The organism is Larkinella sp. (assembly GCF_965227735.1).
In the GTDB taxonomy this organism is placed as follows: Bacteria; Bacteroidota; Bacteroidia; order Cytophagales; family Spirosomataceae; genus Larkinella.
In genome coordinates, this window is sequence record NZ_OZ245776.1 from 5930212 (window position 1) to 5987882 (window position 57671).

Annotated in this window: 48 protein-coding genes (2 of these 48 only partly in view); 24 read left to right on the plus strand and 24 right to left on the minus strand. The window is 52.1% G+C overall.

Annotated features, from left to right (window positions below; genetic code table 11):
- Together ACO064_RS23250 and ACO064_RS23255 are read left to right on the plus strand one after the other, a co-directional pair.
- Nucleotides 1–845: the 3' portion of a RagB/SusD family nutrient uptake outer membrane protein gene (locus ACO064_RS23250; protein WP_421829601.1), read on the plus strand. 598 nt of this gene lie to the left of the window's left edge; 845 of the gene's 1443 nt are visible here — the last part of the coding sequence; its start codon lies off the left edge, out of view; the stop codon is at nt 843–845.
- A gap of 162 nt (nt 846–1007) precedes the next feature.
- Complete coding sequence (locus ACO064_RS23255) at nt 1008–2276, plus strand: hypothetical protein (protein ID WP_421829602.1); 1269 nt, start codon at nt 1008–1010, stop codon at nt 2274–2276.
- A gap of 671 nt (nt 2277–2947) precedes the next feature.
- Here the strand turns inward: ACO064_RS23255 and ACO064_RS23260 are convergent.
- The 6 genes from ACO064_RS23260 to rsmA form a co-directional block, all read right to left on the minus strand.
- The gene (locus ACO064_RS23260) at nt 2948–3790 is read right to left on the minus strand and encodes an endonuclease/exonuclease/phosphatase family protein (RefSeq protein WP_421829603.1); all 843 of its coding nucleotides are present in this window, start codon (nt 3788–3790) and stop codon (nt 2948–2950) included.
- A 116-nt stretch (nt 3791–3906) separates the two neighbouring features.
- The gene (locus tag ACO064_RS23265; RefSeq protein ID WP_421829604.1) at nt 3907–5679 is read right to left on the minus strand and encodes a RagB/SusD family nutrient uptake outer membrane protein; all 1773 of its coding nucleotides are present in this window, start codon (nt 5677–5679) and stop codon (nt 3907–3909) included.
- Nucleotides 5680–5698: 19 nt separating this feature from the next.
- Nucleotides 5699–8995, minus strand: a complete 3297-nt coding sequence (locus ACO064_RS23270; RefSeq protein ID WP_421829605.1) for a SusC/RagA family TonB-linked outer membrane protein — start codon at nt 8993–8995, stop codon at nt 5699–5701.
- Nucleotides 8996–9837: 842 nt separating this feature from the next.
- Nucleotides 9838–10290 (minus strand): D-aminoacyl-tRNA deacylase, encoded by a 453-nt coding sequence (gene dtd / locus ACO064_RS23275; protein ID WP_421829606.1) that lies wholly within the window; start codon nt 10288–10290, stop codon nt 9838–9840.
- A 117-nt stretch (nt 10291–10407) separates the two neighbouring features.
- On the minus strand, nt 10408–11760 hold the full coding sequence (mgtE, locus tag ACO064_RS23280; RefSeq protein WP_421829607.1) for a magnesium transporter: 1353 nt from the start codon (nt 11758–11760) through the stop codon (nt 10408–10410).
- Between the two features lie 68 nt (nt 11761–11828).
- Nucleotides 11829–12677: a 16S rRNA (adenine(1518)-N(6)/adenine(1519)-N(6))-dimethyltransferase RsmA gene (gene rsmA, locus ACO064_RS23285; RefSeq protein ID WP_421829608.1), complete on the minus strand. Its 849-nt coding sequence runs from the start codon at nt 12675–12677 to the stop codon at nt 11829–11831.
- 121 nt (nt 12678–12798) lie between these two features.
- On the opposite strand from rsmA, the gene ACO064_RS23290 reads away from it, so the two are divergent.
- From ACO064_RS23290 to ACO064_RS23325, 8 genes are all read left to right on the plus strand, one after another.
- Entirely contained in the window at nt 12799–13419 is a 621-nt protein-coding gene (locus ACO064_RS23290) for a hypothetical protein (protein ID WP_421829610.1), read from the plus strand.
- A 145-nt stretch (nt 13420–13564) separates the two neighbouring features.
- A complete protein-coding gene (locus ACO064_RS23295) occupies nt 13565–14836 on the plus strand; it encodes a hypothetical protein (RefSeq protein WP_421829611.1) in 1272 nt (423 codons plus the stop codon).
- A gap of 102 nt (nt 14837–14938) precedes the next feature.
- Nucleotides 14939–15313 carry a hypothetical protein gene (locus ACO064_RS23300; RefSeq protein ID WP_114405564.1) on the plus strand — a complete coding sequence of 125 codons (375 nt, stop codon included), beginning with the start codon at nt 14939–14941 and terminating at the stop codon, nt 15311–15313.
- A gap of 152 nt (nt 15314–15465) precedes the next feature.
- The gene (locus tag ACO064_RS23305) at nt 15466–16962 is read left to right on the plus strand and encodes a hypothetical protein (protein WP_421829612.1); all 1497 of its coding nucleotides are present in this window, start codon (nt 15466–15468) and stop codon (nt 16960–16962) included.
- A gap of 132 nt (nt 16963–17094) precedes the next feature.
- Nucleotides 17095–20679 (plus strand): hypothetical protein, encoded by a 3585-nt coding sequence (locus tag ACO064_RS23310; protein ID WP_421829613.1) that lies wholly within the window; start codon nt 17095–17097, stop codon nt 20677–20679.
- 27 nt (nt 20680–20706) lie between these two features.
- A complete protein-coding gene (locus ACO064_RS23315; protein WP_421829614.1) occupies nt 20707–21981 on the plus strand; it encodes a hypothetical protein in 1275 nt (424 codons plus the stop codon).
- A gap of 117 nt (nt 21982–22098) precedes the next feature.
- A complete protein-coding gene (locus ACO064_RS23320; protein WP_421829615.1) occupies nt 22099–23130 on the plus strand; it encodes a hypothetical protein in 1032 nt (343 codons plus the stop codon).
- A gap of 215 nt (nt 23131–23345) precedes the next feature.
- Nucleotides 23346–24203, plus strand: a complete 858-nt coding sequence (locus ACO064_RS23325) for a WG repeat-containing protein (protein ID WP_421829616.1) — start codon at nt 23346–23348, stop codon at nt 24201–24203.
- On the opposite strand, the gene ACO064_RS23330 is transcribed toward ACO064_RS23325, so the two are convergent.
- Genes ACO064_RS23330 through ACO064_RS23340 form a run of 3 tightly spaced genes read right to left on the minus strand, consistent with a single transcriptional unit; the run spans nt 24200 to nt 26110 of the window.
- The gene (locus tag ACO064_RS23330; RefSeq protein ID WP_421829617.1) at nt 24200–24910 is read right to left on the minus strand and encodes a hypothetical protein; all 711 of its coding nucleotides are present in this window, start codon (nt 24908–24910) and stop codon (nt 24200–24202) included. The two genes, ACO064_RS23325 and ACO064_RS23330, sit on opposite strands and share 4 nt — an antisense overlap.
- Before the next feature lie 10 nt (nt 24911–24920).
- Nucleotides 24921–25763 (minus strand): hypothetical protein, encoded by an 843-nt coding sequence (locus tag ACO064_RS23335; RefSeq protein WP_421829618.1) that lies wholly within the window; start codon nt 25761–25763, stop codon nt 24921–24923.
- Between the two features lie 14 nt (nt 25764–25777).
- The gene (locus tag ACO064_RS23340; protein ID WP_421829619.1) at nt 25778–26110 is read right to left on the minus strand and encodes a PKD domain-containing protein; all 333 of its coding nucleotides are present in this window, start codon (nt 26108–26110) and stop codon (nt 25778–25780) included.
- Between the two features lie 226 nt (nt 26111–26336).
- Between ACO064_RS23340 and ACO064_RS23345 the strand changes: the two genes are divergently transcribed.
- From ACO064_RS23345 to ACO064_RS23355, 3 genes are all read left to right on the plus strand, one after another.
- Nucleotides 26337–30059: a PAS domain S-box protein gene (locus ACO064_RS23345; RefSeq protein ID WP_421829620.1), complete on the plus strand. Its 3723-nt coding sequence runs from the start codon at nt 26337–26339 to the stop codon at nt 30057–30059.
- A gap of 11 nt (nt 30060–30070) precedes the next feature.
- Nucleotides 30071–30466 (plus strand): RidA family protein, encoded by a 396-nt coding sequence (locus tag ACO064_RS23350; protein WP_421829621.1) that lies wholly within the window; start codon nt 30071–30073, stop codon nt 30464–30466.
- 133 nt (nt 30467–30599) lie between these two features.
- Entirely contained in the window at nt 30600–30935 is a 336-nt protein-coding gene (locus ACO064_RS23355) for a winged helix-turn-helix transcriptional regulator (protein ID WP_421829622.1), read from the plus strand.
- 53 nt (nt 30936–30988) lie between these two features.
- On the opposite strand, the gene ACO064_RS23360 is transcribed toward ACO064_RS23355, so the two are convergent.
- The gene (locus tag ACO064_RS23360) at nt 30989–31828 is read right to left on the minus strand and encodes an outer membrane beta-barrel protein (RefSeq protein WP_421829623.1); all 840 of its coding nucleotides are present in this window, start codon (nt 31826–31828) and stop codon (nt 30989–30991) included.
- 179 nt (nt 31829–32007) lie between these two features.
- Here ACO064_RS23360 and lysM point away from each other — a divergent pair, with 179 nt between their 5' ends.
- Both lysM and ACO064_RS23370 read left to right on the plus strand, forming a co-directional pair.
- Complete coding sequence (lysM, locus tag ACO064_RS23365) at nt 32008–32481, plus strand: peptidoglycan-binding protein LysM (RefSeq protein WP_114405577.1); 474 nt, start codon at nt 32008–32010, stop codon at nt 32479–32481.
- 143 nt (nt 32482–32624) lie between these two features.
- The gene (locus tag ACO064_RS23370) at nt 32625–33443 is read left to right on the plus strand and encodes a hypothetical protein (RefSeq protein ID WP_421829624.1); all 819 of its coding nucleotides are present in this window, start codon (nt 32625–32627) and stop codon (nt 33441–33443) included.
- 92 nt (nt 33444–33535) lie between these two features.
- On the opposite strand, the gene ACO064_RS23375 is transcribed toward ACO064_RS23370, so the two are convergent.
- Entirely contained in the window at nt 33536–33901 is a 366-nt protein-coding gene (locus ACO064_RS23375; protein WP_114405763.1) for a VOC family protein, read from the minus strand.
- 360 nt (nt 33902–34261) lie between these two features.
- Between ACO064_RS23375 and ACO064_RS23380 the strand changes: the two genes are divergently transcribed.
- Nucleotides 34262–36184 carry a tetratricopeptide repeat protein gene (locus ACO064_RS23380; RefSeq protein ID WP_421829625.1) on the plus strand — a complete coding sequence of 641 codons (1923 nt, stop codon included), beginning with the start codon at nt 34262–34264 and terminating at the stop codon, nt 36182–36184.
- A gap of 89 nt (nt 36185–36273) precedes the next feature.
- Here the strand turns inward: ACO064_RS23380 and rny are convergent, their stop codons facing one another.
- The 9 genes from rny to ACO064_RS23425 form a co-directional block, all read right to left on the minus strand.
- Nucleotides 36274–37845, minus strand: a complete 1572-nt coding sequence (gene rny / locus ACO064_RS23385) for a ribonuclease Y (protein ID WP_138989446.1) — start codon at nt 37843–37845, stop codon at nt 36274–36276.
- 141 nt (nt 37846–37986) lie between these two features.
- Nucleotides 37987–38328, minus strand: a complete 342-nt coding sequence (locus tag ACO064_RS23390) for a cell division protein ZapA (protein ID WP_421829626.1) — start codon at nt 38326–38328, stop codon at nt 37987–37989.
- Nucleotides 38329–38344: 16 nt separating this feature from the next.
- Entirely contained in the window at nt 38345–38704 is a 360-nt protein-coding gene (locus ACO064_RS23395) for a hypothetical protein (RefSeq protein ID WP_421829627.1), read from the minus strand.
- An 80-nt stretch (nt 38705–38784) separates the two neighbouring features.
- Nucleotides 38785–41232 (minus strand): phenylalanine--tRNA ligase subunit beta, encoded by a 2448-nt coding sequence (gene pheT, locus ACO064_RS23400; RefSeq protein ID WP_421829628.1) that lies wholly within the window; start codon nt 41230–41232, stop codon nt 38785–38787.
- A 175-nt stretch (nt 41233–41407) separates the two neighbouring features.
- Nucleotides 41408–41860: a hypothetical protein gene (locus ACO064_RS23405; protein ID WP_138989442.1), complete on the minus strand. Its 453-nt coding sequence runs from the start codon at nt 41858–41860 to the stop codon at nt 41408–41410.
- Nucleotides 41861–41865: 5 nt separating this feature from the next.
- Nucleotides 41866–42855: a hypothetical protein gene (locus ACO064_RS23410; protein ID WP_421829629.1), complete on the minus strand. Its 990-nt coding sequence runs from the start codon at nt 42853–42855 to the stop codon at nt 41866–41868.
- 30 nt (nt 42856–42885) lie between these two features.
- Nucleotides 42886–43773, minus strand: a complete 888-nt coding sequence (locus ACO064_RS23415; RefSeq protein ID WP_421829630.1) for a hypothetical protein — start codon at nt 43771–43773, stop codon at nt 42886–42888.
- Nucleotides 43774–43788: 15 nt separating this feature from the next.
- Nucleotides 43789–44616 carry a hypothetical protein gene (locus ACO064_RS23420; RefSeq protein WP_421829631.1) on the minus strand — a complete coding sequence of 276 codons (828 nt, stop codon included), beginning with the start codon at nt 44614–44616 and terminating at the stop codon, nt 43789–43791.
- A gap of 33 nt (nt 44617–44649) precedes the next feature.
- On the minus strand, nt 44650–45597 hold the full coding sequence (locus ACO064_RS23425) for a caspase family protein (RefSeq protein ID WP_421829632.1): 948 nt from the start codon (nt 45595–45597) through the stop codon (nt 44650–44652).
- 104 nt (nt 45598–45701) lie between these two features.
- Here ACO064_RS23425 and ACO064_RS23430 point away from each other — a divergent pair, with 104 nt between their 5' ends.
- Nucleotides 45702–46553 (plus strand): hypothetical protein, encoded by an 852-nt coding sequence (locus tag ACO064_RS23430; RefSeq protein WP_421829633.1) that lies wholly within the window; start codon nt 45702–45704, stop codon nt 46551–46553.
- A gap of 19 nt (nt 46554–46572) precedes the next feature.
- On the opposite strand, the gene ACO064_RS23435 is transcribed toward ACO064_RS23430, so the two are convergent.
- The gene (locus tag ACO064_RS23435) at nt 46573–47199 is read right to left on the minus strand and encodes a DUF1684 domain-containing protein (protein ID WP_421829634.1); all 627 of its coding nucleotides are present in this window, start codon (nt 47197–47199) and stop codon (nt 46573–46575) included.
- A 100-nt stretch (nt 47200–47299) separates the two neighbouring features.
- Between ACO064_RS23435 and ACO064_RS23440 the strand changes: the two genes are divergently transcribed.
- The 5 genes from ACO064_RS23440 to ACO064_RS23460 are packed head-to-tail and all read left to right on the plus strand — an operon-like array spanning nt 47300 to nt 51428.
- The gene (locus ACO064_RS23440) at nt 47300–47659 is read left to right on the plus strand and encodes a sugar 3,4-ketoisomerase (RefSeq protein WP_421829635.1); all 360 of its coding nucleotides are present in this window, start codon (nt 47300–47302) and stop codon (nt 47657–47659) included.
- Between the two features lie 60 nt (nt 47660–47719).
- Nucleotides 47720–48325: a riboflavin synthase gene (locus ACO064_RS23445; protein WP_421829636.1), complete on the plus strand. Its 606-nt coding sequence runs from the start codon at nt 47720–47722 to the stop codon at nt 48323–48325.
- Between the two features lie 55 nt (nt 48326–48380).
- Nucleotides 48381–49169 (plus strand): PASTA domain-containing protein, encoded by a 789-nt coding sequence (locus ACO064_RS23450; protein WP_421829637.1) that lies wholly within the window; start codon nt 48381–48383, stop codon nt 49167–49169.
- The gene (locus ACO064_RS23455; protein ID WP_421829638.1) at nt 49166–51076 is read left to right on the plus strand and encodes a T9SS type A sorting domain-containing protein; all 1911 of its coding nucleotides are present in this window, start codon (nt 49166–49168) and stop codon (nt 51074–51076) included. Before ACO064_RS23450 ends, ACO064_RS23455 begins: the two co-directional genes overlap by 4 nt.
- A 43-nt stretch (nt 51077–51119) precedes the next feature.
- Complete coding sequence (locus ACO064_RS23460; protein WP_421829639.1) at nt 51120–51428, plus strand: rhodanese-like domain-containing protein; 309 nt, start codon at nt 51120–51122, stop codon at nt 51426–51428.
- A gap of 81 nt (nt 51429–51509) precedes the next feature.
- On the opposite strand, the gene miaA is transcribed toward ACO064_RS23460, so the two are convergent.
- The gene (miaA, locus tag ACO064_RS23465) at nt 51510–52436 is read right to left on the minus strand and encodes a tRNA (adenosine(37)-N6)-dimethylallyltransferase MiaA (RefSeq protein WP_421829640.1); all 927 of its coding nucleotides are present in this window, start codon (nt 52434–52436) and stop codon (nt 51510–51512) included.
- 102 nt (nt 52437–52538) lie between these two features.
- On the opposite strand from miaA, the gene ACO064_RS23470 reads away from it, so the two are divergent.
- Complete coding sequence (locus ACO064_RS23470; protein ID WP_421829641.1) at nt 52539–53222, plus strand: DUF4230 domain-containing protein; 684 nt, start codon at nt 52539–52541, stop codon at nt 53220–53222.
- Between the two features lies 1 nt (nt 53223).
- Nucleotides 53224–55242 carry a M1 family metallopeptidase gene (locus ACO064_RS23475; RefSeq protein WP_421829642.1) on the plus strand — a complete coding sequence of 673 codons (2019 nt, stop codon included), beginning with the start codon at nt 53224–53226 and terminating at the stop codon, nt 55240–55242.
- Between the two features lie 94 nt (nt 55243–55336).
- Here the strand turns inward: ACO064_RS23475 and ACO064_RS23480 are convergent, their stop codons facing one another.
- Together ACO064_RS23480 and ACO064_RS23485 are read right to left on the minus strand one after the other, a co-directional pair.
- Nucleotides 55337–56797: a BNR-4 repeat-containing protein gene (locus tag ACO064_RS23480; protein ID WP_421829643.1), complete on the minus strand. Its 1461-nt coding sequence runs from the start codon at nt 56795–56797 to the stop codon at nt 55337–55339.
- 4 nt (nt 56798–56801) lie between these two features.
- Nucleotides 56802–57671, minus strand: the 3' portion of a protein-coding gene (locus tag ACO064_RS23485) for an NFACT RNA binding domain-containing protein (RefSeq protein WP_421829644.1). 735 nt of this gene lie beyond the right edge of the window; 870 of the gene's 1605 nt are visible here — the last part of the coding sequence; its start codon lies off the right edge, out of view — the gene reads right to left on this strand; the stop codon is at nt 56802–56804.

Below are 57671 nucleotides of genomic sequence, written 5' to 3' on the forward strand. Positions count from 1 at the left end.
CCGGAGCCAATGTGGGCCGGGCCACGCGCGGAGCGGCCAAGTCGCTGTTGGGGAAAGTCTATCTGACCCAACGGAAATACGCCGAAGCCGCGGCCAAACTGAAAGAAGTGATCGACGCCGGAACGTATGATTTGTTGCCCAGCTACGCCAGTGTTTTCCAGGCATCCGGGAAAAACCACCGGGAGTCCATTTTTGATGTCCAGTACAAAAAAGGCAGCATCGGCGAGGGCAGCGGTTTTGCCAATGCCTATGCGCCCGAAAATTCGGGCAACGCGGTGATTCAGTTTGGGGGTGGGGGCAACAACCAACCCACGGCCGATCTGATCGCGGCTTATGAACCCGGTGATTTGCGGAGAGAGGTGTCGCTGGCCACCAGCTACACCAATGCCAGTGGGGTTCGGGTGGACTACAATTTTATTCGCAAATACCGCGATGCGCCCGTTATTTCCGGCGATTCGGAAGACAACTGGCCGGTTTTGCGGTACGCCGATGTGTTGCTGATGTATGCCGAAGCCCTGAATGAAACCGGCAATACGGCCCAGGCGCTGCCCTTCCTGAACCGCATCCGGCAACGCGCCGGACTGGCCGCTAAAACCGCCACCGACGCCGGAACACAAGCCGCCATGCGGTTGGCACTGGAACAGGAACGACGGATTGAACTGGCATTCGAAGGCCACCGCTGGTTCGACCTGGTGCGCACGGGCCGGGCACTGCCGGTGCTGCGAGCCAAAGCGGCCGCCATTGGTATCCAGACGAATCTGACCGAAAATAACCTGCTGTTTGCCATTCCGCAGAGCCAGATCGACATCAACCCGACGAAAATCACCCAGAATCCGGGGTATTGATTTGATAAGAGCAAAGCGGTGAGACAAGAGAAGTGAGACAAAATCATACGCTTGCTTCCCTTGTCTCATTTCTCTTGTCTCATCGCTTTGCTCTAGCCAGTAGATTATTGACCCTCAGCGGCTTTGGGTGTGTGAGTCATCAGCACCCAAAGCCGCTTTTCTATGCATCGACGCTATTTTTTAAAGACAACCGCCGTGGCCGGTTTGGGCGGGCTAACGTTTAGGCGGGCAATGGGAAAACCGCTGGCGGTTCCGGTTCGGGCATTGACGAAAGGCCCCGGTTTTCACTGGTTTGGCTATTACGACAAACGCCAGTTCGATCCATCGAATCGCTATGTGCTGGGCATGAAAGTCGGTTTTGAAGGGCGTTCGCCGGTGGGTGATGATGTCATCAAAATCGGACTGATCGATTTGCAGAAAAACGATTCGTGGACGGAACTGGGCGAAAGCCGGGCGTGGGGCTGGCAGCAGGGCTGCATGTTGCAGTGGGTGCCGGGTTCGGCATCGGAAGTGATCTGGAACGACCGCGTGGGCAATCAGTACGTCAGCCACATCGTCGATGTGTTCACCCGCAAAAAACGGACGTTGCCGATGGCGGTTTACGCCCTGAGTCCGGACGGGAACTGGGCCATTGGCACGGAGTTTAGCCGGATTCAGGATCTGCGACCCGGTTACGGGTATGCCGGGATTCGCGATCCGTATTACGATGTCAAGGCCCCCAGGGAAATCGGCCTGTACCGAATGGACTTAAAAACCGGTGCGACCCAACTGCTTCTGTCCCTGGCCGACGCGGCTTCCATTCCCCACAACGGCGAGTCGGTAGAGGCTAATTTTCACTGGTTCAATCACTTACTGGTCAATACGGACGGAACCCGGTTGACTTTTCTGCACCGCTGGCGAACCAAACGCGAAGACAGGCAGGTGATGGCCCGGACCAACTTCGTCACCCGGATGTTTACGATGAATCCCGATGGCACCGACCGCTTCATCATCGATCCCTCCGGTTTTACGTCGCACTTCATCTGGCGCGATCCGACCACCATCTGTGCGTTTACGAAACCGGAAGGCCAGCCGCAGTCGTTCTATTTGCTGGGGGATAAAACCGGAAAAATAGAGCCGATTAAGTCCGACAAAATGCCCGTCAACGGCCACCAGACCTATATGCCGGGGCGAAACAACGAATGGCTGTTGAACGACAACTACGCCAATGCCAAAAGCCGGGATCAGACGCCGTATCTCTACCACCTGCCCACCGACCGGCGGATCGACCTCGGGCATTTTCCGGCGGGTGAAAGCTACGTGGCTGAGTGGCGTTGCGATTTGCACCCCCGCACCAGCAAAGACGGCAATTTCGTCTGCATCGACTCCACCCACGGGGGCAATGGACGGCAACTCTATCTGCTGGATTTGCGGGCGGTTTGGAAGGAATAGAATGAAAAAAGAATGTAAAATACTAAATGATGAACGCCCAATGTAAAAGTCAGGAGCTAAGCGCACACTACTTTTACATTGGGCGTTCATCATTTGTCATTTATAATTCCTTTCCCTCTTCGAATGCCAGTTCCCGTAGCATGTCCATCGTGACGTAGTTCAGCACCTGCTTGCAGCCTCCTCATCACCCCTCCGAAATTGTTTTTGGTTTTGCGCGCGACGTGGTTTCTACAAAATGGGTCATCCCTACGGGATTGGTTTTGCGCGCGACACGGTTTCTACAAAATGGGCCATCCCTACGGGATTCATACCCCGGATAAGCACACGCGATTTCTACAAAATGAGCTGTCCCGACGGGACGAATGGCGGAACCGATTCCGCGTAGGAAAACCAACAATCCCGTCGGGATGGCCCATTTTGTAGAAACCGTGTCGCGCGCAAAACCAATCCCGTAGGGATGACCCATTTTGTAGAAACCGTGTCGCGCGCAAAACCAATCCCGTAGGGATGACTCATTTTGTAGAAACCGTGTCGTGCGCAAAACCAAAACTAATCCCGTCGGGATGGCTCATTTTGTAGAACCAAATCCGCATCGATAAGGATAAATCCCGTAGGGATGACCCATTTTGTCCCTGCGGATCTGGATTGAGCATAAAAGGTGTTCGTCCAGGTTAGCGGATAATGGCTTTGATCACAACTGGCTGATGGTCGGACGGGTAGCGTTGGTCTTTGGCATCGGTCAAAACGCCGTATTTCAGCACGTCGATGCCTTTTTTGACGAAAATATAGTCGATGCGGTTTTTCATCGGCGCGTCGAATTTGAAGCTGTTGAAAGTGCCAACGGGGCCGTAGGGCGGCTGGGCCGTGGCCTTATACGAATCGCTCAGGATGGTTTCAATGGCTTTCACCTGTTCGGTTTCGAGCGTCGAGTTCAGGTCGCCCACCAGCACGACGGGCTCGTCTTTCGCGATTTCCTTTATTTTCTGCACCATCAATTTGCCGGATTCCTGCCGGGCTTTCACGCCCTGGTGATCGAAGTGAACGCTGAAAAAGTAGAACTTCTTCTTTGTGGTTTTATCCCGGAACTGCGCCCATGAGCAGATGCGGTTGCAGCAGGTGGCATCCCAGCCTTTGCCGGGTTTGTCGGGCGTTTCGCTCAGCCAGAAATTGCCGGATTTCAGGATTTCGAAGCGGTCTTTTTTGTAGAAAATCGCTGAATGCTCCCCCGCCTGTTGTCCATCGTCGCGACCGGCCCCGAAAAAGGCAAATTCTGGCAGTTCCGCAATGCCGTCCAACTGATCCCGTAGGGCTTCCTGGGTGCCGAAAATATCGAATTCGTGGAACCGGATCAGGGCCTTGACCTCTTCCTTCCGGTTGGGCCAGGCGTTGATGCCGTCATTTTTGGTGTTGTAGCGGATGTTGTAGGTGGCAATGGTAATCGGCGTGTCTTTCTGGGAAAAACCATCTTGAGCAAGTAGAAAGGTGCAAAGCAGGAGTAGGATTGTTTGTTTCATGTTTTAAGGATTCAGTTTAAAAGACTGTTACACAGGGTTAATCAGAGGACATCAGAGATACACAGAGAAAAACTCTGATTAACCCTGATGTCCTTTGATTAACCCTGTGTACTAACTCACCACCCCGGGTTCTGCCCGATCTCCGGGTTCAGCAGCCGGTCATTTTCCGGGATGGGGTAGAGGTAATATTTATCGTTCCACTTCCGCGGAATGTTGCTCAGCCACGTCAGTTCGCCGGAGGTGTCGTTCGACAACCGCTGCGGATTCGGCACGCCATTGACGGTTTCGGCGACGTTGATGTAGGTGATGCCCGCCAGTTGTGTCGCCGGTTTCACTTTGTAGAACACCACGTCGTTTTTGCCGTCTTCGTTCAAATCCATCGGTTTGTCGAGGGCCGGAACATAAAAACCGTTCCAGACCTGCTCCATCAGTTCCCCGCGTTTCCAGCGAATCAGATCCGGAAAACGGAAGCCTTCCAGCGCCAGTTCGATGCCCCGCTCGCGCCGGATTTCCAGCAGCGAGGGGTCCGAAATGCCGGGGAAATAGGTGGCTTGCAAGTACGGATCGGCCGCGGTTGGTTTGGCCGTTAAACCGCCCGTAATACCGGCCCGTTTCCGCAACGCACCGATGGTTTTAACCCAGTCGGCATCCGTAAAGGTACCGAGTTCCGCTTTGGCTTCGGCATAGTTGAGCAAAATTTCGGCATACCGCATGATCGAAATCGAATTGTCGTTGCGGGTTCCGCCGTCGGCATAGGTGTCGTCGAGCGTCCATTTGATCGGCATATACCCGGTGTAGGTGTACGAGAAAACCGGTGGCGCGGGTTCCACCGCTCCGCCATTGACGCGGGTGTAGTTGCCCGACCGGATGGTTTGCGGCAGGCGTTTGTCGCGCCCTTTCACTTCTTCCATAAACGTCAGGGTTTTATACCCGGCTTTGCTGGTAAACGGCGTTCCGTCGAGGTTCAGATACGTGTTGACAAACGTCCGCGTCAGGCTGACACGCGCACCATACGTCGCACTCGTCCACCACCAGTTGGCATCGTTGAAAACGCTTAATGCCGGATCGACGACGGCTGATAACATGATTTCATTCGTTACGGGCGTTTTGTTGATGAACAATTGCCGGTATGATTTGTCGGTGCCACCGGCTTCGTTCAGCGAAAAACCGCCGTCTTTCATCACCGCTTCCGAAGCCGTCACGGATTCCGTCAGCCATTTGGCGGCAGTGCCTTCGAGTTTATACGACGTCTGGTATTTCCGGAACGTGCCTTCAAACAGACAGATTCGGGATTTGTAACCGTTGGCGACGGATTTGGTAATGAGCGTCCGCGAGTTGTCGGAAGTCGTGCGGATGTTTTGCGTCGCGTAATTCAGATCGGCCAGCACGGAATCCATCACCATGACGCGCGAATCCCGGCCTTTGTACAAATCCTGATCCGTCACACCCATCGCCTTGTTAATCCAGGGCACATCGCCAAACCGCTTCACTTTATCGAAGTAAAACAAGGCGCGAAAAAACCGGGCTACCCCGATGTAATGCCGCCGGACGTCGGCCGGAATGGCGGGATTGGTCGCATTTTCGATGAAGTAATTGATGTTCCGCAAAGCCGTCCAAGTCCAGCCGGAACTTTGGCGCGGTCCGTAAGCCCCGTCGCGAATCAAGTCCGGCACCTGTGTCCGGGCCGCGAAATCGGCCATTTCGTCGCTCCGAATGATGTCGTTGGCAGTTGGCAGGTTATCATAAAATGAATTGGCGTATAACTCCAGCCCCCGTTCACTGCTGAAAACGGAGTTTTTAGAGGCCGTAGATTCCGGAATCTGCTCCAGTTCGCTGCATCCGGCGAAAAGTAGACCGGCCAGAAGAAGTCCTATGTGTTGTAATTTCATGGTGTTGCTGGTTGTAAGATTAAAAAGTAACGGACAGACCCATCGTGAAACTCTTCAGAATCGGGTAATTATGGCCGTTTCCGCTCGTTCCGCTGGTCAATACGCGGTCCGATTCCGTCGCACTTTCCACGTCCAGGTCCTTCGTGCGTTTGTAGAGCGCGGCCCACGTCAGGACATTTTCGGCCGACACAAACACCCGGGCGCTGCTCATACCGGCTTTGCTGATGAGCAGTTTCGGCAGGCTGTAGCCCAGTTGAACGTTTTTCAATCGCAGGTAAGCCAGGCTCTGGAGGTATTTGGTTTGCTCCTGCCGCAGTTCACCCGCACTGTTCTGGGCTACGTAACCCCGGGGCCGGGGCAAGTAGGCATTCGGGTTCGATTCCGACCACATGTTGTCTAGGTGCCAGGTCGGAATCCGGTTGTAGGGACGGTTGTAGGCTCCCCAGAACGTGCCGGCTTCCGCGCCCGGCCACCAGTCCTGTTTGCCAACACCCTGAAAGAAAGCCGAAAAGAAGAAATTGTTCCAGTCGGCATTCAGCATAATCCCATAAGTGTAGCGGGGTGTCGAGTTGCCGATGATGGTTTTATCACCCGGTTTGTCCACGGTATTGTCGCCCGGATCGATCACGCCGTCGCCGTTGATGTCCCGGAATTTGATGTCGCCCGGCAGCAACTGGTTGGTGTTGGAGGCTTTGAACAGCGTCTGCTTGGCGGAGTTTTTGATGTCGTCGGCAGAGGTGAAAAAGCCTTCGGTCGTATAGCCCCAGATTTCGCCCACGGTCTGACCGGCGTAGTAATCAGTCAGCCGTCTGTTGGGGTTGTTATACTTGTCAATCTTCGCCGTGTAATCGGCCATCGTCAGCCGGACTTCGTAGCCAAACGGTTTTCCGCCCACGTTGGCCTTATCCCGCCAGGCCAGAACCGCTTCCCAGCCTTTGGTGGTCAGGTCGGCGTAGTTTCCTTTCGGAACGTCGGTTCCAAAAACCGCAGGCAGCGTCATCCCAACCGTAAACATATCCGTCGTTTTCCGGACGTAGGCATCCGCTGTCAGCGTCAGGCGGTTGTTCAGCATACCCAGATCCAGACCCAGATCGGCGGTGGTGGAGGTTTCCCAGGTCAGCCCGTCGGGAATCACGCTCGGCTGACCGGTTTTCTGGGGCCGAACGCCGTTCAGAATCCGGCCCGACTGCGAAATGGAGAACTTTTCCTGGAAGGCATAGGACGCGATCGTACCATTGCCCAGTGAACCGTATGACCCTCTGATTTTCAGGTCAGAAATCAACTTTGGCGACACTTTCCAGAAAGGCTCATTGGCCACGCGCCAGCCCGCCGAAACCGAGGGGAAGAAGGCATACCGCTGTCCCGCCGGAAACTTGGACGATCCGTCGTAGCGGCCATTCACCTCCAGCAGATAGCGGTCTTTGTAGGAATAATTCAGCCGGTAAAAACCGCCGACAATCGCCCATTTTTCCATCCCCCCGGCGGTGGTGATGGCCTGCCCCAGGGCCAGGTTGATGTCCTGTGCATCTTCATAAATCAACCCGTTCCGAACCGCTTCCAGTCGGCGGAAGTTCGAGGTTTCGTAGTTGTAGCCCACCAACGCTTTCACGTAATGGTTCGCGTTGATTTTGGGTTCATATTCGGCGTAGAGGTTGGTCGCGGTATAAAGTGTTTCCTGGAAAATATTCTGCAGGTCGTTGGTGTTGACGCCAACGTATTCGATCACGCCCGGTTTGCGGCTATACGGCACCGGAACGCGGGTGCGGTATTCGTTGTTGTCGGTGTTCTGAAACGTGAAGTTCCCGTTTACCCGAAGCTGGTTACCGAAGAAATTCGTGGCAAAGTCGGCAGTGTTCCGAAAAACGCGCTTGTCCATGTCGATACCGTTTTTACCGTACCAGAAATCGCCGACTGTATAAGCCGCTGAATACGAAAGCGTTCCGTCCGGGTTGAACATCGGCGACATGTTGTGACCTTCGTCCGAAATGTTCCGCCAGATGCTGCCCCCTTCGCCGACGTTCAGCGGGTTGTGGTATTTCATGGACGAGAAATCGGCGTTGTTCGACACCTTCAGCCACGGAAACACCTGAATCGATCCTTTGGCGCGTAAGCTAATGATCTTGTAATCATCGGAATTGTAGCGGAACAAACCCTCCTGGTTGTAATACCGCCCGGTTACGTAGAAGTCGGCTTTGCCGCTGCTCCCCGATACCGACAGATTGTGCTCGGTGGCGCTGTTCTGCTTCTTATACAGCTCTTTATACCAGTCGGTGCTGTGGTAATACACATATTCGCCCGTAGCCGGATCGACTTCGGTGCGGGGCAGACTCGGATCGTTGTTGCGCCGTTCGAGTTCCGCCAGATAGGCCTGCGAAAACCGCACGGTTTTATTGACGTTCTGGGGCGTTTGCGAGTAGTCGTTCCAGGCCGACCAGCTCTCGTTGAACATTTTGGCAAACGTGTATCCGTTCGTTACGAAATCCGGCACGCTCGTCGGGCTTTTGATCGAATGGTTCAGCGAGTAGGTGACGCTGGTGCGGTCTTTGGTCGGGCTTTTGGTTGTAATCAGCACCACACCGAACGCACCTCTAGCTCCGTAAATAGCCGCCGAAGCCGCATCTTTCAGCACCGAAACCGTGGCAACGTCGTTCGGATTGAGTCGGCTCGGGTCGCCTTCCACCCCGTCGATCAGCACCAGCGCACTGCCGCCCTGACCAATGGAGGTAGTTCCCCGGATGTTATACGAAGGCGATTGGGTCGGTTTTCCGTCGCCCATTTTCAGGTTCAGGTTCGGAATCGTGCCCTGCAACCCCTGCGTCAGGTTGGGCAATGACCGGTTTTCGAGGACTTCGCTCGTCACCTGATCGACGGCACCGGTGAGGTTTACTTTTTTCTGCGTTCCGTAGCCCACCACCACGATCTCATTCAACGTTTTGGTGTCCGGTTTCAGCGCAACATTCAGACTGGTTCGGTTGCCCACCGCCACTTCCTGCGACTCGTAGCCTACAAAACTAAACACGAGCACGGCGTCGGTGTTCGGTACAACCAGGCGGTAGGAACCGTCGGCACCAGTGGTGGTTCCTTTGGTCGTTCCTTTCAGCACGACGCTGACGCCCGGTATTCCCTCGCCCTTTTCGCCTTCGGTCACGCGCCCTTCAATGTTCACATCAGCGGGAGCCGGTTTTTCCATCGTTTTCCGGTCTGTCACCAGCCGGTTTTGCCCTCCGTAGGCGAGTGTTGTCTGGCTGTAACCCGAAGCCAGACACCCGGTCAGCAGCAGGATCAGAAGACCGGTTTTTCGTATGCGTTTTTTCATAAAATGGATAGATAAAAAATTGGTTAGTATGTTTCTGCAACGGATGAATGGTACAGTGAAATCAAAGCAACTGAGCCCGGCACCTCATCGGCGATCGGGATTATTGCACTGATAATCAGACGCCGGAAATATGTGATTTAAAAAAGGCTTTCTTAGATTATTTTACTCTATGCAATCGCATGATTTGATTATAAGATTACCATACGGTCTTCTTACGCGCTCGTTGCGGGTTGTTTTGATAGGGTTCAGAAGCGGAAATTGTAAACTAATGTTTTAGTTTACAATTAGAATCGAATTGTCGTACCTTGTTGCTGGATGATTGCGTGTTTTAAGTCTTCCGGGTCGGTGGTTTCAATTCGGCTGCGAAGAAAGGGGGAAATTGAATTTTACTGATGCTGATGCGGGTTAACAAATTGTGATTTTTGACCTATAAATAGTCAAGAAAATTTCATGGACTTTCTGGCGGACGGTCGATGCGGCTTTCATTTACGGAGATTGGCTTTCTTTGCTACGCGTTGGAAATCGTAAATGTTTTATGGGCGTATTGATTTTCAGGAGATCCGTCCTTTTTGATGGGTCATCCCTCCGGGATTGATTAGTTTTGCGCGTGACACGGTTTCTACAAAATGGGTCATCCCTCCGGGATTGTTGGTTTTTCGCGCGACGTGGTTTCTACAAAATGATTCATCCCTCCGGGATTCGGTTGAATCGGTTTAAAGTCCCGTAGGGATGACTCATATTGTAGCCCCCGGTTAAAACCGGGGGTGAAAATGAACGATGGTGGTTTAAAGTCCCGTAGGGATGACCCATTTTGTAGCCCCCGGTTTTAACCGGAGATAGCGTCATTGCCGGTTTTTCGAGTCGATGACGATGGTCACCGGGCCGTCGTTGACCAGAGCGACTTTCATATCTGCACCGAATTCACCGGTTTCGATGGGTTTTCCCAACTCGGCCGACAGTTGCCGGATCATTTGTTCGTAAAGCGGAATGGCTACTTCGGGCCGGGCGGCATCGATGAAGGAGGGGCGGTTGCCTTTTTTGGTACTGGCGTGGAGCGTAAATTGGCTGATGAGCAGAATCGAACCGTCGACGGTTTTCAGATCCAGGTTCATCTTGTCGTCGGCATCACTGAAAATCCGCATGCCGACAATTTTTTTGCTCAGCCAGTCGAGGTCTTCGCGGGTGTCGGCGTGGGTGATGCCCAGCAGAATAAGAAAACCGGTACCAATCCGGCCTTTTACGTGCCTGTCAATGGTAACGGAAGCTTCAGAAACGCGTTGGATAACTGCAATCACAGGGACGAATGGTTTACGGTTTACGGTTTACCGTTTACGGTGGCTGACGCGTTACACTTCGTGCGACAGCAAGCACGCGTCAGCCACCGTAAACGGTAAACCGTAAACCGGATACTTTTAAATACTCAGTACCAAACTGGCAATCAGGAAATAGACGCCGATGCCGATGAGGTCATTGACGGTGGTGATGAACGGGCCGGATGCGATGGCGGGATTGATCCCGAACCGGTTGAGCGCAATGGGCGTAATGGTGCCCATAAACGATGCCAGCAAAACCACCGCCAGCAGGGCCAGCGATACGACCGGAACCAGACGCGGTTCACCGATCAGCATACAATAGGAACCGGCTAACGAACCGATAATCAGACCGTTAATCAGGGCGACCAGCACCATTTTCGCCAGCCGCTGGCCAACGGTCGCGCTCAGGCCGGACTTTTCGGCCAGGCTCTGCACGATCAGCGATGCGGTTTGAATGCCGACGTTACCACCCGTGGAGCCAATAATGGGGATGAAAGCCGCCAGGGCCGCAATTTTGCTCAGTTGCGAATTGAAATTATTGATCACCGTGGCCGCCATCAGGCTCCCGACGGCTCCGGCAATCAGCCACGGCAGCCGGGCACCTACCAGTTTCCAGATCGTATCATCCTCTTCTTCCACATCCCCCGTAATCCCGGTAATGGCCTGAATATCAAGCTCTGCCTGTTCGGTGATGACGTCCACCACGTCGTCAATCGTGATCTGACCCAACAGCCGTCCCTGCACATTCACCACCGGAACCGCATCTAAGTCATAGCGTTGCATCACTTCGGCGACCTCCTGAACCGGGCGGTAGGTTTCGACAAAAATGACGTCTTCTTCGTAGATATCGGCGATTTTGGCGTTTTTCCGCGCCAGCACAATTTTCTTCAACGAAACCCGGCCCAGCAGTTTATCGGCATCGTCGATGACATACACTGAGTAGACATTTTCCACATTCTCAGCCTGTTGCCGGATTTCTTCGATGCATTGATTGACCGTCGTGTTGATGTTGACCTTGATCAGCTCCTTCTGCATCAAACCGCCGGCTACGTCCTCGTCGTAGTGGAGCAGATCAAGAATGAACCGAGCCTGTTCGCGGTCGCTCAGGAGGGCAATGACTTCTTCGCGGGTCTGGATGGGCTGCTCGTTCAACAAGTCGACGGCGTCATCGGAATCCATCTCATCGACATATTGCGCCAGTTCTTCCGACGTAAAACTTTGCAGAAATTCCCGACGATCGATCACTTCCAGGTTCGTCAGGATCTCGGAACCCACTTTTTTATCGAGCAAGGCCAGCAGATACCGCGCCATCTCGGTATCCAGTTCGTAGAGAATTCCGGAAATATCGGCAGGATACAGTTCTTCCATTTCCGCCCGCAACGTTTCGTCGTCGTGGGCTTCGATAGCCGTCTGAATGTGCTCTACGTATTCTTTGGTAAGCTCGAAAGTCATGGATGGTAATGATGAATGATAAACGATGGATGATGAGTGGACTGGCTTATGACGCAATCCATCGTTCATCATTCACCGTTCATCATTAACAAGGTAAGTTGAACAAACTCCGGCACGCCCAGTTGTTCGGCGCGTTTATCCAGTAAAGGGTGAGACAACATGGACTCCGGAGGGTTTAACGGTTTCAAGGCATTTCGCAGTGTTTTCCGCCGGTTGTTGAAGCCTTGTTTAACAACCTGAACAAATTTTTTCTCGTCACAAGGCAAGGCAACGACGGTGTTCCGACGAAGACTGATGACCCCTGACTGCACTTTTGGCGGGGGCGAAAATACACTGGCATCCACTGTAAATTCATACCGGATGTCGTAGTAGGCCTGTAACAGAACGCTCAGAATACCGTAATCCTTGTTGCCCGGCGGGGAGGCAATGCGCTGAGCCACTTCCTGTTGCAACATACACACGACTTCCTGCACCTGCTGGCGATGGTCTAAAACCTTGAATAAAATCTGCGACGAAATGTTATAGGGGAAGTTCCCGATGATGGCAACGGGCTCCTGAAACAGAACCGATAAATCTTTTTTGAGAAAATCACCGTCCAGAATCCGGCCGCGCAGCATGGGGAAATGGGCGGTGAGGTAGGCAATGGATTCGGTGTCGATCTCGATGACGTGCGTCGTAAACGGCAGATCGGGGCCAAGCAGATATTGCGTCAGCACACCCATACCCGGGCCAATTTCCAGCACGGTTTTATAACCATTATGGCCGGAAAGCAGCCCTGCGATGCGTTCGGCAATGCTGAGATCTTTCAGAAAATGTTGACCCAGGTGTTTTTTAGCGCGAACGGCATCGCCCCGGAAGGACGGTTCCCGGTTTGAGGTGGTTCGCTTTGAAGGTTTTCCGTAAGAACGCACAGGCATGATTTGACAATTTTATTCCTGCAAAGGTACACCGACGGTTGATGGAACCGTATAAAATTCGTGGCATTTCCTGAGGGAATTGGTTAATTTTACCGCTTTCCCGGTAATACGTCATTTATTCATGCACAGAGGTGTTATTCATTACGATGAGTTGACGGAATGTGGGCTGTTCAAGGATGCAAGTGGTCAGATTCATATTTTTCGCAAGGGCGATCCGGTTTATCGGCATGTCTGGACGTATGAAATCGCCGAAAAACCGCCGACAGGCGCTGTAATACCCGTTATGCAGCCTGATCGCCGACCGTTGGGGCCACCGCTACCGGTCGAAAAACCGCTGGAAGCCATGCCCCGGGTGAGTTCGGCGGGGTTGCCGTCTGCCCGGGTGGGTTTGCTCAACTGGATCGGGATGGCGTTATCCGGACTGGCGTTGCTGTTGTTGATCAACATTGGGGGAGAGCCGCGCAAAGACGGCGTGGGCAGCAATCCGAAACTGATCGACTCCATGTGGGCCGTCATGGCGGGGGTGCTGTTGCTGATCGAACTGATTTATTTCAGTGTGGGCGCGGCTCGCTGGCGCATACGTACGAATTACTGGGGTATCGTCGTTTGTACAGTATTTGCCAGCCTCTTAATGAGGGGTTGCGATCATTACGAAGCCGACAAACTCGCTGACGTTTATACCATTGTACTGGCGATTTTATTACTGATCGTTTATTTACTGCCTAAACAAAAAAACGGTTGAAGGTGTTTTGCCCCCAACCCCCTAAAGGGGGCTTTTGATCCTGAGTTTTTGGCCCCCTTTAGGGGGTTGGGGCAAAATCCATATTGAGGAAACGACCGACCTGGAACCGGTTTCGAACCAGATACCATACGACGTGCACAAACGAATGAATCAATCACCTCTGCGGGCCACCAGCCTGTTTTTTCTGGTACTCCTCCTGTTCTTCCAAAGCTGCGGCCGGAAAGAAAAAAAGACCGAAAAACCGCCCGAAGCCAAACCCGCAGGCATCAGCAACATCCTGTTTTTTATGGAAACCTCGGCCAGCATGGGCGGGTATCTGAAAGGAGAAACGAATTTTAAAGTCGCGGTTTCCGAGGTGGTGACCAAACTGAACCAGATTGCGCCGGTGGAAGTCTGGACCATTGCCGGAAAGCCCAAGCCCGTTGTGGAGGGCTATAATCAGTTTGTGGTCAATCTGGCTACCACGCCTTTGGCCACCGAGCGGAGCTCGGAATTGCACAAAATTTTCAAGGAAGTGGGGGAGAAGGCCAGGGGCAACACCGTCGCCCTGCTGGTGTCGGATTGCATTCTGTCGTTTCCGGATGCCGAAATCCGGAAAAACCCGGAAATCAACCGCCAGAATGCCGAGAGCGTTCTGAAAAGCCAGATCAACGACCAGTTTGCCAGCCTGAAAAAGCAGGGCATCAGTGCCACGGTTTTGGCCTACAGCTCCGGTTTTAACGGCACCTACTACGATTACCAGAATAACAAGCACAAGCTGACGGGCGAGTCACGGCCGTTTTACATCTGGATCATTGGCAAACAGGAACTGGTTGGCGATCTGAACCGGAAACTGAATGAACTGATGATTACCAAACCCGCCAAGCAACTGGATTTTGGAGCCAGCGGAGCGTTGAAACAGTTCGATCTGTTCTTTTCGCTGAATAAAAAAGGGGAGTGGCGCGCCGAAAAAGCGGGTTTGGCCGAACTGACTGTAAAACCGGCGGCTCCGGCTGAATTTGCGGTGGGCGTCAACCTGAACGGGCTACCGGCTTATGCCCAGGCAGAAGATTTCATTCGGAAAAACCTGGTCGTAACCGCTCCCAATGCCACCGTTAAGCTGATCAACGTTCAGAAAAAAGAAAAAGTCGCTACCAATCGACTGAAAGAGCGGGAACTGAAACTGCTCAATCAGAACTCCCACGTGCTGACGTTCCGGGTCGAAAATCTCTATGACGACAAAGCAGACGTTGCCATCAAATTGCCGGTGCGGTTTGACGACTGGTATGCCAGCGGCTGGTCGACCATGGACGACCGGACACCCACCAGCCGGTTTAACAAAACCTTTGCGCTGGTTCACCTGATGAATGGCGTCAAGGAAGCTTACCAATCGTCGAACAACGATTTTCTGGTGCTGAATTTAAAATTGGAAAAATAAATTCTGCCCCCAACCCCTAAAGGGGGGGCTAACCCGGAGGTTTTAGCCCCCTTTAGGGGGTTGGGGGCAATCGACAACACACAAATACTAACTTTCATCCCCATGTTTGTAACCCTGTATGAACTCTGGCTGGGCCAGAACAATGACCCTATCTACGCCGACGAAATCTTTACGCCCGTTGGTCTTCTTACCCTCTTGTTTTCGCTGGGCCTGGCGGCCTTGTTTTATCTGATTCTGGGACGCTGGAAGTCCATTTTTTACCGCACCTCTCACTGGGTCATCATGCTGGTGATCGCCGGTATTTTCGGATTTGGGTATGCGGTCTGGTTCGCCCTCGATGCCACCGGTGCCGAGGATACCGACAGTTACATGCAGGGATTTGGGGGCGTAAACTTATTGTACGCACTAATTTACTTTTTCGTTTTTTCGTTACTCCTGAAACGGTTCTCCATTTTTGCGAAGAGAACCCCCTTCTAAGCCGTCCTGAACTCGGATTACGCAGATTAAAGGATTAACAGGGATTAGCTGCCGCAATCTATCCTGTTAATCCTTTAATCTGCGTAATCCGGGTTCAGACAATCGTAGCGAATCCTTTAATCCGCGTAATCCCGGTTCAGAAAACTTTTTCTATGAAACTATTTCTTTTTGGTATTGGTGGTACGGGCGCCCGCGTCCTTCGCTCGCTGACCATGTTGCTGGCCGCCGGGTCCAAAACCCCCGCCGACCTGACCATTATTCCGATTCTGCTCGACATGGACATGCAGAACGGTGACACCGAACGGGCGTTGCGGGAAGTGGAACTCTACCGCGCCATCCGCCGGACGGCGTATAAAGACACCGCAGCCAGTCAGGGAAGTCAGACCGAACGGCGGACGTTTTTTGCCACGCCTTTGCAACCGCTCGGGACGCTTCAGGCCGAAAATGCGCAGGAGAAAATCGGCGATTCGGTGTTGCCCAAACTGACCGATCACGAGGGGACTTTTGAAGAGTTTCTGAGTGTCAGCAGCATGGATGACATCGACCGTGAACTGCTCAAACTGCTCTATGACAACTCGGCCCGGCCCACAAGTGCGGAATTGAAGCTGAATCTGTCGGTGGGTTTCAAAGGAAATCCGAACATCGGCAGTGTGGTGTTTAACGCGCTGGAAGACTCGGCGGTGTATAAATATTTCACCGGTGCCTTCAACGACCAGACCGACCGGATTTTTGTCATCAGTTCGATTTTTGGGGGTACGGGTTCGGCTGGTTTTCCGCAACTGATCAAATTGTTGCAGCATCCGAGTCAGAAAATCCAGATCCGCAACGCCAAAAAAGGGGCGGTGACGGTGATGCCGTATTTTGCGCTGGAAGAAAACAGCCAGAGTGCCATCGACCAGAACCGGTTTTTGTCCAAAACCAAGGCTGCGCTTTCGTATTACCAGACGCAGGTGAACCTGGATGCGCTCTATTACATTGGCGACCGGCCCGGTAGCAAGCTCTATCCCAATGTGGAAGGTGGCTCGAAGCAGACCAACAACGCCCACGTGGTGGAGATGCTGGCGGCTGCGGCCATTCTGGATTTCGCCAATAAACCCGAAGCTGAATTCAGCGACGCCAAGCGGTATTTTGAATACGGCCTGAAACGCAACGACCGGACGCTCGATCTGCCACATTTTCACGACCAGACTTACAACGGTATTCTCGAACCGCTCATCCGGTTTGCCTACGCGACGAAGTTTTTCACCGACTTTGTGCCGACCAACCTGGGCGAAGCGTTTGCCAAAAACCTGGCGCTTTCCCAGAACCTGCGCACCAACACGTTTTATACGTCGCTGGAAAATTTCATGACGCACCACTTCAAAACCTGGCTCAACGAAATGGCGCAGAATGACCGGGCGTTTTATCCGTTCGACATGCTGAACGATTTCAATGCGATGGTGCGCTCGAAGCGGATCGAAACCGGTTTTTTTGACAAAGGACTCAGTGAGAAATTCCTCCGGGATCAGGCCGGGAAAATCGAAAATACGTTCCAGACGCCCTTTCCGGAGCCGGAAAAGCGGTTCATGCAATTGCTGATTGAAATTGCGGAGAAAGCCCGCGAAAAACTCGGCCCGCTCAACCGGCAATTGTCGGATGCTAATGTATAGTAGTGAATTGTTACACAGGGTTGATCAGAGGACATCAGGGTTAATCAGAGTATTTAATGAAAACTTTTCCCTGATTAACTCTGATACCCTCTGATCAACTCTGTGTAACAATTCATAGATATCTCGAAACTCATGCCACATATTCTCAGAATTGATAATGACCCCAACGTCAGCCAGCAGAACCACCAGGATTGGACGGGTTCGCACACCGGCCTGACGGGCAACCGCATTGAACACATTCCCGACACGCTTTCCGGGGCCGCGGGTGGTGCCGCCGGTGCCGCAGCCAAAGCCGGTACGTCGATTCCGTCGCCCTTTGCGCGGCTGTATCTGTTTGATACGGCTTTCCGGATGATCAAAAACAACCAACTTCCGCGCGAACTGTCGCTGTATCACGTGCTGGTTTCGCACGCCCTCGACATGCTGGAGCTGCTGTTTCAGGCCGGGAACAGTGCAGATCTGACGTACCGGGTCTGGAACCGCGCAGAACGACTGGATGCCCTGCGGAAAAAACCCAACCCCTCGACCACCGTTCGCCATGCGCACCAGATTCTGGCCAAAGCCCTGGAACTGGATTTTCGCAACGAACTGGGCACGCTGCAACAGTTTACGCTGATCTATTACAAAGGCGCGCTGCTGGGTGGAACCTCGCCCTTGTCGCTGGTCTTTACGTCACCCAACTGGGAACAGGAACGCCAGAACAAGTTCATTGATCCGCCCAAAAGCACAACGGGCCGGATGCTGTTTCAGAATGAATATGTGCCTTTGCAGGATCGGGATACGGCTTTTGTGACCTACCTGCGACGGCTTTATGATCAGTATAAAGATCTGCTGCCCACCAAAGGCGGTTTTTCCGAATTTCTGTATAAAGCGTTTTTTGACAATACCACCCAACTCCCGGTTGAAGCCAACACGACGCTGGCGAACTTCGAACCGATTCAGATTGGTGGCGAAGGCAACTCGACTTTGCAGGTGCTGCCGGGACTGGCCCTTTACAAAGTGCGTGAAAACGATGTGCTGGACGATATTGAAGAAAACAGCGATTTCGTCATGCAGCCCACGGTTTCGTATTACCAGCAGGAAAGCCGCAACGGCGCACCGACCAACGTTCGGAAACCGCTGGCACTGGCGTCGCGGATGGATGTAGCCGGGCGGTATGTGAAAAATACCAACTGGAATCCGCAGACGGTCATCATGCGCTCGCTGCTGAACAACCTCAGCGAAGGCGGTTTGCTGGCCGAACGGTATTTGCCGGGCGTCGACAACGTGCGGTATCCGTTCCTGACGACCGATGACTTCCTGGAAGATTTTCTGATTCAGGTTCCGTTTAAAATCAACAACAAGCGGTTTTTTACCGGAACCATCGGCGAATGCGAGTTTTTGCTGCCGGTTCGGAAAGAGTATTTCAACTTCTTCCGGATCGACGATTTGCAAAAACAGTTTTCCTTTTCGGTGGAACACCGGGGAACCGATAAGATTATTACGGCGATTCTTCGCATTCCGATTCGGAACAACCGGACGATCGAATTCCGGAAAGAATACAATTTGGGCCGACCGGAAACCGTGATCGACTTCCGGGCCGGTCTGGCGTTTTTTCCGTTCTACCGCGTTACGGTTCCCGATTTGCAGTCCCTGAACCAGTATTATGTCATGCTGGCCGATGTCAGCGATCCGAACATTGGTTTTCGGGCGCACAACTCGGTGCATTTTTACGAGCTACCCAATATTATTGCGGGAAAACCGCTCAATGTTCCGGCTCCGGAAGCCCGTTCACCGAAAGTCGACCCCTTGCCGGCGTCGTATTATTACAAAGTCCCGCAGGCATTCGACGTCATGGAAATCCGGCTGGAGCGGAGCGGTATTCCGTACCGGGGGCTGGTGTTGCCGCAGTTTACTACCATTTCGGAAAAAGGCTACAAAAACTTTACGTTTGCCATTGACTTCGGAACGTCCAATACGCACATCGCCTACACCGATGCTGCGATGGGCGATGTGGAGCCGAAAGCCCTGACGGTGAGCGATCAGAATACGTCGCTCAACAAAGACGAACTGCAAATGGTGTTGTTCAACAAACCGTATGAAGGCTACGAAGCGCAGACGGTGTACGACAAATACGAAAAACGGGTCAGCTTTGGCGGTCTTGTGCAGCTCGATCAACTGGTTCGGCGGGAGTTTGTTCCGGCCATTATCGGCAAGGAGTTTGGCTCGCCGTTCGCGTTCCCGCTTCGGACGACGGTGTACGAGAAAAGCGGTTTTACCGACAGTGGTAACAACTTGTTTTCCAAAGTCAACCTGGGCTTCAACATCGATCTCGAGGAAGGCAGCACGGGCGTCAATCACTACGTGACAAATTTGAAATGGCTGTTTGAAAACCAGCCGGGCGACACCCTGAATCGCCCCCGGGTTCGGGCTTTTTTCGAAACACTTTTTCTATTGATTCGAAACAAAGTGATTCTGAATCAGGGCAATGTGCAGCAAACGAGCATCGTGTGGCTGGCTCCATCGAGCATGCGGGCCGTCACGGAAGATAACCTGGTACACGAGTGGGAACAGGCCGCCCGGAATGTCTTTGGCACCACGAGTAACTTCCGGGTCAAACCGGTACCGGAGTCGCTGGCGCCCTACTTTTACCTCGTTAAAAACGGCGTCAAGTCTTTTGCCGACACCGTCAACGTGGACATCGGTGGTGGAACGGCCGACATCATGCTGTTCATGAAACAGCAGGGGCGGTATTTGAATACGTCGTTCCGGTTTGCCGGTTACGACATCTGGGGGGGCGGTTTGGACGAACAGGGCCACCCGTCGCACCGGAAAGACAGCGGTTTTGTCAAAAATTACCTGGCCTACCGCCGAACGTTGAATCAAACGCCCGCCCGGGAAGATTCGATTCTCGACACGTTTCTGAACAAACCGGAGCTGACCGCCGAGGATATTGTTAGTTTGCTGTTCAAATACGACAGTCACTTCAAGTTTACGCAGTCGATTCAGGATGGGAAACCGGCCCTGCGAATCGTACTCTACCTGCACTATAGCTCGATTGTCTATCATCTGGTTCAATTGCTGGAGTCGCACAACCTGGCGTTGCCGCGGTACCTGACGTTTACGGGCCGGGGTAGTCAGTATCTGGCGATGCTCGGGTCGCGGTCGCGCCTGATTCAGTTTACCAAGATGCTGTTCAAGGCATATTCCAAACAGGCGGTACCGTCGGATTTTGAAGTGATTCTGTCCGATAATCCGAAGGAAACCACGGCCAACGGAGCGGTTTTATACGAAAACGCCGGTGGCGAGAAAGCGCAGTATGAAAACCGGGAAACGACCTGTTACTGGGGCAACGAACCCGCAACGGCCGACGAAGCAGGGCAGGAGCAGGCGAACCCCTTTGCCTTTGAATACCGCCGGACAAAAATCGGGGAAGTCAGCCCGCAGCAGGCGTTTCACCACTCGGTTTTGCACAACATGCAGCGGTTTCTGGAACTGACGTTGCACGACCGCGATATTGCTTATTTCCTGAGCGAATACAATATCCAGACGCCTGAGCGGTATGTCGATTACCTCGTCGGCGCGGACATCACGCGCGGGGGACGTCTCTACGACAGCTACATGCTGGCGCGGATGGGTTTTGAACAACGGCCAAATGATGCGCTGGGTGAAACCTACTTTTTTCTGCCGCTCAAACACGCGTTGTATGAGCTGTCGAAGTACATTGCCGAATCGTAATCCTCAACTAAACTTTCTTTTCAAAGGATGATCTGTCAAACTACCCGCTGGATTGTGTTGCTTGGCGTGTTGCTTCTAAACAGACCGGCTTTTGCCCAAAATGATGCGGAATACCGGCGCAAACTCGATCAGGCTGCTTTTCTGATGACCAAGGCGACGGTGGAGTTTCTGGCGACGGATGCCCAGACCTTTCCGAATGTCAAGTCGAAACAATGCGCTTGTGATTCGTATGAGGGGCTGAAGGACTTCATCGCGCAAAACGACCTCGTCGGGGCGGATAAACTGACCGATGATGCCCGAAAAAGAGCGGCTCAGAACATCGCCCAGATCAACCAGCCCCGAACGGCCCTGGAAGGCGTCAAAGATTTCCTGGTGCAGAAAGTAGCCACCGGAGACCGGATAACCCGGCAGACGTTGCCGGGTTATCCGGCTTTTCAAACTGCCCTGGATGGCATCATCACCAGTGCTTTAGGCGCGGGGCCTGCCGTTGTTGCATCCCCGCAGCCGGTCGCTGCTGCGGAAGAAGATGCACCGGCCGATTCGATAGAAAACATTGAAAAAACACCGGTAACCACCCCATCAACCACTCAATCAAACTGGAATGCTATGGATAGTTTTGCGCTTATTTTATCGATATTGAGTCTCGTTGCCGTCGCTTTTCTGGCGTATCTCGTCATAAAAAACCAGAAGCCGCAGCAATCGGCCCGTGATGTGCAGTTTGACTCCCAACTGGCGAAACTTTCTGACCGGATCAGTAAACTTGAAGTACGCAAAAACCAGACGAATGATAATTTTCAGTTGAATGCACAACTGGAAGCCCTTGAAAGAGCCGTCCGGTTGCTGGAACAAAACCGAGCCGAAAAACCGGCTGCTCCGGCGGTTAAAGTGCCGCTTGAAGTGGTAAAACCCGTTCAGGAAGCGCCAACCGAGCCGGAAACAGCCGCGCGTCCGTCCAATCGTTTTCGCACGCCAACCCTGCCCTCAAAACCCACGGCTCTCTACGCCCGAACGGCGGATTTGGGCGACGGTTTCAGCGCCGGAGGCTTGTTGACCACCCCCGAACGCGATACGGTTTTTGACATTAGCCTGCAAGGCGATACGCAGGCTACTTACCAGGTTTCGGAAAATGCGGATGCCCAACGGCTGGCCCTGAGCGATCCGTATTCGTACCTCAATGATGCCTGTGAGTATCTGACGCAGCCCAATCCGAACAGCCGGATTCGGACGGAGCAGGTGGGTCGGTTGACGCTTCAGGGCGACAAATGGAAGATTACAGAAAAAGCAAAAATTAGATTTATTTAGTAATTTAATACCCAGCCCGGATTATTTGGTAACAAGATAGTATTTAATTGAACTATTCTGATAGCCGCTTGCCTTGTAACCGGTCTTCGCTACAATGAACAGGGATTTACGGAGATCATGACACTGGAAGAACTACGGGATCGTATTAAAAATGAAGTCGTTCTCTATGAGGGAGAATTGGCCGACTGGCAATGGCGGCAGAAAGGACTAGTGGCGGAGGCTAATGAACTGGGAATTACGGATTTTACCCGCCTGGTCAACGACATCAGCCGTCAGGTAAACCGTGATTTTGGGAAGATTCTGGATCTGAAAAAGAAGATGGTCACGGTGGCCCTGCAACGTCGGAATCAATTGTCGGAAGCGGACATCAACCAGTTTGTCGCCGAAGCTGAACGGGTGCAGTTGTCGCGGGCTTTTGTAACCGAACAGTGGATTCCGGCTATTCTGGAAGCCCTTCCGGTTTCGTCGGCAAGCGAAGAGGCTGTTTCGCCGGCCAGCTATGGATCGGGTTCGGCTGCTTCACCAGCAAATCCGCAAAATCCGCCCATCCCGGTGCCGGTTGTTGAAAAAGTAGAGTCGGTTCGGCGAAAAATCAAGAGTATTCTGGACGATTATGACAAGCACATTCAGGCGCAAAGTCTAAAATTTCTGTTCAAAGCCGTTGATTACGATGAAGCGGCACTGGCCGAAGAAATCCGGCTGTATCTGTCGGAGCATTATTACGCATCGGTGAACCCGCCCCGTGGCAATACGCTGAAGGAAAAACTGATTTCGACCGACTGGCGGCACCTGAGCTGGTGGGAAAAGGAGCAAGCCAAACCGCAACCGGCCGACTATGTGAAAACCCAGACCGGGTATACCACAACGCCGACGAATCCGGCAAACCGGTTTCCCGCACCTGCGGGATCATTACCTGGAAACCCGCAGCCGATTTTGCCACCCCCGGTCGTGTCGCCGGAACCGCCTAGAAAAAGCAGCTTTTCGGATGCCGCTCTGATTGGCCTGGCCATTTTATCGGCCCTGGTGCTGATCTGGGTGGTGTTGCGGATGACGCGGGGCGAAGAACCGGAGCCGGAACCGACTCGTAAAAGCTCAAAAAAGCAGACGAGCCAGCGAATAGATGCCTACCACTACCCCAGGGGTTCCTAAGGTGCTAATGTCCTTGAGACCCTGAAATCATTTCCGGGCGCGGTTGGAATTAGATACCGAATGATCAAAAAAATAAACAGACACAGGCTGTGTGTGTTGACTGAATGAACGATCGTAGCCGATTACGTAAAAAATTAGGAAGATTAGATTGACTTTTCGTAACTTTTGAGAGTCTTAAAAGAATGGCTTTCCTCGTTTACTAACTGCAGCATGAAATGATCGATACCATTCGTCAGAAAATACAGGAGATTTTTGGCCCTTACGACCGGCACGTGCCAGCCCACGTGATCAACCGGTTGTTTGTTGCTATTCCGTCCGATGAAACTACCTTGACGCAGGAAATCATGGGATACCTGCTTGAACATAATTACGAAGCCCTCGAAACGCCTAAGGGTCAATCGCTTCGGGAGCAGCTTATTTCGACCGATTGGCGGCAAAAAGAAGCAAAATCGTGGATGGCTGAGCCTCAGCAACCCGTGACTGCACTAACCGGCGATGTGTCGGTTCACCCCATATCCACGCCATTCAGCCAGTCTAATAAAGTATTGATTGCGCTGGTGATCGTTTTTGTAAGCATTTTACTGTGGCTTTGGAAAGGAAAATTGACAGAAATCGATAGCGGAGCCGGGCGCGATGAGGTGGCTGAACTGGAACAAACCCGGAGCAGTGGTGCCGTTCAGGTCAGAGAGACCATTCGCCAGCCCAGTGCAGGTAAAACGGAAAAGAAAACCGCGCCGTTGTCCGCCGAACCCCTCGCAAAAAACACTAATCCTCTTCTTACGCCCACCGAAATCGGTCCAACTCCCGTTCCCGCTGCTTCGGAAACAGTCGAACCGGCAACGGCTGTCCAAACAAAACCGTATGATTCGGTCGATAATCGGGTGGGTGATTTTGGGTTACGGGCAGCCCGCAAGGGGGGGAAATGGGGCTATGTCGATCAAAAGGACAAGTGGCACATCGACCCGGTGTATGACGACGTGACCCCTTTCCTGAACGGGAAGGCAACGGTTGTTCTGGATGGCCAGCAGATTGTGGTTGACCGGGACGGAGGGCGCATTCGGGACGACAACTAACGCGTACCAGCTCCGGCGCTCACCGTCAGGTTCCGAAACTGCGTGCCGTCGGTCGTCGAAACAAAGCCGATGCCGTTGCCCTGATACTGCCGGAACTGGTACGGACTGGTCGGTATTTCCCGCCCGTTGAGGTAAAAGTGAATCTGCTCCCCTTTTTTGCGAACCGTCAGCGTATTCTTTGTCGTTGAGAGCGGAATGCCCGCCGGTACATAATCTCCCCGCATGTAGATGGTGTAGCTCAATCCGTTGATCACGTATTTGACGGACACCTGGTTCTTGTTGTTGATCCGAAAATGGCAATAATTTAACGAGTCTTTGACCCCGATCAGCAATCCGGCGTCGGGAATGATGCCACCGGGACCAGCCAGATCGACCTGGACCATGAAGGTATCCAGTTTGTTCAGATTGAGGGCCGTCGGAATCGAAACATAGCTAAAGGCGGATGCCGGTGAATCATCGGCCTGCTTGTAGATGTGGTAGGCGTTCTGGGACATGTCGTATCCGTAAGCCCCCCGTCGGCCAATGAGCCAGCGGTTCCGGTTATCCGTAAAATTTTCCGTAAAGAGCGGTCTGGAACCGGATGCCGAATTTTTTGCCTTGATTTTCACGTGGACCCACGAACCGGACGCCGAATAGACCCCAACCTGCGCCTGGCTTTCTTCCAGCAGACTGATCAGAACTCCCAAAATGAGTGCGAAACGCATCATACCGTAGTCGTTAAAATTTGTAGTGGAACACCGCAACCGGATACCCGGACTGGTAGCCGGGTTTCAAACTGATTTTCGGTTCGGCGGTCTTGATGCGCTGCTTCTGGTTGCGTACGCCTTTGATCAATGTGGCCACAATGTCCGTCACCCAGATGGCTCCCGACAGGCGGGTGGCAATCATATACCGGTGGTGATGGTCGTTCGCACTGTCGTAAAACGGTTGTGCGGCTGTGCGGTTGCGTTGCTGTTCATACAGCGCGTAGTCGTCGCGCGACTTTTTACGTTCCATAAAACCATAAAGCATCAGGCCGTAGCAGGTAGCCGTAATGCCCAGCCGGTGGCCAATAACGGGTTTAGGCGACTGCACAAAAATATTACCAACGCCGGGGGCAATCACCGACAGCAAGGCGAATTCGGGTCCACCGGGCCGGTATTTCTTTTTTGGAAGATCGATGGGCGTTTCGGTTACGGACTCGGTCGGTTTTCGCACGGCCCCCGGAATGACTTTGACCAGCAGGGTAGCCCGGATATTTTCATCCAGCTCAAATCCGTTTTCCTGGGCTCTCCAGACGATGCGCCGGTTGGTACCGGGCGAAACATCCTGCCCCCAATCGCCGGAAATAAACTGCGGAGCGGGGTTCAGGACGCCGTTAATCTGGCTGCGAAGGCGGAAATAGACGGAATCGGCCGGTTGGTTTCCGGTAATGTCGTACAGGATTTCGACCGACGATTCTTCGATCACATTGATGCGAATATTGGTTACAGCAACCTGACTGACAGCGGGTAACGCAGGCAGCGCCAGAAAGAAAGCAACCCATCGTTTCAGCCAGAAAAGAACATATTGCTGATGCATAACGGAGAAGAAGGCTAATTGGTGACAGTAACCAGGCGCGAAACGGAAAGCTTATCGTCGCATTGGTTCGCGAGAACCATCGTTACGTTGTAGGTGCCGGGTTTCTCGTAAAAAACCGTAAACTGATTCCCGGAGCGATTGCGCCCATCGCCCAAATCCCAGCCTACTGCTCCTATATCACCTTTCTTATTTTCCAGAAAAAAAGTAACTTCCAGTTTGGCAGCCGTAAAACCGATGGTTCCTTCAGGTTTTTCACAGATCGGAAAATTCTTTTGATCCAGGTCAAACGGTTCGCAGGCGGCACAGCACAGGCTGATCAGAACCAGCGCAACAAAGACTTTTATCATGGTCGTTCAAAAGGCTTGCGAAACTAATCAAATTAACAGAAATGCCCTTCCAAAATAATGCCATTCCGATAAGCAAACAAACGTTTATCACATTGCCGGTATTTTTTTGTAAATTTATTCTGTATTGTTGCCGTGTTTCAGGGATGACAGCCTGTCTGAAAACCGCGTTTCGGACGGCGCCCGAAAGCCTGAAACATGCCGAATTCCAAACACCCACACATTGATAATGTCCTGGACTGCGAAAACAAAAAATGAGCTGGTCGCCGAGATTCGGCGGTTGAGCAAAGAAGTCGATATCCGGAACTCCCTGGACGGGAGTTCACAACTACCCCATGCGTCGGTTTTCGACGTCAGCAAAACGGTTGATCAATTGAATCTCATCGGGTTGACGATTGAGAAAGACGGTACGGTGACTTTTTGTAACCAGTATACGCTACGGATCACGGCCTGGCAACCGACCGATGTCATCGGAAAAAACTTCTTCGAGATTTTCATTCCGGCGGGCGAGCGGGTGCAGATGCAGCGGGATTTCGACGATGCCATTGCGCGCGGGGGCGTGGTGGAGCAAAAAGAAATCAACCTGCTGGCCAAGAGTGGTGCCGTGCGAAATGTTCAGTTGAACTCGTTCATTATCAATACCGTAGCCGATCATACGGCGGTTCCATCGTACACCTTCATTGGCGAAGACGTTACCAATAAAAAGCGTGTTGCTTCGGCCCTGTCGTATTCCAATTCGCAGTTGCAGGATCTGGTGGATAACACCAGTGACCTGATTCAACTGGTGACGCTCGATGGCAAATTTATGTTTGTCAACCGGGCCTGGCGCGAGGTGCTGGAATACAGTTCCGACGAAATTGCCTCGCTGACGTTGCAGGATGTCCTGCACCCCGATTATGCCGAAAGCACGCTTATGCGGCTGCAACGCGTGCGGGATGGGGAGAAATTTCCGTATTTCGAGACGGTTTTTCAGAGTAAGAAAGGCAAAACCGTCTTTGTGTCGGGCAGCGTCAACTGCCGCTACGACCAGGGAAAACCGACCGCGTACCGGTGCATTCTGCACAACATTACGAGCCGCATCCGTGCAGAAAAGGCCCAGAAACTCTATTACAGCATTGCCAACTGGACGCTCAACGCGCCGAATCTGGACGAGTTATACCAGAATATTCACGATGAACTGAGCAACATCATCGATGCCCGGAATTTTTTTATTGCACTATATGACCAGAGTAAAAGCTTTTTGTATTTCCCGTATTACGTCGACGAATATTTTACGGGAATGCGGTTTACGAAACGCAGGCTGGGCAATGGCCTGACCGAATATGCCATCCGCGCCAACCGCCCGCTGTTTCTCTATGAGCAGGATATTCAGCAACTGGCCGACACACAGAATCTCTACCTCTACGGGCAAATTCCGAAAGCCATGCTTTGCGTTCCGCTCCGGATTGGCGACCGGATTACGGGGATTATCGGTGTGAAAGCCTATGACAAGGCCGATACCTACAATATCCGTGATCTGGAATTGCTCGAATTTATCTCGGGACAGGTGGCGCTGGCCATTGCCCGGAAGCAGGATGAAGCCGCCATCAACAAGCAAACCGCCCGGCTCAATGCGATTTTTGACAGCAGTTCCCACCTGATCTGGTCGGTCAACAAAAGCTTCCAGTTAACGTCGTTCAACCGGAATTATACGCGGCTGATCGAAAACCAATTGGGCGAAATTCCGCAGTTGAACGTGACGACCGAAAAGCTGGGCTGGCGGATCATCGGGGCCGAAAACCGGCGGTTGCTGGAAGAAAAATACCGGCTGGCGTTCCGGGGATTGCCGCAAACCGTCGAACTGCACTACCAGACCATCAAAAGTGAAGCCTGGCTGGAGGTGCACCTGAATCCGATTCTGCTGTCGGGGGGCGTCATCGAGGAGGTGTCGGGGATTGCCCGCGACATCACCGCCCGGAAACGGACGGAACTGGAACTGCGCGGCAGCGAAGAAAAATTCCGGGGTATTTTCGTCAACCTTCAGGACATTTATTGCCGTGTCGATCGCGAAGGGCTCGTCACGATGATCAGCCCGTCGGTTTTGAAACGAACCGGCTACACACCCGAAGAGGTTATGGGACAGCCGATTACCAACTTCATCGATAAGCAGGATATTCGCCGGGCGCTCGTGCGCCTGATTCGCAACAAAAGCCTGCGAAACTTTGAGGCCACGCTGCACCGGAAGGATGGGACGGTCCGGCAGATCATGCTCAACATGTTGACGCTGAACGATAAAAATGGTCGGGTTGATGAAGTGGCCGCCCTGGCCCGCGACATCACCGAGCTGAAGCGCAACGCTCAGGAACTGATGAAGGCCAAAGACGAAGCCGAGCGGTCGCTGAAAGTAAAGGAGCGGTTTTTGGCCAACATGAGCCACGAAATCCGGACGCCAATGAACGGCGTAATCGGCATGATCGACCTGCTGAACGATACGCCCCTGGATCAGGATCAGAAGGATTATGTGCAAACGATCAAGAAGTCCTCGGAAACGCTGCTGAACATCCTGAATGATATTCTGGATTTGTCGAAAATTGAAGCCGGGAAGATGGTTTTGCATGAAGCACCCATTTTGTTCCAGGAGGTTTTTGACAAACTGGTGTCGCTTTTTGGGCAGCAGGCCAGCGTGAAAGGCAACAAACTGAGTTACCACCTGGACGAAAAACTGCCCCGGTTTGTGATTGCCGATCAGACGCGGCTCTTGCAGATTCTGTCTAATCTGACCTCAAATGCCATTAAGTTTACCGAAAATGGTGCGGTGACGGTCGAGGCTTCGCTGGTCAGCAGGAAGGGCAAGTTCAACCGGATCAAGGTGGAGGTGAAGGATTCGGGCATCGGGATTGCAAAAGACGATCTGGGCCTTCTATTCAATTCATTCAGCCAGGTCGAAATGTCGTCGCGCAAGTCTTTCGGCGGAACGGGGCTCGGTCTGGCCATCTCGAAGGAATTGGCGGCTCTGATGAAAGGAACGATTGGCGTTGAATCGGTGACCGGGAAGGGGAGTACCTTCTGGTTTACCATTGAATTGAAAGAAACCCTGATCAGCCCCACAAACCAGAAGTCCGATCAGGCCGAAATTTCGTTGCAGAATGTGTTCATCGATCATCATCCGTATTTATTACTGGTCGATGACAACGCGGTAAACCGTAAGGTGGCGACCGAAATCCTAAAAAAATCGGGCTGCCAGGTCGAAACCGCATCGAGCGGGCAGGAAGCCATCGATAAAGTGACGATAGCCATGGCCGAAAACGGCAAACCGTATGAGCTGATTTTCATGGATATTCAGATGCCGGATATGGACGGGGTGGAGACAACGGTGAAACTGCGCAGTCTGTTCGGGACGCAGTTGCCACCGGTGATTGCCATGACGGCTTATTCGATGCGCGAAGACCGGGATCGTTTTCTGAGCCAGGGGCTTGATGACTACATTGCCAAACCGATTCGGGCCCAGAGCCTGATTTCCAAAGTGAAAGAAACCGTAGATGCCCGCAAGGATTTTAGAGAAGCAGCCCAGATGCGCTCCAAACAACTGGAAACCATCCGCGAACAGGAGATGCCGATGGTCGACACCGAGATTATTGGTCAATTGGAGCAGGTGGGTGGCTGGGATCTGGTGACGTCGATTTACGAAGATTTCGAAATCGAAGCGACCACGCTGGTTCAGGAATCGCTCGATGCCTTTGCCATTGGCGATATTCCAACCGTCAAAAGCCATCTGCACACGCTCAAAGGCAGTGCCGGAACCATTGGTGTGGCCCGCATGGCACAGATAGCCCGGGAAGCCGAAGGCAAGCTAAAGGTGAGTGACAGCAGTACCCTGGGCGATGATCTGCGCTTGCTCGATAAAGAATTCAAATTGTTTTTAAGCGAATATAAAAATACACTTGAAAAGCTGGTCGCTGAAAAAGCCGGCTAAATGATAAACTTATGTCTTCTCGTCAACTCATTTCTTCCGGCACACCCTGGGAGCCGGTGGTCGGTTACAGCCGTGCCGTTCGCGTCGGCAATCTGATCGAAATTTCGGGCACCACCGCCATGAACGGCGACCAATTGATCGGTCGTGACAACATTTACGAACAAACCCGGTTTATATTGCAAAAAATCAGCGGAGTGCTGGCGGAGGCCGGTGCAACGCTGAACGACGTGGTGCGTACACGGATGTACGTTACTGACATTTCAAAATGGGAAGATGTGGGGCGGGCACATGGTGAGTTTTTTAGGGATATTCGGCCCGCAACTTCCATGGTGGAAGTAAGTGCTTTAATCGATGCTGAATTGTTGATTGAGATTGAAGTAACGGCATTTCTGAACTCTGGTAATTGACTTGATTCCAAATTAAAAATCATTTTTCAGAACCCATTCCATCTTAATTTTTAATGCTGTATTTTTGCTTCGTTTGCACATAATAATCTATTAATCAGTGGGTTACCCACCAAAAGGTAAGTATTGTTAACGAATGACACCCGAACTAAAACAAACAAGCGAAGAAATTATCTCTACTGAACTGATTATCAAGAAAGCAGTTGAAGTTATTTGCGGAAAATGGCGGATGATTATCATTCACCTGCTCCGCGAAAAAACCCTGCGGTACGGAGAAATTAAGCGTGGGGTTCCCGGAATCAGTGAGAAAGTGCTGGTTCATGAATTGAAACAACTGGTCGAACTGGGAATGGTCGACAAGCAGTCATTTGGTGAAGTTCCGCCCCGGGTGGAATACAGTCTTAATGAAAAAGGGCGTACGGTTTTGCCCGTCATCGATCTCCTGCGCGAAGTAGGCCAGGCCTTCATGTAAACATTACCCCGGACGCAGAAACACTTGTTTTTGCGTCCGGAATGGCATATTTCTCAGAAATGAGCCAGTTTATACCCCAGCGTTAGTGTCGCGTATCCGATAAAACCGGTAATGCCGCTGTCGTTGAACACGCCCCCAACGGGCAATCCGTAGCGGACATCGACTTCAAGCCGTTTCAGGAGCGTAACGCCCGCACCAAATTCAGCTCCAAAATTGAACGTTTTTACCTGTAAAATGCCGGCCTGATCCGGATTGGTCAGATCGACCTGATCGGATATTTGTGAAATGGGAAAGCTGGGCAAACTGGCACTGGCTTCGACCTGCCCCGATGCGGTTCGGGCTGCTTCGGCCTTGATGGTGAACAGAAATGTAGGGCCGCCATAGACGCGCCATTTACCTTCATGCCCTTGTTTACCAACAAAGAGCGGGATATTCAGCGAAGTCAGGGTTGGTTCGGTGGTGGTATTCAATCGGGCGTAAAGCGTTCCCGGCCGAATGTTGGGCAGATTGACGCCAAACTCCTTTGCTGCGGCAACGTCGATTCGATCGATGGGGGCTTTCTGTTTCAGCACCAGCGACGAATAACTGATTTCGGCCTGCAGGAAAAACCGGTCGTAGTGTTTGCGCGCCCACAGGCTCCCAAAATACCCGATGCCAATGCCATTGTTGGCATTTCGAATCCGGGGAAGTTCCAGACCCGGCGAAAGCGTCTGGGCCGGAATGACCGTGTACCCGTGTGTAAAAGTGCCTCCTCCTCTGATTCCCAACTCCATACCGCCCTGAGCTTGTGCTTTGATGGTTACCAGAAAGACAAGACAAGCGACCCCAATTAGTTTCATCCCGAATAAAGCCGTTACGGTTTTGGTGCTCCATTGCGCCACTCCCTGCCACAAGAACGGAAAACTCTGCCAAGGCGTAAATAGATTTTAAAATAATTTGTCGACAATTGATTACTAACTGATACATTTAGCGTCTAAAATAGGATCGCGAAGCTTGGCGGACAAACAGTTCTGCCCCGTTCGCAGTTGTTCTATTCAAACCCAATTCATTGTTAATCAAACACACAAAATCCATGGGACTGCTCAGTTTTTTCAAAGGTGTAGGGGAAAAAGTTTTTGGTAAAGAACACGAAGCACCGGCTGCCGAACCGGCCAAGGCTGCGGAAGTAGAGCCGCTCAAAGCGAGCGCGTTGCTCAATCACGTCAAGCAACTTGGTTTGTCGTACAAGAAGTTAACGGTGAAAACCGCCGGCGACACGGTGGTGCTGGAAGGTGAAGTGGCAACGCAGGAAGACGCCGAAAAACTGGCGTTGGCTGTTGGGAATGTCGAAGGCGTTCACCAGGTCGATAACCGCCTGGTGGTGGAAGCCCCGGAGCCGGAAGGTCAGTACCACACCGTTGAGTCGGGCGACACCCTGTCGGCGATTTCCAAGAAAGTCTACGGCGACGCCATGAAATACGGTATTATTTTCGAAGCCAACAAACCGATGCTGAAAAGCCCGGACCTGATTTATCCGGGTCAGGTGCTGCGGATTCCGCGGTTGTAGGGTTTGGTGAGTTTAGAGGAAGGCGTCTCTGTTTGGAGACGCCTTTTTTATTTTAAATATCTGCAAGCGGGAAATATAAAATATATATATAAATTTGCTTGTACATATAAATTGAATATCCATCCACCTAAAAATTTAAAATAATGAACTTAAATTTCATTTTTCGACCTGGTTTGTTACTGATTTGTTCGCTGGTTATACTTGAGTCCTGTAGCGTTCAGGATCATTTGCAACCGGCAGCGAATCCGTATGAAAATTGCCTGCTCTCTGAAGTTAGGGACGTAGAAATACGTAAAATATTACCGAATGAAGATATAAAAATTGGGGATAATTTTTTCAAATATGGGTATAGTAAAGTAATTGACATTGTTGAAATAGACGGTTCTCAATATGCTTTGTCGTCCTCGGGAGAGGATTATTATGAGTACAAATATGATGCGCAGAACAGATTGATTGAACAGACTCATTCCAACCAATTTGTTAGAGGAAAAGAAATGTATACTTATGAATATACACCCGGCAAATTAAAAATAAAATTTGTACATGAAGGTTGGCCCAGCGAAACCAGAGAATTTACTCATACCCTTAATGAATATGGTTTTATTACCAATAAAGATGTGATCTACGATAGTGAAGGATATGTTATAAAAGATATGTACGGATTTAATAAGACAATTTCCAATGGAAACACAGTTAAATCAGAAAGTGGCTCTAGTATTTCAACCGCTGAATTTGATTTGACAAAACTTAATATTCCTAATCCCACTCCTTTTAATGGTAAGGCAGACCGTAATTTAATAACTAAAACTACATCGGTCTATGGGTATAGTATTCCGAATAGCATAGGGGAATACGTATATAAATTTGATAATGAAGGTAAAGTAACAAGGAGGATCCGTAAAATATATAATCAAGATAATACGTACATAAATATTAGAGAATACAAATATGATTGTCAGTAGTAGTTATCTTATTTGAAAAAATATACCGCTTGGTTGAATGACCGGGGTCAACAAAAAAGGTTTACAAAATCATATGGTTGACCCCGACCAGCTCACTCCGCCTTAAAATGCGGGTTTTCAATAATTCCGAACACGTTGCCAAACGGGTCCTTCACACTGGCGACTTTAATGTCGCCACCTACTTCCTCAATACCCGAATGGACACTGGCACCGTGGCTGATCAGGTGTTCCCAGGCTTTTTCAATATCAGGAACGCCCCAGTACGTAATCGTGCTGCCGTCGGCGGGTTTGGCCGCCGGATCGAGCCCGAGTTCGTAGCCGCCCACGGAAAAACCAATGTAAAAGGGTTCATCAAAATACGGATCAATGCCCAGGATGGTCGAGTACCAGTTTTTCGCGTTGAGTAAATCAGGTGCCGCGTAAATTATAGTCCGTAGGCCCAGAAAAGCGGATGCCATATAAAACAGATCAGTTGCCCAACTGGCTGAAGCCGGATGGAAATGAAATGGAAAAATAAGAAAAAAGATCAAATACCGTCTATAGAATTTCTTTTCCGGTTTATAAGCTTTCCGGGAAATGGACAATTCCGTCAGGTTAGGAGCAGGGAATCCACTTCCGAACCTCGCCCGGCAAGGTATTTGCAGGACACTTAGTGTACTGGTTTAACTGACTTTGTCAATCAATTGTTGGGATTCGACCCACATCCTTCATTGATTTTTGGTGGAATCTTGCCAATTTTACAAATAACTATCGAGATGAAAGGTTGCTTTACTAAACAAACGTACCATCGCTACAAAAAACTGACCTGACCCGTTCGTATGTCTAAGAAGAATCAATCCTCGTCGAGTCAAAAACCCCTCATTCGGCCTACACCCAATGGGGGAACCAAGCCCACACCCCGCCCGGTAACGGCGGCTTCGCGCCCCGCAGCCTCCCCGACTAAGCAGACGCCCCAAACCGCCCCGGAACCATTGACACCCCGGCCCATTCAATGGCCCTGGGCTTTGCTGGTGGCCGTCGCCGGATTTGCCCTCTATGCCAATACGTTCAACCACGGGCTGGCACTGGACGACATTGCGGCCATTACGCAGAACCTGTTTGTCCAGAAAGGCATCGAAGGCATTCCGGATCTGCTCAAAACCGAGTTCTGGCACTTTAGCAACATTTCACTCGGCTATTACCGCCCGCTGGCACTCATCACCTTTGCGCTGGAAAAGGAATATTTTAATGGCGATCCGCACATAAGCCACATGATCAACGGAGGAATCTACGCCCTGACCGGTTTGTTTCTGGTGGTACTGTTGCAGAAATGGTTGCCGGGCCGCACCGTCCTGACCACTTTGATTGCGCTGCTCTTTATGGCGCATCCGCTTCATACCGAGGTGGTGGCCAACATCAAAAGCCGGGATGAAATGCTGAGTTTCCTGTTCATCACGCTGGTCATGCTGACGTATTGGAAATACCTGGAAACCCAGCAAAAAGGATGGATTGTCTTTTCGGCCTTCTGGATGTATCTGACGTATCTTTCAAAAGAATCGTCGCTGGTGGGGTTGGGGCTGATCGTGATCATGCAGTATACCTTCGCCAAACGGAATTTCTTCCAGTCGCTCATCAGCATCTGGCCCTATCTGGTGGTGACGGCCCTGTTTTTCTGGCAGAAAAAGGAAATGATCGGAACCCTGAGCGGGAATCCGCCGGTCGATTGGGCTAACTATCCGTATGCGCTCGAAAACACCAAGTTTCTGACCACGTTCAAATTCTTCGCGCAGTATGCCCGTCTGCTCATCTTTCCGCTCCATTTGTCCTATGACTACTCGTATAACGTCATTCCCTCCGGCAAACTGAGCGATTGGGAAACCCTGTTAGGGTTGTTTTCCTTTGGCGGTCTGGCGTGGCTGGCCTGGAAAGGCTTCTGGCAACGGTCACTCTGGGGCTTCGGCCTGACGTGGATGTTCATCACCATGACTCCCGGGTTGGGCTTCGTGCTGTTCCGGGGTGGTATTCTGGCCGAACGGTTTTTGTATTCGCCGATTCTGGGCTTCGTAATTGCCGCCGTTGCCGGGCTTGATCTGCTGCTGGCCAAACGGCTGGACCTGTCTGATAGTGCCCCGGTGCTGAAGCGATACGGTATTTTGATCGGCTTGTGTGTGGTCGTTGGCGGGTTGTTCAGCTTCCGGACGGTAGTTCGGAATGAAGACTGGAAAGATAACTTTACGCTCTTCAACAGCGGACTTGACTATGCCTCCAACAGTTGCCAGGTCAACCGGCACGTGGCCAATGAATGGATCAACAAGTGTGCGGAGGAAAAAGACCCCAAGCAAAAGCGGTTTTATTTCAACAAGGCCATTTATCACCTGCAACGGTCGACGGAGATTTACCCCGGTTTCGGTGAAGCCTTTTTCTCGATTGCCTATTCATACCAGAAGCTGATTCCAAACCGGGATTCGGCGGTGTATTTCTACAAACAGGCGATTCGGGCATCCTCCAATTACGCACCAGCCTACAACAACCTCGGGGTGATTTACCAGAACGAACGTCGCTATCACCTCGCTTCGTACTTCTACAACATGTCGATGATGGTCAACCCGGCCTATCAGGATGGTCGTAACAACTGGGAAGGTTTGAAAAAACAGCTTGGACTGGATGTGAAGATTTTACCCGACAGCCTGAAAAACGAAGCCGTGTTGCCCGGCGCTCCCGCGCCAACGGCGGTTCCTGCCCTACGGTTTCCGGTAAGGTAAAACAGTTTACGGTTTACAGTTTTCGGGGGCTGACGCATGTTTTTATGCATGCGTCAGCCCCCGAAAACTGTAAACTGAATACCGTAAACCTATTTCGCATAGGCCACCGACCGCATTTCCCGGATGACCGTGATTTTAATCTGACCGGGATACTGCATTTCCTTCTCAATTTTCTGTGAAATGTCGAATGAGAGCGTATTGGCTTTTTCGTCCGTAACATTCTCGGCATCCACCATCACGCGCAGCTCGCGACCCGCCTGAATGGCGTAGCATTTGATGACGCCCTGGAAGTTCATCGCCAGTTCTTCGAGTTCTTTCAGCCGTCGGATATACGACTCCATCATCTCCCGCCGTGCGCCCGGGCGGGATCCTGAAACAGCGTCACACACCTGCACAATGGGCGAAATCAGGGTGGTCATCTCGATCTCGTCGTGGTGAGCTCCGATCGCATTACACACTTCCGGGTGTTCCTTGTACTTCTTGGCCAGTTCCATCCCCAAAACCGCGTGTGGCAGTTCGGCTTCTTCGGGCCATACTTTCCCAATGTCGTGCAGTAACCCGGCGCGTTTGGCTAATTTGGCATTCAAGCCCAGTTCGGCGGCCATGGTGGCGCAGAGTTTGGCCACCTCGCGGGAGTGTTGCAGCAGGTTCTGACCGTAGCTGGAGCGGAAACGCATCCGGCCAATCATCTTGATCAGTTCGGGGTGCAAACCGTGAATCCCGAGATCAATCACCGTCCGTTCGCCAATTTCGACAATCTCATCTTCGATGTTTTTGCGGGTTTTGGCCACAATTTCCTCAATCCGGGCGGGGTGAATCCGGCCATCCTGAACGAGCCGGTGGAGCGACAGCCGGGCAATTTCGCGCCGAACGGGGTCGAAACCGGAGATGATGATGGCTTCCGGCGTGTCGTCGACGATGATTTCAACGCCCGTAGCTGCTTCCAGCGCCCGGATGTTTCGTCCTTCGCGACCAATCACTTTCCCTTTGATGTCGTCGCTTTCGATGTTGAACACCGACACGCAGTTTTCGATGGCGTGCTCCGTGGCTGTCCGCTGAATGGTTTCGATCACCACTTTTTTGGCTTCTTTCGTTGCCGTCAGTTTGGCCTCTTCCACCACACTTTTGATGTAGGACGATGCGCGCGAATCGGCTTCGGCTTTCAGGGCATCCACGAGTTGTTCTCGGGCCTGTTCGGCGGTGAGGTTGGCAATTTTCTCCAGGGCTTCGACCTGTTGCAGGCGCATGCGCTCGGCCTCTTCCCGGCGTTTGCCGATGGCTTCCTGTTGCTGAGCCAGTTGTTGCTTCTGCTGGTCGAGTTCGGCTTCCTTGCGTTTGCTCTGGTCGGCTTGTTGCTGAAGCTGTTGCTCGCGTTGTTTGAGCTTGTTTTCGTTGGTAATCAGAATGTTCTTCTTCCGGTTGGTGTCTTCTTCGAACTCAGCTTTTAATTTGAGGTACTTTTCCCGTGCTTCGAGAATGCGGTCTTTCTTGATATTTTCAGCCGTCAATTCGGCGTTTTTAATGATCTCTGCCGACCGGGTTTCGGCATCCTTCTCACGCTGGGCAAACAGGCGGCCCAGAAGCCTTCTGCCAATGTAGATGCCCACTGCGATCGAGATTATATCCGACAGGAGCATCACCCAGAAATCAATTTTATTCATGTCCGTAGACGTTTGTGTGAAAAATATGGTTTTCACAGACAACTACAGTGCCGAAGAAATGAAGCAAGCCGACTGTTCAGGCAGTCAGCGTCGGAAGTACGGGAAGAAGGCGGTTTTCGCGTTTGGTTTTCTACTCACTAGTTAAGTAGCTAACGTCGAGTCAATTAACTCGTCTAAACGGCTTATCCGTTGCGTTATCTTTTCTTGCAGCGCCAGTTTTTCACTGCGAGCGTTTAGCCATCGTACGGTATTCATGACGGCAATTACCGCCAGAATATCCATGTCATCGCGCTTTTTTTTCTTATTTTTCTCCCCTAAAAAGCGTTCATTGACGAGACGTCCGGCTTCCCGGGCAGTTTCTTCGTCTTCTGGAAGAACGCTAAGCGGGTAGTTCCGGCCTGCAATTCGGATATTTATTGACAATAACTCTTCCATCCGTACAGCTTGTCCATCCGGTGCCAGAAACGCATCAGGCGTTTCCAACCTTCCGGCAAGTGATTTATGACAAGTCACTCAAATAGGCAATACAACGATCCAATTCTTCGATGTAAACCGTGAGCTGTTGCTTCAATTCGGCAGTAGTCCCTGCGTCACTGTGTTTGTTATTTACAATCTTAGGAATATTTGTTGGTTTTGAAAACTCTTTTGATGAATTATTCACCATTTTTTCCAATTGCCTCAGTTGATTTTGATGTTTTGTTACCTCATTGGTCAATTTGGCCTTTTCACGCTCCAGGGCGCTGTTCTCCTGCTCCAGTTCGCTAATCCGTTGCCGCCCCGCTTTGACCAGTTCGATCAGGCGATTCGCCTTGTCCTCGAAGGAGTCCAGTTGCGATAAAACTGACGACGTATTGCTCATGGTTGCGTTGAAATTTCCGGGCTAAAGTACCAGTTGGAACGGATCCCTTTCTGATTACGAAAGGAATCACCCATCAAATCTTATTTTCTGATCACGGCCCCCAGTTCCCGCTCAAAAGCCGACATCAGCCGGTTCATCGTTTTGTCGATGACCGCATCGTTCAGCGTCTGCCCGGAATCCTGCAGGATGAAACTGACCGAATACGATTTTTTGCCCCGCTCCAGATTTTCGCCCTCATACACATCGAACACGTTCAGGTCCCGAAGCAGCTTCCGCTCGGTTTGGTAGGCCAGCCGACTGATTTGTGCGTAGGTGACGCCGGTATCCAGCACCAGCGATAAATCGCGCCGAACTTCCGGAAACCGCGACACCTCTTCGAAAACCACTTTGGCGTTGTACAACTTCAACAGGTATTGCCAGTCGAAGTCCGCGTAAAAAACCGGAGTGTTTTTCAATTCAACCCGTTTCGTCAAACCCGCCTTTACCAGACCCAACGAGACCAGCGGTTTTTTGTTCACCAGCAATGTCAAGCCATACTGGAAGATAGCCGGGTCAGCAGGTTGGTTATCAGTCGTTTTAACCCGAAACGAAGTTAAGACTTTCTGTACAACACCCGCAAGGTCGTGATAGTTTAAAGCCATTTCGCCGGAACGCTGGTTTCCGGTGAGCCAGCTTTCCGGTTGCAAACGCCCGGCCATCCAGATTCCCAGCCGGGGCCGTTCGAAAAACCGCTCGCCGTCGCGGCTGTAAGTCTTGCCAAACTCAAAAATTTTCAGGTCTTTCTGCCGCCGGTTGATGTTGTATACCAGCGTTTCCAGACCGGAGAACAGCAACGTCTGCCGCATCACTGACAACTCTTCACTCAACGGATTCAACAACTGCACATCCGCGTTTGGCAAACTCGCCCGAATGGCTTCGTGGTAGGCCGGGCGGGTCAGCGAGTTGCTCAGGGTTTCGTAAAAACCGTTGGCTGCCAGAAGCTGGCTGGCGCGTTCCTGCAACTGATCGGGGTCGGTTTCGGGAAACTCCGACAAATAATCGGAGGAAAGATGGTCCGAAAGCGGAACGTTACCGAGTCCGTAAATCCGCAGGATTTCCTCAATCACATCCACTTCCCGCTCCACATCGACGCGGTAGGGCGGCACCAGTGCTGTAAATCCCAGGTCGGTCTGGTCACTGATCTGAATATCCAGACTTTCCAGAATCCGAATGATTTCGGCCCGGTCGATCGCAATGCCGATGAGCCGGTCAACATTCTTGTAGCGAATCGCTACGGTACGATCCGAAACCGGCGTAGGATAGAGGTCGATGATTTCTGAACTAACGGTGCCACCGGCCACTTCCTGAATCAGCAGAGCGGCCCGTTTGAGCGCAAAAACCGGCATGTTTGGGTCCGTACCGCGTTCAAAGCGGAACGACGCATCGGTTTTCAGGCCGTGGTGTTGCGAGGTTTTCCGAATCCAGGCCGGACTGAAATACGCCGATTCCAGAAAAATCCGGGTCGTCTGGGTTTTCACGCCCGATTGCTGACCGCCAAAAACACCCGCAATGCACATCGGTTCGTTGGCGTTGCAGATCATCAGGTCGTTGGCCGACAGCTTCCGTTCAACTCCGTCGAGCGTCACAAACGGCGTACCTTCGGCGACGGTTTTAACAATCACTTGATTCGGTCCGTCGCCACGGCCCGTAATTTGATCAGCGTCGAACGCGTGCAGCGGCTGGCCCAGTTCATGGCAGACGTAATTCGTTACATCGACAATGTTGTTGATCGGGTTCAGGCCGATGGCCCGCAGCCGCAGCTTCAGCCAGTCGGGCGACTCGCCAACGGTCAGACCGTCGATGGTCAACCCGGCGTAGCGGGGAGCGCCTTCCGGGCTTTCGACCGAAACAGAAATCGGCAGATTCTGATTGTCAATTTTAAACGCATCGACCGACGGCCATTGAACCGGTCGTTTCAAGACGGCTTTCAGATCGCGGGCCACGCCGAGGTGAGAGGCCGCGTCGGCACGGTTGGGCGTCAGTCCAATTTCAATCTGGTAGTCGGCTTCCAGGCCAAAATACTTGACCGCGGGCGTTCCGTTTGGCAGGTCGGTATCCAGCACCATCACCCCGGCGTGGGAGACACCCAGCCCGATTTCGTCTTCCGCGCAAATCATGCCTTCGGAAGCGGCACCCCGAATCTTCGCTTTTTTGATCGTGAACGGCTCTCCACTGACCGGGTGCAGGGTGGCACCCACCAGTGCAACGACCACTTTCTGACCGGCCCGTACATTGGGCGCACCGCAGACAATGTGCAAAGGCGCTCCCTGACCGGCATCGACCGTCGTCAGGCTCAGTTTATCCGCTTCGGGATGTTTTTCGCAAGTCAGCACTTCACCGATTACGACCCCTTCCAAACCGCCCGGAACAGACTCTATTTTTTCGATACTTTCAACTTCTAAACCTGTATCGGTCAGAATTTTACCAACGTTTTCGGGGCTTTCACTCAGGCTAATCAGTTGATTGAGCCAATTATAGGAAATCTTCATACAGCAACTGGAAAAAAGCCGCTCGAAGCGGGCCGATTCAAATGGAATCCCAAAGATAGGAATTAGTGGTTAGTTGCTAGTATAATTAAGGGGAGTGATTTTATATTCGGGGTTCGCAAACCAGCCCCTTGACCGGGCAGAATGGGGCTTGCATTTGCAAAACTGGCCTGCCAATCTACCTGGCAGGGGCCTCACTGACGAAGAAAATACTTAGGGTGATCGTGGCGCAGCCCTGCACGACACTCACAATTTTGGTGGATCGCTTTAGATGCTCCAGGGCGGGTGTTTCGTTGAAGGCAAAATCGAGGGGTGCGGTAAAAACCACGCCAAAGAGAATGATAAAGTAGAAAATAACTACTCCCAGTGTCAATCGGTAATATGACCGACGAACGACAATGTCACGGCGTTTAGCCGATTGGGCCCGGGCAACCATCACGCCAAACATCAACGTCAGCGTGGGAAATACCTGTGGAATCAGCCAGTCCCAGGCTTCGTCGCTCTGGCCTGGATATTTATTCCCCACCAGGGTTTGAATGAAAAAAAGTAGTATTAAAACGGCGGTAGCAACCACCCATGTAACCGCCAGATTCTTTTGAGCATCTGATTTGGCAATTCGATCATTTTCCATATAAGTTACCGGCCTAAATTGGGGATAAAATTAGATTTTGTCAGGTGTATTTGCCCGGAGTTCTTGCTTGGATCGACCGGACGGGCGTGGCCATTTTCGGGCTTCTGAAATTCATAAATCAGTGCCGTGACGTGATAACCGCTTCCATAGGGTTGCCTGCCGATTGCCTCCGGCAGAAAATCTCCTCCCCGGTTGAGCCAAGCCTTCGCGGTGGGCAAGTCCGGTTCAGAGGAGCTGGGCGGAGTCATTACGTTGGTTACCAGAAAAGCCACTACCCGGAAATGGCCGGTTGCCGACGTAAAAAGAAGGCGCAGGTAATTGCCAAGATCAAACTTTCGGAGGGGCTGCACCTGCAACGACCAGCGTTCGGCCGGATCGGCTTTTGGTGCACCATCCGGCTCAATCTGCTCAATCTGGTTAACCATCGCGAAGCCGTTTGGAATGAGGTAATAAGAAGAACTTGGATAGTGGCTTTTTTGCAGGGCGGCCGAAAGCTGCTTGTCGACCTGCGAGAGCGTGCGGGCGGTTGCGAAATAGCGGTCTTCAAGGGTATACCGGGCGGAAGGTTGCGGAACCGGCCAGGGGAACATCGGCAGCGCGTTTTGATCGACGGTTTGGGCATCGCCCTTGTCATTTTCGATGGCGACTTGCTTCCCTTCACCGGTCACCAGATCAAATGAAAGGGCTACATCACCGGTCAATTGGAAAAAGGCGTAGGAGCGCACTGGCATACCGGCGTAGGTAAACGTCAGCGTGTCTGTGCGCAGGATCAGCAATTCATATTTGCCAACCCCATCCGTCCGGGTGGTTTTGCCGGATTGTTGGGCTGATATCAACACCCCGGCCCGCGGGTGGTAACTCGAATCGACGGTTCCTTTTACAATAACGAACTGCGTTGCACTGTCGGGCTGGACCTGTGCAGAAACGCTTCCGGCCAGTAGACTTATCAGAATTATTGCGTTTGTAATTATCTGAAAACCAAGTATTTTTTTCATCGATTGACGTTTTTTAAGTTCTGAACGTTTCTAGATAATAGAGCGGATTCCCAGTGTAATCGTGTCGAAAGCACCGGAATTTTTCCCCAGCAGATACCGGGTATAAAAAACGTTGACGCCGATTCGCAGCGAAGGCTGAAACTGCAAACCCGCTCCGAGCTGGGTGCCGAAGGCGGTGAGCCGGGTAGATGTTTCGCCGGTTTTGCCAAACGACATTGCGTGGGTCATCACACCCAGCAGGCCAATGGTGGGCTTTAGCTGGTATTGCAACACCGCTGTGACTGGTAAGGATAACGATCCGGAAAGGTTATTTTTAGGAATGGCATACCCTATACCCGCTTGGGCATAGAGATAAATATATGGACCCAGGTCAAAAACCGTCACCACCTGGAGCCGGAAGCCCGTCTGGCTTTCGCGCGGTTTGTAAATCGGTTGGTAAAGAAACCCCTGCACCACAAACTGGCGCGCATCCGGAATGCCTTTGGGCTTCCACCGAAACCGCGCTCCGAGGGTGTTGAAGGAACTGGCCTGCGACAGTGCCGAGTCGCTACCGAACACTTTCCAGGGCGCAGAAGCCGGGTCGAGGTCTACTCGAAACCGGTTGTAGAGCAGGTCCAGGCCCAGGTTAAACCGGCCCGATTTAGATATACCGTAGGTGACCTGAAACAGGTCGCTGAAGGTGCTGACCCGCGCGTTGAGCTCTTCAGGACGGGATTCACCGTTGAAAAGCCGGTTTGCTGTCTGGAGCGCGGCTGTATTGTTGAGTTCGACATAGCCCTGGGGCAGCAGAACCGCCGATACCGTCGGATTTTGAAACGGTTCGGTATATAGGGAATCGAGCCGTTGTCGGCGGCTTTGCTGTGCAAAACCGCTCGTAACCACCAGTAAACCTATACCGAAAACAAAGAGAATTTTCACGGGCGCTTCTGGTTGTCACTGGCAATTGGTACAGGGTTTGAACTCGGCACAAAGCTGTGCGGGTTGCCCGTAAAATCCAGCAGGTGGATTGGGATAAGGGTTGCAAAGTTTGAGCGTCTGACCGTCTATAACCGAATACCCAATGAGGCTGCCGCCACTGTTCTTTTTTACCATATTACCCAGGTAGGTCGTTCCGTTCATAATCATGATAACCATCCCCGTGTATTCCTGACTGTTCTTTTTCAACTCGAATTTCAGCGTTACCTTGTCGTTCGGGTACACCTCGTAGCTGGAACCCGAAATCTGCTCGACAGAATAATATTTTTCACAGGTTGCCCCGGCGGGGGCACCGACGGGCACGGCGCGTGTCTGACGGCGATAAACCAGACAGGCGCCATTGAGACAGTACATAAACCACTGCGGAGAACAGGCATCACTGTAGTAACCCTGCACCAAACTGCCGACGTTTACACCTACATTGTCGGCTGTTAATACTCCACTGGTGATCAGCGCCATGTCCTTCCATTCGCCCTGCCCGTTCTGGTTGACTACGCAGATTTTGCCAGCAGTCGTACCCATCGGCACCTTGAAAGATAACTCGTCGGGAGCCGTGCGGATGAAGTCACTGGCTGGAATCGTCGTATTGGCCAGTTTGACCGACGTGACGGTCAGAAAGTTTCGCCCTTTCAGTGTCAGGGCCGAACCCGGAATCAAACCGTTTGGGATTGCGGTTGCAATAACGGCCAGCGGTTCGGCTGAATCGGAATCATTATCGCGGTCTTTACAGGTAGTGAGTCCGGTTAGCAAGCCGAAACAGAATAGTAAATGGTAGAGTGCTTTCATAAAAGACGGTGAAATTTGTGGTTCTGGTTGGTTTTAGTAAGCTACGAAAAGAAAGCCGCCCTCGGCTTCGCTGGTAAACGTCAACTGCGGATTGTCTTTTGCGAGATGCGGTATCAGTTCAGAAACGGATACGGTTTTAGTCGTACTTCCGGTGGTTTCCGATAACATTTGCAGCAAACTTTTTGCAAACGGCGAATGCTCCCCTTTCCGCCCACTCCGCACTACGTCCAGGCTACCTGACGACAGGTACAGCCGGGTCTGGTCCTTTATGACGCAGGAAAAATAAGCGTTCAGGTCTTTGCGCCATTCCTCGCAGGCGGTTGGCTTCAGTGGACCATCTCCGCCTGACCGTGAAGTGTGGCTGATGGCTCCTCCGTAGCAGGTATCCAGTATCAGCAGGATATGCTTGCACTTGTGCCGGTCTACCAGGCTTTTTAGATAAGCCATTGGGAAATAATTGTTTTGATCATCTTTGTCGGAATCCTTCATGATCAGGTACCCTTGCCCGTTGTCCTGTTCACCATGCCCCGAGATGTAGATCAGCAATTGTTCGTTCGATTGCCAGTTTCGCTTGTTTAGTTCCTGTAGTTTGATTTCAAGTTGGCGACGAGTCGCATTCAGAAGCAGGTCCGTCCGAAACCCAAACCGGTCTTTTAGGATTTTGCCGATTTCTGCAGCATCAAAGGTGGCGTCGGGCAGAGCCCGAAACCGCTTGTCGTCGTATTTCTCATTGGCAACCAGCAGAACATGGCTGTTCGGGCCCAGCCGCCGGTTCGAGAGCGGTTGGATATTGAAATGGTATGGGGGACTGGTGGTGCTGATCGCGGTCGAGTGCACGGGGGGGCGGGGTCCGGTTTTTCGGATATCAAACCGGAAGGGTGGACTGGTTGCCTCAAATTTCGAGGTCTGGGCGAAACCGGATTGCCCCTCCGTTAGCACCAGTAGCAAGCACAACTGAATTACCAGGAGTTGGATCTTCATACCGGTCGATAAAAAGTTGTACAACTTGTAGATTCGATGTATTTCCTTCGATAGGAAATTATAAATTCCTGACTGATAAACGGTTAATCTATTTATTGATCGGTATGAAAAAGCTGTTTTGGGGAGGTCTTTCTCTCGTAATGATGACGCCGGTCTATGCCCAGCACATAGAACAGATTCGGGCTTTCGCATCTGGAGATACCATCCTTATCTCGTATGATCTGGTGGGAGGATCACCCAGCCAATCCTATAAAATTCGCGCGTCCTGCTGGGATGGTATCGGAAAGACGGAGCTAAAGTCAATTCAGGGACTCACGGTCGTTCAACCGGGCCGCGATCACCAGCTCAAGTGGCGGGTTCTGGATGATATGGAAATCGGGCTGGTGGGCGACTCGATTACGTTCACTCTGGCTGCGAGCGAATATACCCCGCCAATTGGTGGGTGGAATGATACGTCCCTGACAATTGAAGACCGGAAAGCAATTCTGATTATGGATTTAACCAGTCAGATCGATGCGTATTTAAATGAAGTCTCCAACCAGGTAAAATTATTCAGCGATTATTCGGAGGGTGCTCTTACGAGTCGTCCTGCTGCCATCAAGCTCGACGAGCAACGCAGGCAACTGAATGCTGCTTACAACACACTTCTGAAAAACCGCCGAACCTTTGAACTGACTATTTACCGGCTTTGGAAAGACAACGCAAAAACGATAGCCGACGCTTTTTTCAGGACTACGCTGGATGAAATGCATGCGGAGTTCATACTGCCACTCAATGACGAAGTGATGAAAAAAATGAATGAATACAACACGTTCGGCGGTGAGAATTATAAAAGCAAGAAAATACTGAAAGAAATCCAAGATAGGGTCAAAGATCTAACCAAGCCAATGTTTGCCCACAAGATTAAAACTGCCCGGGATAATGCCAATGAGCTGTACAAAACGCTCAAGTTTTAAGATTTTTACGACTCTAAACTCAGTTTTCCTGATATTTCTCCCCCGCCCGAACCGCAACCGGAATCGTGTTTTCGGATGGTGGAAGTGGACAGGCATACTCGTGGTTGTAGGCGCAATACGGATTATAAGCTTCATTAAAATCGATCACCAGGCGGTTTTCCTTCACGTCGTCGGGACTGAAATCCAGGTAGCGCCCCCCGCCGTAAGTTTCCTTGCCACTCGTTTGGTCTTTGAAGAGAACCGACAGCGTATTGTCGTGTTTGAGCACCAGCAAACGGCACAACTCGTCGTTGATCGTAAAAACCGCATGGGCGTATTTTTCGTAGACTTCCTCGCTGCCGTCGGTAAGGGGAACCACCAGCTTCTTTTTGTCGGCAAAAGGCTCCAGCCGGGCCGAGACGCGGTAGGCCGGATCGGGGTTGAAATAAACCAGGCTTTTGAAGGAAGTTTTATCGGTAAACGGCGACTCGCTGCTCGTTCGGAAAAACTCCTCTTTGTCTTTCCGCTTCTGAAGCACTTCCAGACGATAGGACTCCGGATTGGTCACCGACGGCGTGTCGGTATTCCCCGCGTCGAAAAAAGAATAGTAGATGATCGCCAGCACAATCAGGAACAGCCCCACCAGCAAAAAACGATTCCGAAGCATAACAGGATAGTTTTGAACCGTGAAATTACAGATTCATAGCGTGTTTTTGCAGGAAAATTGCAGTAGTTTACCGCCAAATTGACGCGAGTAAAGGGAAAGTATGGCTCAACTTTTGTTTTTGGATACGTTTGAATCCGATTCTGGAAATCTGACGGTGATTGAAAAAAATATGCCGGGATCGATCAAACGCGTTTTTTATATCTACGAAACGGAAGAAACGCTGCGGATTGGTCGGCGGTATCACCAGGCCTGGCACGCCATTCTGTGCCTGAACGGAAGTTGCCGCATTCGGGCGCAGAGCGGCTCGCAGTCAACCCGATTTGTGCTGGATGATCCCCGAAAATGCCTGCTTCTGGAGCCGGAAGACTGGCATCAGATTGAGGAATTGACAAGTGGTGCCTTCCTGCTGGTGATCTCCAATGAATATGACGACCCCGCCGACTTTAACCCCGGCAGGTGAAAAGGAATTCTTCTCCGCCACATCCTGTTAGCCGTGTAGTATTCAAGATAAAGCGTACCTATGTTTACCGGAATTATTGAAGCAACCGGCGAGGTGACCGACATCACCGCCGAGGGAACCAACCTCACCTTCCATCTGCAGTCCCGAATTGCCCCCGAATTGAAAGTTGATCAGAGTTTGAGCCACAACGGCGTTTGCCTGACGGTGACGTCGGTGAGCGGAGACGCCTATACGGTTACGGCGGTGGAAGAAACGCTGAAGAAAACCAATCTGGGGCAGGTTAAAACCGGCGACCGGGTCAATCTGGAGCGGTGTATGCCCGCCAACGGCCGGTTCGACGGCCACATTGTTCAGGGCCACGTCGATCAGACGGGAATTGTTACCGGCATTGCCGATCAGAACGGAAGCTGGCTGTTCGATTTTCAATACCGTACATGGTCTGATGATCCCAAAGAGAACAATATTACCGTTGAGAAAGGCTCCATTTGTATCAATGGCGTGAGTTTGACCGTTTTCAATTCGGCACCGGATTCATTCCGGGTAGCCATCATTCCCTACACCTACGAGCACACGACTTTTCGCGACCTGAAGGTGGGCGATGTGGTCAATCTGGAGTTCGATGTGGTGGGGAAATACATAAAAAAAATGCTGGGCCTGTATCAATAACCGCCCGGCAAACCGCTAATATTGTGGTTTAACCCAGCGATCATACTTTGATTTCATGACGAAAATCAGCACCCGTTCGACGACCGACCTGCTTACCCACATGGGAATTATGCTGGGATTGGTAGCCGTTCTGTTTTTAGGCTTTTTCTTCCTGTATCTCCCGTTTACCACCCACCACGGTCAGACGATCACGGTTCCGGATCTGAGCCGGATGAATACGTCGGAACTGGAGGATTTTTTAAGTGACCACGACCTCCGGTTTGAAGTGGAAGATTCTACTTACGTGGCCGGTGCCGAGCCGCTGACGGTGGTTTCGCAGTATCCCAAACCCGGTTTCAAGGTCAAAGAAGGACGGAAAATCTACATCACCATTACGACCGAAAATCCGCCGATGATTCCCATGCCCAAGCTCGTGGATCAGACGTACGTCAGCGCGCAGTATGCGCTGTCCAGCAACGGGTTACAGATGGGTAAACTGAAATATGTTCCCGATTTGGCGCAGGGTACGGTTTTGCAGCAACTCTACGAGGGCAAGGAAATTCTGCCGGGTACGCGGATTGCCAAAGGATCAAAAATCGACATTGTGGTGGGCGACGGCCTGGGCAATACTATGTTTGCCGTTCCGGACGTTGTAGGTAAACCACGCGACGAAGCCGAAATGTTAATCCGGGGGTCTAATTTGCAGGTTGGCACGATTCTTCCTGTAGAAGATCCTGAAAAAGAAGTCGGCACGGTGGTTCGGCAAAACCCGGCAGCCCGACCCGGCGCCACCATTCGCGTGGGCGATGTGATTGACCTCTGGGTGGTTGGGCCGGTCGAAAATGATGACACGCAGGAAGAATGAAACACCTTATAGCAAGCAACAGGCGGGTTTTTTGTCATCCATCGGCTGTTGTCGGCTGGTTACGGTTGGTTAGTCATGCATGCAGCCCGGCGGTTTTCTATAGTCTGGTTTTCGTGGTTTGTGTCTGGTTGCCAACCGCTTCCGCGCAGATTCGGGTTGTCCCGATCGAATCCTTTCCCGATGCCTTCACACCCGCCAAACCGGCAACCGCCGGAGCCCGGATTCAAGCACTGAAACTGCCCTTTTTCGACGATTTTGCAACGGCAACCGACCGGCCTGACCCGGCACTGTGGCAACCCGGCAACGTCTACATCAACAACACACTCCCCATCAACCACCCTTCGCTGAATGTCGCGACGTTTGACGGGCTGAAAGCCAATGGAACACCCTACGATTTTCTGGATCAGGACGCGAACGGGCCCACCGATACGCTCACGGCCAATCCGATCGATCTGGCGGGTATGTCGGCTGCAGATGCGATTTTTCTCAGTTTTTACTGGCAACGCAAGGGCCTGGGCGAATTGCCCGATGCCGAGGATTCGCTGCGGCTTCAGTTTCTGAACAGTGCCGGAACCTGGGAAACCGTCTGGAAACAGGAAGGCGACACGGCCAATAATAATTTTACGCAGTCGTTCGTCGCCGTCAACCAGGCCCGGTTTCTGCACGCGGCTTTTCAGTTCCGATTCGAGGCCTTTGGCCGGACGTCGGGCGCGTTCGATAGCTGGCACCTCGATTACATTTATATGGACAAGGGCCGGTCGGCCACCAATCTGTATATCAAAGACATTGCGACCCGGCAACCGGTTTCGTCGTTTCTGAAACGGTATTCGGCCATGCCCATGAAGCAATACCGGCTGAACCCCGTGGGTGAAACCGCCGATACGATCCGAACAGACATCGTTAATCTGTTCAATAACTTCAACTTTACGACCTATCGAACGGTTATCAAAGACCAGCTAACGGGTACGGTTTTTCAGCAATACCAGTCACCATCGGAAGGCATTGCGTCGCTGAGTTCGCAACCGAAAACCATGAAACCGCAACCACTGCCCGTCAGCTTTACAGCAGAAAAAGCGGTGTTGCAGACCCAGTTTGCGGTTCAGACCACCGATACGATTCCCGGCGTCAACCTTCGCCGGAACGATACGATTGCATCGGCAACGGTTTTGGATAATTATTATGCCTACGACGACGGTACCGCCGAAGCCGCCATTCAAAATACCCAGCGGCAGGGGCGGGTGGCCATGCGGTTTTTGTTGAACAAGCCGGATGCGGTATCGGCCCTTCAGGTGAGTTTTGCACCGGTGAAAACGAATCTAACCGGGCAGGTGGCGGTTTTTAGCCTCTACGCCGACGACCGCGGAAGACCGGGCCGTGTGCTGTATCAGAAGGCCGCCGTCATCAGTTACGCCAGTTCCCGCAGCGGATTTGTCGAAATTCCGTTCGAGTATAGCGTGGCCGTTACCGACACTTTCTACGTCGGCTGGACGCAAGTGAGTGAAGACTATATTGTGGCCATCGGTTTCGATAAAAACAGCCCGTTCGGCAACCAGGTGTTTGAAGGCCGGGGTTCGTCCTGGGACCCCAACAATCCGGGCGGGGTGCCGATGATCCGGCCCGTGATGGGAACCGGAAAAGATGCTCCCATCACCGGGATTGAGGATGACGCGGAAGCCGCAACCCAACTGCTGGTATTTCCGAATCCCAGTTCCGGTGTGCTGATCTGGAAAAATCCGGCTATTCAGCAGATTGAAATCCTCGATCTAAACGGTCGGCTGTTGGTCAATGCTCGTCCGGCGGCTGGGCAAAATCAGCTAAACGTCAATCAGTTAGCGGACGGTTTTTACCTCGTTCGGCTGTCAGACGGTAAAAAGACCGTGGTTCAGAAATTAATTATCCGAAAGTAGCCCTACTTTTGCTTCTTCTGATGAATGACAAAACACGATTGACATGGACATTACCGTACAGGAACTGAAAGAACGATTGGACAAAGGCGAGAAAATCAACCTGATCGACGTTCGCGAAGAATACGAATTTGACGAAGATAATTTGGGCGGGAAACTGTATCCGCTTGGCAGTCTTCCCAGTCAGATCGACGAACTGGAAGACCTGCAAGACGAAGAAATTATTATCCACTGCCGGTCGGGAGCCCGCAGCGGTCGCGCACAGCAATTTCTGGAGCAGAATGGTTTTTCCAACGTCCGCAATCTCATCGGCGGCATTCTGGCGTATCGGGAATATGAGCGGAAATCGCAATAATAGTTTGAGCAATATCGAATAATGAATATTGAATAACGAATATCGAAGTAGGGGGCGAGAAGCTAAAGACTCATAATTTCGTCATTCAATATTCATTATTCGATAATCAATAACCTTCAAGATTTCTTCTTCCTCCTCCGCCCCAAACCACTGATAATTTCCCTGATGGCGGAACCACGTCAACTGGCGTTTGGCATAGCGCCGGGAGTTGCGTTTCAACAACCGCACCAGTTCGGTCTCGTCATACGCACCATCCAAATACTCGAAAACTTCCTTATAGCCAACGGTTTGCAAAGCCGCCGAATGCCGGTAGGGTAGGAGCGAGCGCACTTCTTCGATTAAACCGCTGGCGAGCATGGCATCCATCCGTCGGTCGATGCGGTCGTAAAGTTCCGCCCGCGGACGATCCAGGGCAATGAAGATCATCTGAAACGGGCGGGGCGATGAAGAACCCGCAACCTCCTGTTTTCGGAACGAAGAATACGGTTTTCCTGAACTCAGGCAGACCTCCAGTGCCCGGATCACGCGCTGCGTATTTTGCAGATCGGCGGTTTCGGCATACGCCGGGTCCAGCAGCCGGAGTTGTTGCCGCAACGGTTCCAGCCCTTCGGTTTCGAGCCGGTTCATGAGTTCGGCACGCAGGGCCGGGTCGGCTTGCGGAACATCGTCGAGACCAAAGCAGACGGCGTTGATGTACAGTCCCGTTCCGCCCGACAAAATCACCACGTTCTTTGTCTGAAACAGTTCATCCAGCACCGCCAGGGCTTCCCGCTCGTATTGCCCGGCACTGACCGGGTTCAGAATGCTGTGGGAGTCAACGAAATGATGCCGGACGCCCTGCATTTCTTCCGCAGTCGGTTTGGCGGTTCCGATGGTGAGTTCCCGGTACAACTGCCGCGAATCCGCCGAGACGACGTCGGTTTGCAGCACCTTCGCCAGCCGGACGCACAGGCTGGTTTTTCCGACGGCGGTGGGGCCGGCAACGACAATCAATAATTTATTCGTCATGGAGTAGAAACCAAATCCCTTTTTTAGCGTCTTAAAGGAAAGCAGGCGCTGTTTGGTAGAACTGCAAAAGTCTGTACCTTTCGTCAACTATCCAACTCTTCTATGGAGTCTTCGAATACGTTATTCATTCTCATCACGCTGCTGTTGGGCGGTTTTGGCGGTGTTGCGGTCTCCAACTGGTGGCGCAAAAAAAAGGACAATCCGATCACCGACGTTCGCAAGGAGTCCACGATTTTGCTGGACCGGATCGAGAAAGTGTTTAAGGTGGTGATGGCCGAAGGGTATTTTACGGAAATTTTGAGTTATCAGGACGATAAAAAGTTTCTGTATTTCATAAATGATCCCAAAAAAGCGTTGATCATTGCGAAGGCCAAAGTGCTGGTTGGGTTCGACTTTGCGAAGATCCGGTTTCGGCAGCCGGAGTCGGGGGAGAAAAAGCTCATCATCGAATCGTTTCCCGAGCCGCAGGTGCTGTCGATCGATACCGACTACAAATTTTACGACATCGATCCCGGTTATCTGAATCACTTCCGGAGCGAGGATTACACCCGGCTGCTGGACGAATCCAAACAAACGATGCTCGACCGCGCGATGGAGAGTGATTTGCCCCGGATTGCCAACAACCAGATTCAGTTTATGATGTACCAGTTGGCCGAAACGATGGGCTGGCAGCTCGAATTACCCGAATCGGAGCAGCGCAAACTGACCGAACTGACACAGCAATACGACCCATTGAAAGCCGAACCCAAGGCGTTGCCGGGGGATATCCTGGATGAAGAAAATTAGTATGAAGACACATTTCGCTGAAAAAATGATCCGGAAGCAGGTTCACGCGGTGGTCCTGTTTTTATTTTGCCTCACCGCGACCGCCCAATTACCCGACAATGGCGTTGCTACCTGCCAGCATACGCGCCTGAACTATTTCGGGTCGCTGGCAAAATCCAGCCGGTCGGCGCGCATCCAATACCCCGGCGATGCAAGCATCGACGTGACTTATTACAAACTCGACCTGAACATCACCTACACGCCCAATTACCTACGCGGGGCTGCGACGATCAGACTCACCAGCGCGGGCGATAACCTCAGCCGGTTTTTCCTGGATTTAGCCAATGAGATGAGGGCGGATTCGGTGAAAACCGGGACCCAAAATCTCGCGTTTTCGCAGGAAAACAACCAGCTTTCCATTACGCCCACCCAGCCACTGAGCAAAGGTCAGAGGCTGACCGTAACGGTATATTACCAGGGAAAACCGGGCGCAACGGGTTTAGGCAGCTTTACGTTTGGTACGCATGGTTCTCAAAACCAACCGGCTATCTGGAGTTTGAGTGAGCCCTATGGTGCCCGCGACTGGTTTCCCTGCAAGGATTCCCCCGCCGACAAGGCCGATTCGTCGGATGTCTGGATTACGGCCCCGAAGCCCTTTGTTTCGGTTTCGAACGGACGGCTGGAACAGGTCATCGACAACGCCGACAGCACGCGTACGTACCGCTGGCGAAACCGCTATCCGATTGCCAACTACCTGATTTCGGTGGCCATGTCGAATTACGTTCTCTACGAGCAGACGTTCCGCTCATCGCCCACGGATTCGATGCCGGTGACGCACTACCTTTACCCCGAAGCCCTGACCGACAACGTGCGAAGAACGCTGGACCAGACCACGGCCATGCTGGCGGTGTTTACGAACTACTTTGGGCCGTATCCGTTTTTGAAGGAAAAATACGGCCACGCGCAATTCGGCTGGGGTGGAGGCATGGAGCACCAGACCATCAGCTCGATGGGGGCATTCAACACCGATCTGATTGCGCACGAACTGGCGCATCAGTGGTTTGGCAACAAGATCACCTGCAAAACCTGGGAACACATCTGGCTCAATGAAGGCTTTGCGTCCTACGCGGAAGTGCTCTACCGGGAATCCGTCGGCGGAACGCCCGCGCTTCGTTCCTACATGAATTCGTATATGCTGCTGGCTCGTCGGGCACGCGGGACGCTGTTTGTGCAGGATCTGGACAACGTGAATAACATCTTCGATTCCAACCGGACGTATTACAAGGGCGCCACCGTCCTGCACATGCTTCGGGGTATCGTGGGCGATCAGAAATTCCGGGAGATTTTGCAGAAATATGCCGCTTCGGAGTTTGCCTACAAAGCCGCTACCACTGAGGATTTTGCCGCCATTGCGTCGCAGGTCTACGGAAAACCGCTCGACTATTTTTTCAGGCAGTGGATTTACGGCGAGAATTACCCGACCTACCGCGTGAAATGGAGCAGCGGAGCCCTGGCGGGTCAAGCCAATCAATACCGGGTGAACCTGCGCCTGGAGCAAACCACCGGCACGGCCAACCCAGCTTTTTTCACGATGCCGGTGCCGGTTTTGGTGAAAACACCGGTGGGCGATACCCTGATTACCGTCGTAAACAACACTGCCGACCAGACGTTCGAGCTTATCGTGAAAGGACAACCGACTGAAATTCAAATTGATCCGAATAACTGGATTTTGAAACAGGTCGAAGTGACGGAAGTTATTACGGCCCTGAACGACCCGGTTCCGGCGACGCAACTGACGGTTTTGCCCAATCCCGCCCGCGATCAGCTAACGGCCCAAATCGATGTGGCCGGGGCGTTTACGGGGCGGCTGGTGTTGACCAATTTGGCGGGGCAGGAAGTCGTTACCCTGTCCGACCGGCCTTTTACCAGCGGACGGCATACGGTTACCTGGCCGGTGTTTCACCTGGCGGCCGGACGCTACAACCTAACGCTGACCACCGGCGACCGGCGGCTGACAAAAGCGGTTTTAATCGCTAGATAAAGGGAATGTAAAACATCAAATGATGAATACTAAATGTAAAGGTGAATAGCGCAGGCTACTTTTACATTCAGCATTCATCATTTGATATTTGAAATTAATTTCCTCCCACCAGCACCGGTTTTTCCATCTCCGCTTTCATTTCCGCCGGTAATTGAAACACCTGCCCTTCCCGGTTGCAGAAATAGAGAAAAGAAGCCGACGGTTTTCGGGCGTTGCCATCGGCCCAGAAGGCGTAAAAACCGGGATGGGCCACCACGGGGCGACGGGGATAGGCATGGTTTCGAACGCTGTTCTGCGTAACGGCTTTCACGGCTTTCCAGGACTTTCCGGCATTCCGGCTTTCCAGCAGGGAAAGTTCACCGCCCGTACCAAACGGCTGCGGCCCGGCTTCGAAGGAGCCGATGATGCGCCACGTATTGCCTTCCACCACCAGCGACGCCATGTCGTAGTTGTGGTCCGATTGCGCCACCGGATGGATCGCCCATTGCTTGCCGGTCCAGTGGGCCACCTGCCATTCATACGGGCCGTTTTGAGGACCCGGTTCCGGGCCTTTGCTGCTGACATACAGGATGATCGGCCGGTTGGAAGCATCGTAGTTGACATCGCTGATATACACATTCCGGCCCAGCTTCCGGTAGTCTTTCACCAGGGCTGCGTTGAGGGTGTCTTTGAGGGGCAACTGAACCGGTTTTCCGTCGGCGGTATGCCAGCTTTTGCCAAAATCGGCGGTTTCGACGTAATAGACATTCGTGCGGTAGTCGAGTCCGGCACCGACTTTGGTGTTGGGGTGGTAATTGAACGCACTGCCAATCGTGCTGCCCCGCTGTCCGCTGCTTTGGTAATGACCTTCCTCGATGGTCGCAATATCCTGCCAGGCCGACCAGGTGATGCCGTCCGGGCTGGTGATGTAAGAAATCGTTCGTCGGGGTTTGTTGGCACCGTAGGGTAAAACGCCCCGGTCGTAATGCGTCATCAGGTTGAAAAAACCGCTGCCGGGCTGGTAATACGTTTGCAGGTAGGAGAAATTATTGAACGGAACGGTTTGCCCGTTTTCATCCCGGCGCGTGGCTTCCATGCGGTCGAAGGCGCTGATGTCATACGGTTTGCGGCTCCGGTGAATAAACGACGGACGCTCGGTGCCGTGCGAGGTGGAAAAAAGCCAGATATACCCCTGACGATCCAATTGAATAACCGGGTTGTCGTGGGCATCGCCGGTTTGTTTGTTCAGCACCAGCGTGGGGCGCGAAACCATCCCGGTTTTGTGATCGAAGAAACCGACCATGTGGCACAACTCCCGCGAAGTGGAATCGGTGACTCCACCGTAACAGAAAAACGTTCGCCCGACGGCGGGTGCATAGACCGAAAAAGGGTAGTGGTTGGCGGGATAGGTTCCTAAACCGCCACTGTATTTGTAGACATACTCGTTTTTGGTGTCGCCGATAAAATACCAGATGCCCCGATAGCCGGATGCTTTCTGGTTGAGCGTTTCGACCTGCGCGTAAACGGAAATGGAAGCCAGAAAGCTGGTGATCAGAACTATACGACGGAACATCATGGGGTTAAGCGGTTTTGAGCAGTCCTTCATCTTTCGGTACGACCAGAATTACTTCTTCTTTTTCGACTTTTACCTGACCGGCCGCCAGCCCTTTGGGTTTGCGGACAAATTTTTTGGGTGTATAAATAACCGGGCAGAGCGAATCCGTCCGGCGTTTGGAATACCAGGCCGCCAGTTCAGCCGCCCGTTCGATGACGGTTTTGGGAAACGTCTTTCCGGCTTTGTATTTGATGACGACGTGCGAACCCGGCACGTCGCGGGCGTGCAGCCACAGATCGTCTTTGTAGGCGTATTGCTGTGTGAGTAGATCGTTGTTTTTCGAATTGCGGCCAATCAAAATCACAAAGCCTTCGTGCATCACCTGTTTGAACAAGGGGGCGGTTCCGTCGGCGGATTTTTCTTCGTTGATCGGATTCTTTTTCAGGTATTTCCGTAACTCCCGCAGCGATTCCACGGGTTGAATCAGTTCGATTTGTTTCTGAAGCTGCTGAACTTCCAACTCCCGGCTTTCGATTTGTTCCTGAAGAATACCGGTTTCAATTTTCTCGTTTTTCGCTTTCCGGTAATAGTGTTCGGCGTTTTTCTGGGGGCTGAGGTCGGTTTTGAGCTTGATTTTGATTGGTTTGTTCCGGTAAAAATCTTCCAGTTCCACCACCTCCGGCGAACGCGCCCCCGGGCTTTCGGGAATCTGGTGCAGGTTGGCCATCAGAATGTTCGCAACTTCTTCATTTTTAACCGATTCGTCCAGGCCTATGAGCCGTTGCAGGTTGGCGTCGATGGAGGCTTTGGTGCGTTTCAGCCGCTTTTCCAATAACCGCAGGGCTTCGCCTTTCTCGCGTTCCAGCGTATTCTGCCCCATGAAACTGGCGAAAAA

Bases quoted from the DNA above. Each gene is read 5' to 3' on its own strand.
- ACO064_RS23410 (WP_421829629.1), bottom strand. From the start codon at position 42,855: ATGAAAAAAATACTTGGTTTTCAGATAATTACAAACGCAATAATTCTG.
- ACO064_RS23430 (WP_421829633.1), top strand. From the start codon at position 45,702: ATGAAAAAGCTGTTTTGGGGAGGTCTTTCTCTCGTAATGATGACGCCG.
- ACO064_RS23325 (WP_421829616.1), top strand. From the start codon at position 23,346: ATGATCGATACCATTCGTCAGAAAATACAGGAGATTTTTGGCCCTTAC.
- ACO064_RS23375 (WP_114405763.1), bottom strand. From the start codon at position 33,901: ATGGCATCCGCTTTTCTGGGCCTACGGACTATAATTTACGCGGCACCT.
- ACO064_RS23475 (WP_421829642.1), top strand. From the start codon at position 53,224: ATGAAGACACATTTCGCTGAAAAAATGATCCGGAAGCAGGTTCACGCG.
- miaA (WP_421829640.1), bottom strand. From the start codon at position 52,436: ATGACGAATAAATTATTGATTGTCGTTGCCGGCCCCACCGCCGTCGGA.
- ACO064_RS23295 (WP_421829611.1), top strand. From the start codon at position 13,565: ATGAATCAATCACCTCTGCGGGCCACCAGCCTGTTTTTTCTGGTACTC.
- ACO064_RS23355 (WP_421829622.1), top strand. From the start codon at position 30,600: ATGACACCCGAACTAAAACAAACAAGCGAAGAAATTATCTCTACTGAA.
- ACO064_RS23255 (WP_421829602.1), top strand. From the start codon at position 1,008: ATGCATCGACGCTATTTTTTAAAGACAACCGCCGTGGCCGGTTTGGGC.
- ACO064_RS23420 (WP_421829631.1), bottom strand. From the start codon at position 44,616: ATGAAAGCACTCTACCATTTACTATTCTGTTTCGGCTTGCTAACCGGA.
- ACO064_RS23455 (WP_421829638.1), top strand. From the start codon at position 49,166: ATGAAACACCTTATAGCAAGCAACAGGCGGGTTTTTTGTCATCCATCG.
- ACO064_RS23330 (WP_421829617.1), bottom strand. From the start codon at position 24,910: ATGATGCGTTTCGCACTCATTTTGGGAGTTCTGATCAGTCTGCTGGAA.
- ACO064_RS23300 (WP_114405564.1), top strand. From the start codon at position 14,939: ATGTTTGTAACCCTGTATGAACTCTGGCTGGGCCAGAACAATGACCCT.
- mgtE (WP_421829607.1), bottom strand. From the start codon at position 11,760: ATGACTTTCGAGCTTACCAAAGAATACGTAGAGCACATTCAGACGGCT.
- ACO064_RS23440 (WP_421829635.1), top strand. From the start codon at position 47,300: ATGGCTCAACTTTTGTTTTTGGATACGTTTGAATCCGATTCTGGAAAT.
- ACO064_RS23340 (WP_421829619.1), bottom strand. From the start codon at position 26,110: ATGATAAAAGTCTTTGTTGCGCTGGTTCTGATCAGCCTGTGCTGTGCC.
- ACO064_RS23480 (WP_421829643.1), bottom strand. From the start codon at position 56,797: ATGATGTTCCGTCGTATAGTTCTGATCACCAGCTTTCTGGCTTCCATT.
- ACO064_RS23405 (WP_138989442.1), bottom strand. From the start codon at position 41,860: ATGGAAAATGATCGAATTGCCAAATCAGATGCTCAAAAGAATCTGGCG.
- ACO064_RS23260 (WP_421829603.1), bottom strand. From the start codon at position 3,790: ATGAAACAAACAATCCTACTCCTGCTTTGCACCTTTCTACTTGCTCAA.
- ACO064_RS23305 (WP_421829612.1), top strand. From the start codon at position 15,466: ATGAAACTATTTCTTTTTGGTATTGGTGGTACGGGCGCCCGCGTCCTT.
- rny (WP_138989446.1), bottom strand. From the start codon at position 37,845: ATGAATAAAATTGATTTCTGGGTGATGCTCCTGTCGGATATAATCTCG.
- ACO064_RS23445 (WP_421829636.1), top strand. From the start codon at position 47,720: ATGTTTACCGGAATTATTGAAGCAACCGGCGAGGTGACCGACATCACC.
- ACO064_RS23470 (WP_421829641.1), top strand. From the start codon at position 52,539: ATGGAGTCTTCGAATACGTTATTCATTCTCATCACGCTGCTGTTGGGC.
- ACO064_RS23395 (WP_421829627.1), bottom strand. From the start codon at position 38,704: ATGAGCAATACGTCGTCAGTTTTATCGCAACTGGACTCCTTCGAGGAC.
- ACO064_RS23460 (WP_421829639.1), top strand. From the start codon at position 51,120: ATGGACATTACCGTACAGGAACTGAAAGAACGATTGGACAAAGGCGAG.
- ACO064_RS23450 (WP_421829637.1), top strand. From the start codon at position 48,381: ATGACGAAAATCAGCACCCGTTCGACGACCGACCTGCTTACCCACATG.
- ACO064_RS23425 (WP_421829632.1), bottom strand. From the start codon at position 45,597: ATGAAGATCCAACTCCTGGTAATTCAGTTGTGCTTGCTACTGGTGCTA.
- ACO064_RS23435 (WP_421829634.1), bottom strand. From the start codon at position 47,199: ATGCTTCGGAATCGTTTTTTGCTGGTGGGGCTGTTCCTGATTGTGCTG.
- ACO064_RS23370 (WP_421829624.1), top strand. From the start codon at position 32,625: ATGAACTTAAATTTCATTTTTCGACCTGGTTTGTTACTGATTTGTTCG.
- lysM (WP_114405577.1), top strand. From the start codon at position 32,008: ATGGGACTGCTCAGTTTTTTCAAAGGTGTAGGGGAAAAAGTTTTTGGT.
- rsmA (WP_421829608.1), bottom strand. From the start codon at position 12,677: ATGCCTGTGCGTTCTTACGGAAAACCTTCAAAGCGAACCACCTCAAAC.
- ACO064_RS23265 (WP_421829604.1), bottom strand. From the start codon at position 5,679: ATGAAATTACAACACATAGGACTTCTTCTGGCCGGTCTACTTTTCGCC.
- ACO064_RS23335 (WP_421829618.1), bottom strand. From the start codon at position 25,763: ATGCATCAGCAATATGTTCTTTTCTGGCTGAAACGATGGGTTGCTTTC.
- ACO064_RS23350 (WP_421829621.1), top strand. From the start codon at position 30,071: ATGTCTTCTCGTCAACTCATTTCTTCCGGCACACCCTGGGAGCCGGTG.
- ACO064_RS23315 (WP_421829614.1), top strand. From the start codon at position 20,707: ATGATCTGTCAAACTACCCGCTGGATTGTGTTGCTTGGCGTGTTGCTT.
- pheT (WP_421829628.1), bottom strand. From the start codon at position 41,232: ATGAAGATTTCCTATAATTGGCTCAATCAACTGATTAGCCTGAGTGAA.
- ACO064_RS23290 (WP_421829610.1), top strand. From the start codon at position 12,799: ATGCACAGAGGTGTTATTCATTACGATGAGTTGACGGAATGTGGGCTG.
- ACO064_RS23380 (WP_421829625.1), top strand. From the start codon at position 34,262: ATGTCTAAGAAGAATCAATCCTCGTCGAGTCAAAAACCCCTCATTCGG.
- ACO064_RS23310 (WP_421829613.1), top strand. From the start codon at position 17,095: ATGCCACATATTCTCAGAATTGATAATGACCCCAACGTCAGCCAGCAG.
- ACO064_RS23345 (WP_421829620.1), top strand. From the start codon at position 26,337: ATGTCCTGGACTGCGAAAACAAAAAATGAGCTGGTCGCCGAGATTCGG.
- ACO064_RS23320 (WP_421829615.1), top strand. From the start codon at position 22,099: ATGACACTGGAAGAACTACGGGATCGTATTAAAAATGAAGTCGTTCTC.
- ACO064_RS23270 (WP_421829605.1), bottom strand. From the start codon at position 8,995: ATGAAAAAACGCATACGAAAAACCGGTCTTCTGATCCTGCTGCTGACC.